The 57,671-nt window shown below is 45.1% G+C and carries 51 protein-coding genes, 1 tRNA gene, 1 rRNA gene and 1 pseudogene (1 of these 54 running past the window's edge); 47 read left to right on the plus strand and 7 right to left on the minus strand.

The window, feature by feature from the left end:
* Window positions 1-37 precede the first annotated feature (37 nt).
* From ARA78_RS09070 to ARA78_RS09115, 11 genes and pseudogenes are all read left to right on the plus strand, one after another.
* Window positions 38-2,918: ribosomal RNA gene (locus ARA78_RS09070) — 23S ribosomal RNA — on the plus strand.
* Between the two features lie 224 nt (window positions 2,919-3,142).
* A tRNA-Trp gene (locus ARA78_RS09075) sits at window positions 3,143-3,213 on the plus strand.
* A gap of 196 nt (window positions 3,214-3,409) precedes the next feature.
* Window positions 3,410-4,315 carry a cysteine synthase A gene (gene cysK, locus ARA78_RS09080; protein WP_015533570.1) on the plus strand — a complete coding sequence of 302 codons (906 nt, stop codon included), beginning with the start codon at window positions 3,410-3,412 and terminating at the stop codon, window positions 4,313-4,315.
* A 152-nt stretch (window positions 4,316-4,467) separates the two neighbouring features.
* Window positions 4,468-5,127 (plus strand): annotated as a pseudogene (locus ARA78_RS14390) (glycoside hydrolase family 32 protein); the annotation flags it as partial.
* Window positions 5,128-5,169: 42 nt separating this feature from the next.
* Window positions 5,170-5,643, plus strand: a complete 474-nt coding sequence (locus ARA78_RS14395; RefSeq protein WP_278315668.1) for a GH32 C-terminal domain-containing protein — start codon at window positions 5,170-5,172, stop codon at window positions 5,641-5,643.
* Window positions 5,644-5,917: 274 nt separating this feature from the next.
* Window positions 5,918-6,730 (plus strand): hypothetical protein, encoded by an 813-nt coding sequence (locus tag ARA78_RS09090; protein ID WP_022216877.1) that lies wholly within the window; start codon window positions 5,918-5,920, stop codon window positions 6,728-6,730.
* Window positions 6,731-6,780: 50 nt separating this feature from the next.
* Complete coding sequence (locus tag ARA78_RS09095; RefSeq protein ID WP_022216876.1) at window positions 6,781-6,990, plus strand: helix-turn-helix transcriptional regulator; 210 nt, start codon at window positions 6,781-6,783, stop codon at window positions 6,988-6,990.
* A 55-nt stretch (window positions 6,991-7,045) separates the two neighbouring features.
* The gene (locus ARA78_RS09100) at window positions 7,046-7,825 is read left to right on the plus strand and encodes a DUF3169 family protein (RefSeq protein ID WP_022216875.1); all 780 of its coding nucleotides are present in this window, start codon (window positions 7,046-7,048) and stop codon (window positions 7,823-7,825) included.
* A 222-nt stretch (window positions 7,826-8,047) separates the two neighbouring features.
* A complete protein-coding gene (locus ARA78_RS09105) occupies window positions 8,048-8,506 on the plus strand; it encodes a ferritin-like domain-containing protein (protein WP_055147620.1) in 459 nt (152 codons plus the stop codon).
* A 257-nt stretch (window positions 8,507-8,763) separates the two neighbouring features.
* Window positions 8,764-9,915: a DNA/RNA non-specific endonuclease gene (locus ARA78_RS09110; protein ID WP_055280420.1), complete on the plus strand. Its 1,152-nt coding sequence runs from the start codon at window positions 8,764-8,766 to the stop codon at window positions 9,913-9,915.
* A 53-nt stretch (window positions 9,916-9,968) separates the two neighbouring features.
* Window positions 9,969-11,351, plus strand: a complete 1,383-nt coding sequence (locus ARA78_RS09115; protein WP_330375997.1) for an ABC transporter ATP-binding protein — start codon at window positions 9,969-9,971, stop codon at window positions 11,349-11,351.
* 89 nt (window positions 11,352-11,440) lie between these two features.
* Here ARA78_RS09115 and ARA78_RS09120 read toward each other — a convergent pair whose 3' ends face one another.
* The gene (locus ARA78_RS09120; RefSeq protein ID WP_015533578.1) at window positions 11,441-11,677 is read right to left on the minus strand and encodes a hypothetical protein; all 237 of its coding nucleotides are present in this window, start codon (window positions 11,675-11,677) and stop codon (window positions 11,441-11,443) included.
* A 103-nt stretch (window positions 11,678-11,780) separates the two neighbouring features.
* Window positions 11,781-12,467: a Crp/Fnr family transcriptional regulator gene (locus tag ARA78_RS09125; protein ID WP_022216870.1), complete on the minus strand. Its 687-nt coding sequence runs from the start codon at window positions 12,465-12,467 to the stop codon at window positions 11,781-11,783.
* Window positions 12,468-12,612: 145 nt separating this feature from the next.
* Between ARA78_RS09125 and ARA78_RS09130 the strand changes: the two genes are divergently transcribed.
* The 16 genes from ARA78_RS09130 to ARA78_RS09205 all read left to right on the plus strand — a co-directional run bounded on the left by ARA78_RS09130 (window position 12,613) and on the right by ARA78_RS09205 (window position 25,557).
* Window positions 12,613-13,452: an ATP-binding protein gene (locus ARA78_RS09130; RefSeq protein ID WP_015533580.1), complete on the plus strand. Its 840-nt coding sequence runs from the start codon at window positions 12,613-12,615 to the stop codon at window positions 13,450-13,452.
* A gap of 34 nt (window positions 13,453-13,486) precedes the next feature.
* Window positions 13,487-14,035, plus strand: a complete 549-nt coding sequence (locus ARA78_RS09135) for a hypothetical protein (protein WP_015533581.1) — start codon at window positions 13,487-13,489, stop codon at window positions 14,033-14,035.
* A 207-nt stretch (window positions 14,036-14,242) separates the two neighbouring features.
* Entirely contained in the window at window positions 14,243-15,685 is a 1,443-nt protein-coding gene (locus tag ARA78_RS09140) for an MATE family efflux transporter (protein ID WP_015533582.1), read from the plus strand.
* A gap of 60 nt (window positions 15,686-15,745) precedes the next feature.
* Window positions 15,746-16,456: an ABC transporter ATP-binding protein gene (locus tag ARA78_RS09145; protein ID WP_015533583.1), complete on the plus strand. Its 711-nt coding sequence runs from the start codon at window positions 15,746-15,748 to the stop codon at window positions 16,454-16,456.
* Entirely contained in the window at window positions 16,453-18,051 is a 1,599-nt protein-coding gene (locus ARA78_RS09150) for a putative ABC transporter permease subunit (RefSeq protein ID WP_055280421.1), read from the plus strand. Before ARA78_RS09145 ends, ARA78_RS09150 begins: the two co-directional genes overlap by 4 nt.
* Before the next feature lie 134 nt (window positions 18,052-18,185).
* Window positions 18,186-18,938, plus strand: coding sequence for a PAQR family membrane homeostasis protein TrhA (gene trhA, locus ARA78_RS09155; protein WP_055280422.1), 753 nt, complete (start codon window positions 18,186-18,188; stop codon window positions 18,936-18,938).
* A 369-nt stretch (window positions 18,939-19,307) separates the two neighbouring features.
* Window positions 19,308-19,952, plus strand: coding sequence for a sugar O-acetyltransferase (locus ARA78_RS09160; RefSeq protein WP_055280423.1), 645 nt, complete (start codon window positions 19,308-19,310; stop codon window positions 19,950-19,952).
* Window positions 19,946-20,689: a tRNA pseudouridine(38-40) synthase TruA gene (gene truA, locus ARA78_RS09165; protein ID WP_055280424.1), complete on the plus strand. Its 744-nt coding sequence runs from the start codon at window positions 19,946-19,948 to the stop codon at window positions 20,687-20,689. Before ARA78_RS09160 ends, truA begins: the two co-directional genes overlap by 7 nt.
* Window positions 20,690-20,703: 14 nt before the next feature.
* Window positions 20,704-21,366, plus strand: a complete 663-nt coding sequence (locus ARA78_RS09170) for a DUF6709 family protein (protein WP_242849701.1) — start codon at window positions 20,704-20,706, stop codon at window positions 21,364-21,366.
* Between the two features lie 42 nt (window positions 21,367-21,408).
* Window positions 21,409-22,221: a threonine/serine exporter family protein gene (locus tag ARA78_RS09175; RefSeq protein WP_055280426.1), complete on the plus strand. Its 813-nt coding sequence runs from the start codon at window positions 21,409-21,411 to the stop codon at window positions 22,219-22,221.
* A gap of 18 nt (window positions 22,222-22,239) precedes the next feature.
* Window positions 22,240-22,695, plus strand: a complete 456-nt coding sequence (locus ARA78_RS09180) for a threonine/serine exporter family protein (protein WP_055280427.1) — start codon at window positions 22,240-22,242, stop codon at window positions 22,693-22,695.
* 46 nt (window positions 22,696-22,741) lie between these two features.
* The gene (locus tag ARA78_RS09185) at window positions 22,742-23,020 is read left to right on the plus strand and encodes a hypothetical protein (RefSeq protein WP_015533590.1); all 279 of its coding nucleotides are present in this window, start codon (window positions 22,742-22,744) and stop codon (window positions 23,018-23,020) included.
* A gap of 173 nt (window positions 23,021-23,193) precedes the next feature.
* On the plus strand, window positions 23,194-23,481 hold the full coding sequence (locus tag ARA78_RS09190) for a hypothetical protein (protein WP_055280428.1): 288 nt from the start codon (window positions 23,194-23,196) through the stop codon (window positions 23,479-23,481).
* Window positions 23,482-23,551: 70 nt separating this feature from the next.
* Complete coding sequence (locus ARA78_RS09195) at window positions 23,552-24,994, plus strand: DUF6034 family protein (protein WP_055280429.1); 1,443 nt, start codon at window positions 23,552-23,554, stop codon at window positions 24,992-24,994.
* A 116-nt stretch (window positions 24,995-25,110) separates the two neighbouring features.
* Window positions 25,111-25,329: a hypothetical protein gene (locus ARA78_RS09200; protein ID WP_118649791.1), complete on the plus strand. Its 219-nt coding sequence runs from the start codon at window positions 25,111-25,113 to the stop codon at window positions 25,327-25,329.
* A 12-nt stretch (window positions 25,330-25,341) separates the two neighbouring features.
* Window positions 25,342-25,557 carry a hypothetical protein gene (locus ARA78_RS09205; protein WP_055280431.1) on the plus strand — a complete coding sequence of 72 codons (216 nt, stop codon included), beginning with the start codon at window positions 25,342-25,344 and terminating at the stop codon, window positions 25,555-25,557.
* Window positions 25,558-25,678: 121 nt separating this feature from the next.
* Here the strand turns inward: ARA78_RS09205 and nrdD are convergent, their stop codons facing one another.
* Window positions 25,679-27,874 (minus strand): anaerobic ribonucleoside-triphosphate reductase, encoded by a 2,196-nt coding sequence (gene nrdD / locus ARA78_RS09210; RefSeq protein ID WP_055280432.1) that lies wholly within the window; start codon window positions 27,872-27,874, stop codon window positions 25,679-25,681.
* A gap of 422 nt (window positions 27,875-28,296) precedes the next feature.
* Between nrdD and ARA78_RS09215 the strand changes: the two genes are divergently transcribed.
* The 14 genes from ARA78_RS09215 (at window position 28,297) to ARA78_RS14050 (ending at window position 44,375) form a co-directional block, all read left to right on the plus strand.
* A complete protein-coding gene (locus tag ARA78_RS09215) occupies window positions 28,297-29,172 on the plus strand; it encodes a phosphoribosylaminoimidazolesuccinocarboxamide synthase (protein ID WP_015533595.1) in 876 nt (291 codons plus the stop codon).
* A 309-nt stretch (window positions 29,173-29,481) separates the two neighbouring features.
* Window positions 29,482-31,473 (plus strand): NAD(+) synthase, encoded by a 1,992-nt coding sequence (locus ARA78_RS09220; protein WP_022216858.1) that lies wholly within the window; start codon window positions 29,482-29,484, stop codon window positions 31,471-31,473.
* A gap of 251 nt (window positions 31,474-31,724) precedes the next feature.
* The gene (locus ARA78_RS09225; RefSeq protein WP_015533597.1) at window positions 31,725-32,066 is read left to right on the plus strand and encodes a phenylpyruvate tautomerase MIF-related protein; all 342 of its coding nucleotides are present in this window, start codon (window positions 31,725-31,727) and stop codon (window positions 32,064-32,066) included.
* Entirely contained in the window at window positions 32,066-32,578 is a 513-nt protein-coding gene (locus ARA78_RS09230) for a phosphatase PAP2 family protein (RefSeq protein ID WP_172674917.1), read from the plus strand. The genes ARA78_RS09225 and ARA78_RS09230 overlap by 1 nt, the downstream gene beginning before the upstream one ends.
* Window positions 32,579-32,611: 33 nt before the next feature.
* Window positions 32,612-33,613, plus strand: coding sequence for a helix-turn-helix transcriptional regulator (locus tag ARA78_RS09235; protein ID WP_055280434.1), 1,002 nt, complete (start codon window positions 32,612-32,614; stop codon window positions 33,611-33,613).
* 117 nt (window positions 33,614-33,730) lie between these two features.
* Window positions 33,731-35,284: a hemoblobin-interacting domain-containing protein gene (locus ARA78_RS09240; protein WP_055280435.1), complete on the plus strand. Its 1,554-nt coding sequence runs from the start codon at window positions 33,731-33,733 to the stop codon at window positions 35,282-35,284.
* Between the two features lie 313 nt (window positions 35,285-35,597).
* The gene (locus ARA78_RS09245) at window positions 35,598-37,349 is read left to right on the plus strand and encodes an ABC transporter ATP-binding protein (protein WP_055280436.1); all 1,752 of its coding nucleotides are present in this window, start codon (window positions 35,598-35,600) and stop codon (window positions 37,347-37,349) included.
* Between the two features lie 60 nt (window positions 37,350-37,409).
* Complete coding sequence (locus tag ARA78_RS09250; RefSeq protein WP_204987952.1) at window positions 37,410-39,326, plus strand: ABC transporter ATP-binding protein; 1,917 nt, start codon at window positions 37,410-37,412, stop codon at window positions 39,324-39,326.
* A gap of 239 nt (window positions 39,327-39,565) precedes the next feature.
* Window positions 39,566-40,069, plus strand: a complete 504-nt coding sequence (locus tag ARA78_RS09255; RefSeq protein ID WP_055273229.1) for a hypothetical protein — start codon at window positions 39,566-39,568, stop codon at window positions 40,067-40,069.
* A gap of 305 nt (window positions 40,070-40,374) precedes the next feature.
* Entirely contained in the window at window positions 40,375-42,507 is a 2,133-nt protein-coding gene (locus ARA78_RS09260) for a TaqI-like C-terminal specificity domain-containing protein (protein ID WP_055280437.1), read from the plus strand.
* 39 nt (window positions 42,508-42,546) lie between these two features.
* Window positions 42,547-43,365 (plus strand): pyridoxamine kinase, encoded by an 819-nt coding sequence (locus ARA78_RS09265; protein ID WP_015533605.1) that lies wholly within the window; start codon window positions 42,547-42,549, stop codon window positions 43,363-43,365.
* Window positions 43,362-43,640 carry a TIGR04076 family protein gene (locus ARA78_RS09270; protein WP_015533606.1) on the plus strand — a complete coding sequence of 93 codons (279 nt, stop codon included), beginning with the start codon at window positions 43,362-43,364 and terminating at the stop codon, window positions 43,638-43,640. Before ARA78_RS09265 ends, ARA78_RS09270 begins: the two co-directional genes overlap by 4 nt.
* 120 nt (window positions 43,641-43,760) lie before the next feature.
* Window positions 43,761-44,180: a hypothetical protein gene (locus tag ARA78_RS09275; protein WP_015533607.1), complete on the plus strand. Its 420-nt coding sequence runs from the start codon at window positions 43,761-43,763 to the stop codon at window positions 44,178-44,180.
* 33 nt (window positions 44,181-44,213) lie between these two features.
* Window positions 44,214-44,375 carry a hypothetical protein gene (locus tag ARA78_RS14050; RefSeq protein WP_015533608.1) on the plus strand — a complete coding sequence of 54 codons (162 nt, stop codon included), beginning with the start codon at window positions 44,214-44,216 and terminating at the stop codon, window positions 44,373-44,375.
* An 85-nt stretch (window positions 44,376-44,460) separates the two neighbouring features.
* Here the strand turns inward: ARA78_RS14050 and ARA78_RS09280 are convergent, their stop codons facing one another.
* Window positions 44,461-45,822: an MATE family efflux transporter gene (locus ARA78_RS09280; RefSeq protein ID WP_055273226.1), complete on the minus strand. Its 1,362-nt coding sequence runs from the start codon at window positions 45,820-45,822 to the stop codon at window positions 44,461-44,463.
* Window positions 45,823-46,077: 255 nt separating this feature from the next.
* Between ARA78_RS09280 and ARA78_RS09285 the strand changes: the two genes are divergently transcribed.
* From ARA78_RS09285 to ARA78_RS09300, 4 genes are all read left to right on the plus strand, one after another.
* Window positions 46,078-47,124: a GDSL-type esterase/lipase family protein gene (locus tag ARA78_RS09285; RefSeq protein ID WP_055273224.1), complete on the plus strand. Its 1,047-nt coding sequence runs from the start codon at window positions 46,078-46,080 to the stop codon at window positions 47,122-47,124.
* Between the two features lie 68 nt (window positions 47,125-47,192).
* On the plus strand, window positions 47,193-48,347 hold the full coding sequence (locus tag ARA78_RS09290; protein ID WP_055273222.1) for an SGNH/GDSL hydrolase family protein: 1,155 nt from the start codon (window positions 47,193-47,195) through the stop codon (window positions 48,345-48,347).
* A gap of 210 nt (window positions 48,348-48,557) precedes the next feature.
* The gene (locus ARA78_RS09295; protein ID WP_015533612.1) at window positions 48,558-49,037 is read left to right on the plus strand and encodes a helix-turn-helix domain-containing protein; all 480 of its coding nucleotides are present in this window, start codon (window positions 48,558-48,560) and stop codon (window positions 49,035-49,037) included.
* A 105-nt stretch (window positions 49,038-49,142) separates the two neighbouring features.
* Window positions 49,143-50,495 (plus strand): MATE family efflux transporter, encoded by a 1,353-nt coding sequence (locus ARA78_RS09300; RefSeq protein ID WP_055273220.1) that lies wholly within the window; start codon window positions 49,143-49,145, stop codon window positions 50,493-50,495.
* A 92-nt stretch (window positions 50,496-50,587) separates the two neighbouring features.
* Here ARA78_RS09300 and ARA78_RS09305 read toward each other — a convergent pair whose 3' ends face one another.
* The 3 genes from ARA78_RS09305 to ARA78_RS09315 are packed head-to-tail and all read right to left on the minus strand — an operon-like array spanning window position 50,588 to window position 53,015.
* Complete coding sequence (locus ARA78_RS09305) at window positions 50,588-51,466, minus strand: YitT family protein (protein WP_055147563.1); 879 nt, start codon at window positions 51,464-51,466, stop codon at window positions 50,588-50,590.
* A gap of 38 nt (window positions 51,467-51,504) precedes the next feature.
* A complete protein-coding gene (locus ARA78_RS09310; protein WP_055273218.1) occupies window positions 51,505-52,164 on the minus strand; it encodes a TatD family nuclease-associated radical SAM protein in 660 nt (219 codons plus the stop codon).
* 23 nt (window positions 52,165-52,187) lie between these two features.
* Window positions 52,188-53,015 carry a pyridoxamine kinase gene (locus ARA78_RS09315; RefSeq protein ID WP_022216280.1) on the minus strand — a complete coding sequence of 276 codons (828 nt, stop codon included), beginning with the start codon at window positions 53,013-53,015 and terminating at the stop codon, window positions 52,188-52,190.
* Window positions 53,016-53,207: 192 nt separating this feature from the next.
* Here ARA78_RS09315 and ARA78_RS09320 point away from each other — a divergent pair, with 192 nt between their 5' ends.
* Window positions 53,208-56,327: a diguanylate cyclase domain-containing protein gene (locus tag ARA78_RS09320; protein WP_055273216.1), complete on the plus strand. Its 3,120-nt coding sequence runs from the start codon at window positions 53,208-53,210 to the stop codon at window positions 56,325-56,327.
* A protein-coding gene (locus ARA78_RS09325; RefSeq protein ID WP_055273214.1) for a histidine kinase N-terminal 7TM domain-containing protein crosses the window boundary here: on the plus strand, window positions 56,317-57,671 show its 5' portion. Its footprint extends 355 nt past the window's final position; only the first 1,355 of its 1,710 coding nucleotides appear in the window; its start codon is at window positions 56,317-56,319; the stop codon falls past the right edge of the window. Before ARA78_RS09320 ends, ARA78_RS09325 begins: the two co-directional genes overlap by 11 nt.

The raw sequence follows: 57,671 nt of genomic DNA on the forward strand, positions 1-57,671 counted from the left end.
AAAGAGACCACAACACATCAAGCTACGTGTGTTGTAAGGTTAAGTTAGAAAGAGCGCAGGGTGGATGCCTTGGCACTGAGAGCCGATGAAAGACGTGATAAGCTGCGATAAGCTGCGGCAAGAAGCAAATATTCAATGAACCGCAGATTTCTGAATGGGGAAACCTGGCTGAGCAAACCTCAGTCGTCCTATACTGAATACATAGGTATAGGTCGGGAACCTCCTGAACTGAAACATCTAAGTAGGGAGAGGAAGAGAAAGAAACATCGATTCTGTTAGTAGCGGCGAGCGAAAGCGGAAGAGCCCAAACCGGAGTGCGTGCACTCCGGGGTATGGACTGCAACATGGCAGTGTTAACGATAGCAGAAGGGTCTGGGAAGTCCCGCCAAAGAGAGTGAAAGCCTCGTATGCGAAATTGAAAACACGCCTAGCAGGATCCGGAGTACCACGAGACACGAGAAACCTTGTGGGAAGGCGGAGGGACCACCCTCCAAGGCTAAATACTACTCAGTGACCGATAGCGCATAGTACTGTGAAGGAAAGGTGAAAAGGACCCCGGGAGGGGAGTGAAAGAGAACCTGAAACCCTGTGTTTACAAGCTGTGGAACTACGTTAAGGTAGGACCGCGTACTTTTTGTAGAACGGTCCGGCGAGTTTCTTGTACCGGCAAGGTTAAGCACTTAAGGTGCGGAGCCGAAGTGAAAGCAAGTGTTAACAGCACGCATAAGTCAGTACAAGAAGACCCGAAACCGGGTGATCTACCCATGTCCAGGTTGAAGTCGCCGTAAAAGGCGATGGAGGACCGAACGCACATCCGTTGAAAAGGGTGGCGATGAGGTGTGGGTAGGGGAGAAATTCCAATCGAACCCGGAGATAGCTGGTTCTCCTCGAAATAGCTTTAGGGCTAGCCTCGTATTAGTCTTGCGGAGGTAGAGCACTGAATATCCTAGGGGGCGTCAAAGCTTACCGAAGATTATCAAACTCCGAATGCCGCGTAGATGATGTACGGGAGTCAGACTGCACGAGATAAGTTGGGTAGTCAAAAGGGAAAGAGCCCAGACCACCAGCTAAGGTCCCAAAGTGCGTGTTAAGTGGTAAAGGATGTGGGATTTCGAAGACAACTAGGATGTTGGCTCAGAAGCAGCCATACATTCAAAGAGTGCGTAATAGCTCACTAGTCGAGAGGTCCTGCGCCGAAAATGTCCGGGGCTAAAACACGACACCGAAGCTGTGGATCCGAAAGGATGGTAGAGGAGCATTCTTAAGTCGACGAAGCTGTACTGTAAGGAGCAGTGGAGAGTTAAGAAGAGAGAATGCCGGAATGAGTAGCGAGATTTAAGTGAGAATCTTAAAGGCCGAATATCTAAGGTTTCCAGGGTAAAGCTGATCTTCCCTGGGTAAGTCGGGGCCTAAGGCGAGGGCGAGAGCCGTAGTCGATGGATAACAGGTTGAAATTCCTGTACTGCTTATGGACAGAACTGTGGGGACGCAGAAGGAGAGCACGAGCCGGAAATGGAAAAGCCGGTACAAGCGTATAGCAGTCATGCAGGCAAAACCGCATGAAAAATGTAAAGCGTTATGTGGATCGAACATTAGTAGAGAAGCGTGTGAGCCAGCTGCCAAGAAAAGCCGCTATTGTTTCATAAGTACCCGTACCGTAAACCGACACAGGTGGATGAGGAGAGAATCCTAAGGCCGGCGGGAGAAGTGTTGTTAAGGAACTCGGCAAAATGACTCCGTAACTTCGGGAGAAGGAGTGCCACAGAGATGTGGCCGCAGAGAAATGGCCCAAGCAACTGTTTAGCAAAAACACAGGTCTATGCAAAACCGAAAGGTGAGGTATATGGGCTGACGCCTGCCCGGTGCTGGAAGGTTAAGAGGAGAGGTTAGAGCAATCGAAGCTTTGAATTTAAGCCCCAGTAAACGGCGGCCGTAACTATAACGGTCCTAAGGTAGCGAAATTCCTTGTCGGGTAAGTTCCGACCCGCACGAAAGGCGTAATGATTTGGGCACTGTCTCAACAACACACCCGGTGAAATTGAAATACCAGTGAAGATGCTGGTTACCTGCGCCAGGACGGAAAGACCCCATGGAGCTTTACTCCAGTTTGATACTGGGATTCGGTACTGTCTGTACAGGATAGGTGGGAGGCTAGGAAATGGTGACGCCAGTTGCCATGGAGCCAACCTTGGGATACCACCCTTACAGTACTGGGTTTCTAACCTGCAGCCGTAACCCGGCTGGGGGACAATGTCTGACGGGGAGTTTGACTGGGGCGGTCGCCTCCGAAAGAGTATCGGAGGCGCTCAAAGGTTCCCTCAGAACGGTTGGAAACCGTTCGAAGAGTGCAAAGGCAGAAGGGAGCTTGACTGCGACACCGACGGGTGGAGCAGATACGAAAGTAGGACTTAGTGATCCGGTGGTATAAAGTGGGATTGCCATCGCTCAACGGATAAAAGCTACCCTGGGGATAACAGGCTTATCACTCCCAAGAGTTCACATCGACGGAGTGGTTTGGCACCTCGATGTCGGCTCATCGCATCCTGGAGCTGTAGCAGGTTCCAAGGGTTGGGCTGTTCGCCCATTAAAGCGGTACGCGAGCTGGGTTCAGAACGTCGTGAGACAGTTCGGTCCCTATCCGGCGTGGGCGTAGGATATTTGAGAGGAGCTGTCCTTAGTACGAGAGGACCGGGATGGACAAACCTCTGGTGTATCTGTTGTTTTACCAAAGGCATGGCAGAGTAGCCAAGTTTGGCAGGGATAAACGCTGAAGGCATCTAAGCGTGAAGCCCCCCTCAAGATAAGATATCCCATCTTCGGAGTAAGACCCCTTGAAGACTACAAGGTTGATAGGCTTCAGGTGTAAGTGCGGTAACGCACTCAGCTGAGAAGTACTAATAGGTCGAGGACTTATCCTTAGAGGTTTCTAAGAGATAAGCTTTGGAGATACGCAAGTGTGCATGATATCTGCAAGGTGCAGAATCTAAGGCATACACAGTAAAGAATAAAGTTTACTTTGAAACAGTCTTTGGTTGTTAGATGGGGTTAGGTTACTAGCTTTCTGTGTGAAATTCTGAAGGTACAAAATAAAAGTACCGAGAAAATTTAACGCTGCAACAGGTGTTAAATTTTTTCTGTATATAGGGGATTGGTCAAATGGTATGATAGGGGTCTCCAAAACCTTTGGTGGGAGTTCGATTCTCTCATCCCCTGCTAAAAAGCCTTGAAAACTCAGTGTTTCAAGGCTTTATTTATATTAGTGGGAAGGGAAATGGCAAACTATGAAAAAACTATGAAAAAGGAGAATAAACCACATTAATATAAAGGCAGTTCAATATATTTTATAGTGACTTTGGTGGAAAAATATGTAAAATATTATAATATAAAGTAAAGAGAAGAAGGGATTAATATGTATTACAATGATGTGCTTGATCTGATAGGGAATACTCCGCTTATGTGTCTGAAAAAGTCGACAGGATACAATATATTTGCCAAGGCGGAATTCCTTAATCCTGGTGGAAGTATTAAAGACAGGATCGCAAAAAACATGCTGGAGGTTGCAGAGAGTGAGGGAAAACTCAAGCCGGGAATGACTATTATAGAGCCTACGAGCGGTAATACCGGAATAGGGCTTGCACTCTGTGGTGTTCAGAAAGGTTATAAAGTGATAATTGTGATGCCAGAGAATATGAGTGAGGAGCGAAAGAAGGTTATCAGGGCATTTGGTGCTGAGCTGGTACTTACGGATCCGGTTCTAAGCATCGGTGGTGCTGTTGATAAGGCAAATGAGATAGCAGAATCTGATCCAGAGAAGTATTTCATGCCGCAGCAGTTTGTCAATCAGGCAAATCCAGATGCGCATTATCGCACAACAGCAGTTGAGATGTGTGAACAGCTTGGTCAGAAGATAGACATATATGTGTCTGGTGTTGGAAGTGGGGGTACTCTCCAAGGTATAGCTAAATATCTGTTGGAGAAAAATCCAGATACGAAGATTGTTGCCGTTGAGCCTAAGGGAGTGTCAGCGCTACATGGAGATGGCCCGGGAATCCATCAGATACAGGGAATAGGCGATGGATTTATACCGGATGTTCTGGATACATCACTGGTAACAGATGTGGTGGAAGTGGCGGATAAGGATGCCATTGAGATGGCGAGACGACTTGCCAAAGAACAGGGACTTCTTGTAGGTACGTCATCCGGTGCAAATGTATGGGCAGCTATGCAGATGGCAGAGAAGTATGGTAGGGATAAGGTTATAGCTACAATTATGGCGGACAGAGCTGAAAGATATTTCAGTGTAGGTTTATTATAAAATAGGAAATAAATTTATTTAGGGACATTTTCAAGAGATGCTATGTATGGTACAGTGGAAATGTCTCTATTTTATTGATTTAAATGTGTTATTTGAAAGAACGCAAAATATAAACCATGTAAGTATAAAGGAGAAAAAGAGATGGAGAGCATGTCCTGATATATACCAGTGTTATGAAAAATCCCGACGGTGATGGGGTATTGCAGAACCAGAGCATAGCGGTTGGTGATGGCGTTACATATAAAAAAATACAGAATAACCCGGTGGTGACCGGAGATATGCTGCCGGAGGGATTGAGCAGAGCGGATTTCAGAGATCCGAAGGCATGGCTTGAGGATGGCAGATACTATATGGCTGCAGGCTGTGTGGATCAGGATAATAAGGGGCTTGTGGTATTACTTTCGAGCGCTGATATGGAAAGCTGGACATTTGAGAGTATCCTTGCACGGAATGAAGGTGATCTGGGCGGCATATGGGAATGCCCTGATTTCTTCAAATTAGACGATCATCATGTACTTCTCGTATCGCCTACGGGAATGAAAGCAGAGGGATATGAATTCCACAATGGAAATAATTCTATCTATTTTGTTGGAGAATTTGATAAAGGTGAGAAGGAATTTGACGGTGGAGAGCCATTATCACTTGATTATGGAACAGATTTCTACGCGCCTCAGACTACACTTTTGCCGGATGGCAGAAGGATAATGATAGCGTGGATGCAGTCGTGGCATAATCTGTGGATACCCGGTGGACAGAAGTGGCAGGGAATGATGACGATTCCGAGGGAGATATCTCTGAAAAATGGATGCTTGATACAGAAGCCAGTGAGAGAGATAGAGAAGTATCATGCTAATATGGTCAGGTACTCAGATGAAGTAGTGAGTGGACGGCGTAGTCTGGAAGGTATAAGTGGAAGAAGTCTGGATGTGACATTTGTAATCACTGGAAACAAATACAGCAGATTTACCGTGAATCTGGCAAAGGGAAGCGGATATTATACTCGATTTATATATGACAGAGAAAATAATATAATAGAGATGGACAGGACATTTGCCGGATTTGAGAAAGATGTGGTGTGTATCAGAAGAGCCTGCGTGAAATCAGCAGAATGTTACGGGGATGTCAAGGGAAAGGTTGATGAACAGCAGGAGGCTCAAGATAGTATAAAGCTCAGATTTATACTGGACAGGAATTCGATAGAGCTGTTTGTAAATGATGGAGCTATGACAATGAGCACGGCGATATATACACCTATTGAAGCGGATGGAATAGAGCTGTTATGTGAGGGACAGGCAGTCGTGGATGTGGAGAAGTATGATATCATTTAATAAAAGATGATCTTGCTCAATTGTTTAGTTGTTGCACTGCCAGGCATCAGTCTGGCGGTTCTCCAGATTTCAGGTGCCTCCGTTCCAACATTGATATGACAAGGAAAGTTGTCAAAAGTTATTGACAACTTTCCTTGTCATTTGTTATACTCCATTGTAAAAGAAATGACAACTATAGTTGTCATTTGGCATATATAATATATATATATTATATATATAGCTTGAATTTGGAATGGGATTTTAGTGGTAAGAATTAAAATGGAGTTATGAGGATATGAGGAAAAAGCAAGGTGTAAATAAAAAGGACAATCTAAGTGAAAATGGCATGGATAAAGGTAATAAGAAATCTACCTGTGAAACACTACAAGCTATGTTTGAGGGCATGATCGTCTCCCAACCAGTGGACAAATTGAAGACACAGGTCAAGGGATATTCCGTGACACCGATCACAGAAAGAATGTTAAAGAAGCACAAGCTAGGAGATGCTATGGCTGAGGTCTGTGATATAAATGAGCTTGAGAATGAGCTCCGGGAAAGTCTGAAGAAGGGGCTTCCGGTGTATGGATTCTTCAGGAAGAAACAGATGTGGAGCTGCTTTATTTTTGAGAAAGAAGAGATTGCTAGGGATTCGTTGACGCCTGAACCAGAGAGTGGCAAGGATATGCTAAGTATATATAAGCTTAGAAAGTATTATATTCATCCTGATGTGGACAATCTGACGGAAGATATGATGGAGGCTGCACATGGCAATATGTATCAGAAAGTGATAGATGTATTTGGCGATGATAAGAGTGATGGATTTTTATTGAAGGATAAAATATATGTGTGTAAGCGTGATAAATCCACTGGCGCACCGTTTGGAATTCTAATTGGTGTTGCACTTGGTATAGTGTACGGAATGCTGTTTGACAATCTTGCCCTTGGCATATCAATTGGATTCTGCTTTGGAATAAGCTTTTCTATGATATGGGGGACATCCACACATAAGTATGCAGAGCATGGGCTGGCAGACAGAGCAGAAGCTGAAGATGCGGACAATGTAATAAAAGGATTGGGCTCTGATGGAGAGGACGGCATAAACAGATAATGGACCTGATTATGATGACAATACAGATTAACAAGCTGGAGGTGATATAGATGCCGCTGTACAACAAGCTGAAGGAATACAGGGCTAAGCTGGGGGTAAACCAGCAGGAGATGGGTGCACTGGTGCAGACCTCGAGGCAGACGATAAGTCAGATAGAGAGGGGCGACTACAGCCCATCGGTGACACTGGCACTGAAGATCGCGAAGGTATGTGGCGTCAGTGTGGAGGATATATTCCAATACGAGGATGATAAGGAATGATTCCTGACATATGGATAAGGTCGTGTTAATTCATAGAATGAAAAGAGGATATGAGATGAAGGATACTGATAAAAAAGTGAACAAGAAAAGTAATCTGAAGATATATATAATATTTGCGGTCATGATCCTGGCAAGTCTGCTGGGAGGTTTCCTGGCGGGAAGGCTTGCCGCGGTGAACAAGGACACATTGGATGGGATCAACTGGGATCATATATGGTGGATAACAGCTGATACGCTGCCTATAGTATATGGTGTGCTCATGCTGGCGACGTTTGTGGTGTCATTTGTCATGTATGGGAAGATAAAGAGGATGATCAGAGGCTGGGACGGAGAGAACGAGGATGTGATAGTGGATATAGAGAGTCGGATCACGACTGCCTCATATCTCCCGTGTGTCATCGTGTTCGTTGGACTTGTGTTGTTTCCGGTGTGTATATACGCTGTGGACAGGACGTACAGTGATGGGCGTGGCACATTCCTGACAGTGCTGTCCGAGCTCATATTTCTGATATCTATGGCACTGTATTGTGTGGTTGAAAAGCTTGTCATCGATGAAGAGAAGAAGCTTAACCCGGAGAAAAGCGGAAATATATTCGATATGCATTTTCGCCGTGACTGGGAGAACACATCGGACGAGGCTGAGCTTATCATGATAGCCAAATCCTCCAAGAAGGGATTTATGACTGGAATTAAGGCAGGATTTGTCATGTGGATACTTACGTTTATGAGTATGTTTGCATTTGACACAGGCGTGATGCCAATAGTGGCTGTTGGACTTGTGTTGATTGTAATGTATGTGGCTTATTGTAGAGAGTTTGTGAGACTACAGAAATAAAATAAATATATGTGATATAATGGCGGATGGCTGTATGACAATTGCAGGGCATTCGCCTTTTATTGTATGACACGGTCCTGAGATTTTTCATTGCCATACATATATATAAATGACCAGAAGGCAGAAAAATATAAAAAAATAGAGATGTAGGAATAGAGCTGTACTATTTTGGACAATAATATCTATGCGATGGGATGAATTTTAATCGAAAGGAGTATTGCTATGATATTAAAGGAAAAAGAGAAAACAGTTATCCAGGATCTTCAGACACAGGAGAAGTCCTGTGTGGAGAAATATGGAAGATATGCGGAGCAGGCGAAGGATCCTGAGCTTAAGAATCTGTTCCAGACTATACAGAAGGAAGAGCAGAAGCACTATGATTCACTTACCCAGGTGCTTGACGGACAGGTTCCACAGTGTGACTGCAATGACAGCGATGGAAAAGATTATGAGCCAAAGCAGACATACAAGATGATGGACGATTCCGAGGATAAGAAGAATGATGAGTTCCTTGCAACAGACTGTATTGGAACAGAGAAGCTTGTGTCAGGCGAGTACAATGGAGAGATATTTGCATTTGGCGAGAGTGCGGTGAGAAAGCTTCTGGCGGATATACAGATCGAGGAGCAGAATCATGCGGAGATGCTCTACAAGTATAAGGTCGCAAATGGAATGGTGTAGGGAAAAGCTTACACAAGGGAGCATAAATTGTAAGGAGGATATGTATCACATGTGGTATATATCCTCTTTTTTGTTGCAATGATTTGTTAAAGCAGCTAGTGAAAACTCTTTGTTTTGAATTGAGGTTTTATGCGGGGATGTATTCACAAAACGGATGACAAAATGTAGAATGTTATTATACATTTTGGAAAAAGATAGCTAAATTTTAATAGGATGTATATAGGCAGGGATAACATTTTCAGAGAGGAGAATGTGACGTGAAAAGAAAATTTTACAGTGTACTGTATGTAGCAATATTTGCATTGCTGATGTCCGGGTGCAGTATGTCAGAAATTGCGGATGGCAGCAGGTCCGCGGTAAAGGGATATGAGAAGGAGACTGTAGAAGATACCTCAGAATCAGAGAATACCACAGCTGCGGAGAAAAAAGATAACACCGGCAACACGTCACCTGAAAGCAGTGCGGCAGCATCTGAGAATATTGCAGATCAGCAGGCTTCGAGCATGGAGATTGCTGATATTCCCATATATTCGGGAGAGGCATATTGTGAGATAAATGGCAATGTGCCTTATTTCAGTGAGGATGAGATGGTGACGGAGGCATTTGAGAATTACAGCGACCTGGACTTTCTTGGAAGATGTGGAGTTGCCTATGCCAATATCTGTAAGGAGATTATGCCAACGGAGGAGCGCGGCGAGATAGGTATGATAAAGCCTTCAGGGTGGCATACAGTTAAATACAATGATCGTATAGACGGCAATTATCTGTATAATCGCTGCCATCTGATCGGATATCAGCTTGCCGGGGAGAATGCAAATGAAAAGAATCTGATAACTGGAACCAGATATCTGAATGTCACTGGCATGCTGCCATTTGAAAATGAGGTAGCTGATTATGTGGAAAGTACTGGAAATCATGTGCTTTACAGGGTTACACCTGTATACGATGGAGACAATCTGGTTGCGTCCGGAGTGCAGATGGAGGCGGAGTCCGTGGAGGATAAAGGCGCAGGAGTAAGTTTCAATGTGTATGTGTACAATGTACAGCCAGGCGTGATAATCGACTATGCTACAGGGGACAGCGAAGCGGATCCGGATTATGTGGTGCCGGGAGAGAATGCCAGCACTAAAGTATCAGAGGAAAAAGGAGATGATGACCAGACAGCAGAAGCTGGAATGATCGGAGAAACTCAGGATACGGAGTCAGATATTGGCAGTGATACATCGGAGATCCAGAAGGAGTCTGCGGATGAGGATACATACATAGTCAACACCAACACCGGTAAGTTTCATAAGCCATCATGCAGGAGTGTGAAACAGATGAAGGAAGTGAATAAATCTGAGAGAACGACCACAAGGGACGAGCTTATATCTGAGGGATATGAACCTTGTAAGAACTGCAATCCGTAGTTGAATTTGGCGGTGAATTCTGTTATACCCAAACCAAATTAGGAATAGGCGAGATCGCATCAGTCACGGCAAATACCATGGAGAATCTGGGAGATGTGGCTACGAGAGTAGTCATGCTTACGACTCAGGGACTTCTCGAGACATCCATGATCATACTCATGATCCTGCTCTGCGACTGGAGGATCGCGCTGGTATCATTTGCAGGAGTTGCCATATTCCTTGTGATAAACACGGTGATGCAGAATGCCGGCAAGCAGGCATCTTCGGCGAAGATTGACTGTGACACTGAGCTCATAAACCAGATCATGGAGTACATACAGGGCATATCGGAGGTCAAGTCCTACAACCTCATCGGCAAGCAGACGAAGAGACTCAATGCGGCAAATGAAGCCTGCGTCAGGGCAAATGTAAAAATGGAGCTTGCCTATGTTCCATATCATTTCCTTCAGAGCGTTGTGACAAAACTCACCGGAGCTGCAATAATAGGTCTTTCGGCTTATTTCTATATAAATGGCAGCATGAGCGTTCTGTATGCTGTGGGTATGTCGATCGCGGCATTCATGCTCTACGGGGGCCTTGAGACCATGGGAACATTTTCATCACTGATACATGTGGTCAGTGTGTGCGTAGACAAGGCAAATGTAGTGCTCGGACTTGACACAATGGATATAGATGGAAAGGAACTCAATCCAGAAAATCACGATATAGAGGTTAAGAATATAGAGTTCTCTTACGACAAGAGAAAGATAATAGACGGAATCTCACTCACCATACCGGAGAAGACAACGACGGCGATCGTCGGACCATCTGGCGGTGGAAAGACAACCCTGTGCAATCTGATCGCCAGATTCTGGGATGTGGATTCGGGTGAGATAACCCTGGGCGGAACAAATGTTAAGGATTACAGCATGAACAGTCTCATGAACAACTTCTCATTTGTATTCCAGAATGTATATCTCTTTGCTGATACCATAGAGAACAACATCAAGTTCGGAAGGCCGGAGGCAACCCATGAAGAGGTTGTGGAGGCTGCAAAGAAGGCGTGCTGCCATGACTTCATCAGCAAGCTTCCTGACGGTTACAACACTGTGATCGGTGAGGGCGGTGCAACCCTCTCAGGCGGTGAGAAACAGAGAATATCCATAGCCCGCGCCATCATGAAGGATTCACCTATCATCATCCTTGACGAGGCGACTGCAAATGTCGATCCTGAGAACGAGAAGGAGCTTACTCTTGCAGTGGACGCTTTGACAAAGGAGAAGACGATCATCATGATCGCCCACAGACTCAAGACCGTAAGACATGCGGATCAGATAGTAGTGGTGGATCAGGGAAGAATAGCCCAGAAGGGAACCCACGAAGAACTCATGAAGCAGGACGGAATCTACAGAAGATTTGTGGATTCGAGAGAACTGGCAGTTAGCTGGAAGATATAAGTGAAATGTATCCTGTGAAACACAGAAGACAGGTGTCAGATAATCGACACCTGTCTTTTGCTTTGGGATATTAGTTATCAGTTCGCAGCCTACTCAAAATCGTCCTCATCATAATCGCAGTCGCAGTTACAGCCGCCATCGCTGCAGTTGCCGTTGTATGAGCCAAATGTCTGGCTCTTTCTAGGAGAGCAGAGCATTCCGAGCACAAGCCCTGTGAGGAATGTGCAGATAGCGAAAAGCACGGCCTCTCTTGTTGAGTAGTCTTTATCCTTTACGACAACAGTGAATTTGTTCCATCCGTCTTTGATAGTTTTCATTGGTTTCATTGAAATCCCTCCTGATCATATTATATTGATAAATCCTGAATCAGGGAAAATCCCCCATCTGTAATGAATTTCCCTGAACAGTTAATTACATGATACATCAACATCACACATCAGTCCACCCCTGGGCAGGAGACTTGAGAACAAAATGAGATTTGTGGAAGTCGATCAGCCCATCAGTCTTCATCCTGCCAAGTTCAGTAGACAGTCCACTGCGATCCACGGACAGAAAGTCAGCGAGCTGCTGTCTGGAAAATGGTATGTCAAATTCGTTGCTGCCATGTCTGTGCATCTCCGATGACAGGTAGGAGAGCAACTTATCCCTGGTTGTTTTCTGACTCATGTGCTTTGATTTTTCGCCGAGCCTCAGGTTCTTGCCGGCGAGATCACGCAGGAGATTTCTTATCATCTGATTATGTCTGCCACATGTTACCGGGCAGGTGGTGAGCATTTTTTGAACATTCAGAAACAATACAGAACTTGCAGCTTCAGCATATACGCTGACGTCGAGTACGGAGCCAGGGGTACAGGCATATGATTCCGCAAACGTGTGTCCGGGCAGGATGGCAGACATGACGCTTTGACCCCCCCAGTAATCCTCCTGGATGACTATCGCTTTGCCTGTAAGCAGCAATCCTATATATTCTGTTGTGTTGCCAGCCATGAGAATACACTCATTTTTTTGGTATTTTTTGATGATTGCACCCAGACAGTCCAGTATGGAGTCAACGTCGTCGGCGATAATACCAGAAAAAAGACTGGATTTCAATAATGTGTTCATGTATTTGTTCATATTACCTCTTAGTGGGGACGCTACTTTTGTCACAAGGATTGTCCCTAGAAAGTATAACATTTTTATGTTGAAAATTCAACATACACAAATGCTCTGACTGAATATAATGACGTTAAAAGCAGGAAAAAGATTGGAGGAAATATATATGATAAGAAGAGTTATACAGATAGACGAGGACAAGTGTAATGGATGTGGAGCCTGTGCAAATGCGTGCCATGAGGGTGCTATAGGCATGGTAAACGGCAAAGCAAAGCTGCTCAGAGACGATTATTGTGATGGACTTGGCGACTGCCTGCCGTCGTGTCCTACAGGAGCCATAACATTTGTGGAGAGAGAGGCGGCTGCGTATGATGAGGCGGCAGTCATGGCAAACAAACAGGCAAGACTCGATGCAGAAAAATCCAGAAATATGGTTGGCTCAGGAGTGATGCATGAAAAAAGTCCGGCACACTCCGGTTGCCCTGGTTCCATGGCGAGAAGCATATTCAGGAGACCGGCAGCAGCTTCAGGTGAAGCAGTACAGGCAAGCTCATATGAACAGGCAGCAGTAGAATGCGTACAGAATACAACTGATAAAACAGTCAATCAGCAGGCGGGTGACATATATAATTATGAGCGCCCGAGCCAGCTCACACAGTGGCCGGTGCAGATCAAACTTGCCCCGGTAAATGCGCCATACTTTGATGGTGCAAAGTTGCTTATAGCGGCGGACTGTACAGCCTATGCCTATGCATCGTTCCACGAGAAATTCATAAAGGGACATGTGACTCTGATCGGCTGTCCGAAACTTGACAGTGTCGATTATTCAGAGAAACTTACAGAGATTATCAGGCGAAATGACATACAAAGTGTTACAATAGTCCGTATGGAGGTTCCTTGTTGTGGAGGACTGGAGATGGCTGCGAAGAAGGCACTTCAGGACAGCGGCAAGTTTATCCCATGGCAGGTTGCAACAATATCAATAGATGGAAGAATTCTTGACTGACATTCTCTTCACAGCACCATGAAAGGTAAAGACAATGGAAGATAAAATAAGAATTACAACTGAGACAGGCAGTCGTCTGGTCGGTGCTCTGATAGGGCTGGTGAGAGCCACTGATGGGATGATGCATGTGACTGATGATACAAATAACATAATAATAGAAGGTTTGCACATGTCTGATATTGCTCTTGGCATCTCTGATGCAGACATGAAGGCGATGATTGCAAGGGTGCATGCTGATAAGCATACAATTGTCCCTGACTGCAGTGTATGCGGTGCACCATGTGGCAGGACTGCAGATTATGACTGGGAGAGCGTGTACAGAGAAGAACGGACAGAGCACGAGGAAGGCAATAGAGATGGCAATGTGGCAGAGCCTTCTGTCATATCGGACGTGCGGATAGACATACTTTCCACACTTCAGAAGATATCCCACAGAGTGATCTCCGGGGAGATCAACGCAGATGGCGAGGTGAACTTCAGTGTGTGCAGGGCAGTATTTGCACTGGGGGAGAACTGGAGTGACGGCGAGCTTGAGAGAGTAGAGCGTGAGCTTGAAGATTTGTCAACCAACAACAGTATGTAACAATGGCACACAAAAATATAATACTTGAAAATAACAAGGCTTGGCGCATCACAGATGGAATAAAAGTGGTGCGCCTGTTAAAATTAATAAGAAAATACTTCATACTACAGGTATAAAGCCATTGCAAATACAATTATTCGGGAGTACAATAATCGGACGCATCAAATTAAATGATGAAAGAGATAATAACAGGAAAAGGTAACAAAAATGGGAAGTGCTGCTACGGGCTTTGTAAAAAATAATAAAAAGGTGACATGGAAAGAATTTGCCAGAATGCTGGCTGTGCTTGCTGTGCCTATTGCGATGCAGAATCTGCTGGCGACCACCGCTAGTATGGTTGATACCATCATGATAGGAAGTGAGGGCGAGATCGCCGTTGCGGCGGTTGGCGTGTGTGCACAGATAGGATCACTTTTGTTTTCAACATATTGGGGATTTGTCAGCTGCTCCCTTCTGTTCATGTCTCAATACTGGGGTGCCAAGGATCCAGAGGGAATGAACAAGGCATTTGGTCTGGCGATCATATGTGCGGGAATATTTGGAATAGCATTTGCGGTGGTGACTGTGGTTGCACCGGGGTGGATACTTGGAATATATACAGATAAAGTAGAGATCATAGCACTTGCGAAGCCATATATGAGAATAGTTGGATGGTCTTATCCGCTTCAGGTATTTGCCGCAATAATTACAGCACTCCTTAAGTCAACGGAGAGGGTGAAGGTGCCACTGGTATGCTCGGTCATCTCACTTTTACTCAACTTTTGTATAAATTTTGTGTTGATCTATGGTAAATTTGGTGCTCCCAAGATGGGAGTTGCTGGTGCGGCTATAGGTACACTGGTGTCTGGTATCGTGAACATAGCGCTGCTCATTCTGTATCTTGCAAAGAGCAGGCATGAGATAAAGTTCAGTGCGCGAAAGGCATTTGATATTGATATGGGATTTGTGAAGTCCTATGCGTCCAAGGCATTCCCGATCGTATGCAACGAGATCCTCTATGGCGTGGGCCAGATGATAATCAACGTTGTCATGGGACATCAGAGTGATTCCGCCATAGCCGCCATGGCTGCATTCCGTGTATGTGAAGGGTTTGTATATGCATTCTTTGGTGGTCTGGCAAATGCGTCCAGCGTTGCCGTGGGAAATGAAGTTGGCGCGGGTAATCTGGACAGGGGACTTTCCTATGCCAAGAGAGCTGCACTGGTATGTCCTGCCATCACATTCACAATTGTGCTCATCACGATGCTGCTGCACAATCCGCTGTTTGGATTGTTTGGACTCGGGGCTGAGGCGATGATGTACACAAAGTATATGCTTATAATATATCTGTTCTTCGGAGCAGTCAGAACATGCTGCTATATACAGAACGAGTGCTTCCGTGCAGGCGGTGAGGCCATCGTTGGAACAGTTATGGAGATCAGTGGACTGATGTTGTTTTCGGTCCCGGCTACATGGGTAGCAGGAATGGTGCTCAAGCTGCCATTCCTCGCAGTGTTCTCATTTGTTTACACGGATGAACTTCTGAGATTTGTCATACTGACACCGTACTTGTTAAAAGGAAGGTGGATCAAACCTATGACGGGACCTGGTCGCGCGGCACTTGATGAGTTCAGGGGCAGGATGAAGCGAAATAAGCATAGAGCGCGATAATCTATGGGGACGGAGAGGTCAGGTACCTCCGTCCCCTGTTTTGAAAAAGGAGAAAATAATATGCTGCAAATAAAAAATCTCACAAAGAGATATGGAGATAAGTTGGCGGTGGACAATCTAAGCCTACATATAATGCCGGGGGAGATATATGGTTTCATCGGACACAACGGGGCAGGTAAGACAACCACTATAAAAGCGTGTACAGGGATCCTGAATTTTGAGGAGGGAGATATCCTTATAGATGGTGTGTCCATAAAGGAAAAACCGCTGGAATGCAAGAAACAGATGGCATATATTCCTGACAATCCAGATATGTATGATTTTATGACCGGAATCGGATATTTGAATTTTATAGCAGATATATTTGACGTGCCGGAGGAAGTCAGGGACGAGCTCATAGACAAATATGCTGACGCATTTGAGATAAAAGACAACCTAGGACAGCTGATATCCGAGTATTCCCATGGTATGAAGCAGAAACTGGCAATCATATCAGCATGGATACATGAGCCGAAACTTGTCATCATGGATGAACCGTTTGTCGGACTCGATCCAAAGGCTTCCCATATACTCAAGCAGATGATGAGAAAAATGTGCGATGACGGAGGGGCGATATTCTTCTCCACACATGTATTGGAAGTCGCAGAAAAGCTGTGCGATAAAGTGGCGATCATAAAAGGCGGACGACTGGTGAAGGCGGGCATAATGGAGCAGGTGAAGGGAGACGAGTCACTTGAATCCGTGTTCCTTGATCTGGAGGGTGAGTCATGATAAGGATATTGATGAAGAAACAGCTTAAGATGCTGTTCAGTGGATTTTTCGTTGACCGGAAGACTGGAAAGTCCAGATCCAAAGGTGCTGTAGTTCTGGGTATCATCAGTTATGTGGCAGTGCTGCAGGGCTGTATGGGAGCCATGTTCGGAATGGAGGCATATTCGGTGTGTGAGCCGCTTTGTTCTGCGGGGCTTGATTGGATGTACATGGCGATGATGTCTATGATGGCGTTGACCATCGGTATATTAGGAAGTGTGTTCAATACATATGCGAGCTTGTATCAGGCAAAAGACAATGACCTGATGCTGTCACTGCCCATCCCGGTCAGGGCTATATTATTTGCAAGACTGTCAGGAGTGTACATCATGGGTGCGATGTTCGCCGTGACCGCCATGGTTCCCGGTATCATAGTATATGGAATAGTAGCCCATCCCGGTGTGTGGCCGGTCGTGTCATCTATTATAGTACTGGTTCTTCTGACATTTGTCATACTGGTGCTCTCATGTATACTTGGCTGGGTAGTGGGGAAGATAGGCAATAAGACCAGAAATAAGAGCTTTGTGACAGTTGTATTGTCACTGGCATTTATAGCCGCATATTATGCTGTATACATGAATGCAAATAAGCTGCTCTCAAAGATCCTGGCAAACAGCGGAGAATACAGTGCAAAGATAAAAGGTGCTGCATATCCGCTCTATTCAATTGGTCGTGCGGCTACAGGAGATGGATTGCAGCTGGCGTTTGTGGCAACAGGCACATTGATCATCTCTCTTGCAGTGTGGCTGGTACTTGAGAGAACATTCATCGGAATCGTGACGACAAAAGCCGGACATACAAAAAGGAAGAATATAATAAAAGCTGCAAAGGCGCAGAGCCAGGATGCAGCACTTCTTCAGAAAGAGTTCAAAAGACTGGCAGCATCTGCCGTATATATGCTCAACTGTTCCCTGGGGACATTGATAATGATCGCTATGGCAGTGGTTTGTCTTGTTAAAGGACAGTATGTAGTAGATATGATTACGAAAACTCCCGGACTACCGGATGGTGTACTTATAATTGGGGCGTGTATAGCCGTATGTGCCGCCGCGTCGATGAATGATCTGACTGCACCATCGATATCTCTGGAGGGAAAGAATCTTTGGATCGTGCGTTCGCTTCCAGTCACATCGTGGCAGATACTTAGGGCAAAACTGAGGATGCATGTGATACTTACCCTGATTCCGGCGCTGATCCTTGATATAGTGATGCTTGTTTTTGTGACACCATCACTTGTAGATGGCGTGATGATGTTACTGATACCATGTCTTTATGTGTGCCTGACTGCATACATAGGGCTTGCAGTCAATCTCAAGATGCCAAAGCTTGACTGGACGTCGGAAGCATCGGTCGTGAAGCAGAGCATGGGTGTACTTGTTGCTATTTTATCGAATTTTGTATATATTATTGTACTTGTGGTGGGATATTTGTTATTCGGAGGTTTTACCGGAGCGACAATGTATCTAGCAATAAGCACTGCATTGACGGCAGCCGTTGCAGTTTTGTTTAGAATATGGCTGAAGAGACGTGGGGTGCAGGTGCTTGAGGCGCTCTAGTTGTCTGCGATGATGAATCCAGGGCTGTGCTCTGCATGGAAGCTGGAGACTGCGGTTGTAAGACAGTGTAGATTATAGATAGCAGTATAAATTATAGATAGAGTTATAGATAGAAAGAAGTTTTAGGATTAAATATGGCAGAAGTAAATAACTTAGAAACAGACATGAGCAGTCAGCAGAAAGCTGAGCTGGACAAAGAGAAAAGCAAAGAAGAGAAGAAAGATTCAAAAAGAGCAAAAAAGCAGCACTACAGGGAACTGAATGAGCCGCCAAAGCTCACCGTTCTCGAGGAGGTGGGAAATGCTGTTACCCACGGAATAGGAGCAGGGCTTGCCATAGCCGGCTTTGTCCTTCTTCTCCTGAAGTCAGACACAGGACTCAAAGTGATGGCATCGTGTTTTTATGGAATATCACTGATATTGATGTTTCTCATGAGCTGTCTGTATCACTCATACAAATCCGGTCTGGCAGTCAAGCGGCTCTGGAGAAGATTTGACTATTCCTCGATATATCTGCTGATAGGCGGAACATTTGCTCCGCTGTACCTTGTGTACTGGGGAAATGTGCTTGGAATAGTGTTGTTCTGTGTGCAGTGGGCGCTCATAATAGCGGGGATCACCATCATATGTGTGTTCGGACCGGGCAGGTTCAGACCAATACACTATACGTTGTACTTCGTCATCGGATGGAGCGCCATCATGTTCATTCCGGGCTGGTTCAGAAATGACAAGCCGCTTCTGGGATGGATCGTGGGCGGAGGTGTTGTCTATACGCTTGGCATGATTCCATTTGTGAAGGACACCAAGGGGGCGCACTTTATCTGGCATATCTTTGTGATGCTGGGGGCCGCGCTGCATTGGTTTGGGATGTACCTTTATGTGTATTGAGGACGGACGAAAAACTGCTCTCCAGACATAATAAGCCGTGTGCCTGTATTCTGAATCACACTAATCTTCCGCCACTTCAGCTTGCTTATATTTGCACTGCGCTCTGCGCACGATAAGGGCGTTTGTGCGCGCCGCTCCGGCAATAAGCGCTGAAGTTCAGTCGATTACGCTATCGATTCAGAATACAGGCACGCGGCTTATTATAATATCTGGAGAGCAGTTTTTCTGTTACCGATAGAAGTTTATTGCTTATATTGGATTCGATTTACGAGTAATTATATTTGCGGTTGATTGCAGCCATAAAGAATGGTATCTTTTAGTCAGATATAAACATGATGAGTAAATATTATAATACGAGGAGAAAATTCTATGGATAGAGTAGAGAAAATGTTTGGCAGAATGAAAGCTGGCAAGTTATATAAATGTGTGGACTGGGATCCAGAGGGGAAGGCGAAGGATCTGGTTGATAAGTTCAATGGTGCTCCGAGGTCTGAGACAATGACAAGAACCGGCGAGTATCTTGGAAAATTATTCGCACACATGGGAAAGGAGTGTTACATAGAGCCGCCATTTTACTGCGACTATGGAACAAATATACATGTGGGAGACTATTTCTATGCAAATACAGGGCTGATAGTCCTGGATCAGTGTGACGTCGTCATTGGAGATCATGCATTTCTGGGACCAAGGGTCAATATATATTGCGCAAGTCATCCGATAGATGCGATGATCAGAAATGCCGGTGTGGAGCTTGGCAAGCCGGTCACAATAGGCGATAATGTATGGATCGGCGGCAATACGGTCATCAATCCGGGTGTGACCATAGGTTCAAATGTTGTCATAGGCTCAGGGGCGGTTGTCACAAAGGATATTCCGGATGGTGTGATAGCTGCTGGAAATCCATGTAAAGTCATAAGACCGATAACAGAAAAAGATAAGCAATATTGGCTTGAACAGGTAAAGGAATTTGAGACAGACACAGGCGAGCAGGTCCCTGGAGAGGACATATGGTAAATTACAGATTTACTTTCAGCTATGATGGCACACGTTATCATGGCTGGGAGAGCAAGACAAATGCGGATACAGTGGAGGGGCGAATAGAGGCGGTCCTAACCAGGATGGTCGATGCAAAGGTCGATATCCATGGTGCAGGCAGGACTGATGCGGGAGTACATGCCAGAGCCATGGTGGCAAACGGAAGGCTAGAAACAGATAAGACTCCGGAAGAGATAAAAGATTATCTGAACAGATATCTGCCTGCGGATATCTGCGCGCTTGATGTTGCTGTGGCCGGGGACAGGTTTCATGCAAGGCTGAATGCAACCGGTAAAGTCTACGAATACACGCTGTATGTAGGTGCTGAGAAACCTGTATTTGATAGAAATTATGTGTGGTGTGTGCCACAGGGCAGTATACTTGATGTGGATGTGATGAAAAAGGCTGCATCGTATTTTGTCGGAAAGCATGATTTCAGATCTTTTTGTGGCAACAATAAAATGAAGAAATCCACGGTCAGAACTATATACGATGTGGATATAGTCAAGGAGGGAGACTACGTCCGCATGAGATTCCATGGAAATGGCTTTTTGCAGAACATGGTGAGGATACTGACCGGAACACTGGTAGAGGTTGGATATGGGAATATGAGTGCGGAGCATATTCCTGAGATCATAGCCGGGATGGACAGGCAGCTGGCGGGGCCTACGGCGCCTCCACATGGACTTTGCCTGATGAAGGTGGAATATGACTGAGTACAATTAAGAAAATGGGGTTAAAACAGATGATAAAGAAGCTTGGAACAAAGTACAGGATAAAATGTATTATTGGAGCAGTGATATTTGCAGCAATCGGAATCTCCGGTGTTGCTGCAGCAATGGGGGTAGATGAAGGATCAATATGGATAGGGCTTGGATCTGCGATGTTCCTCGCATTTGCGGCATGGTTTGTATCCTTGGCAATAAGGCAGAGCAACATAAGAGACGTGCTGGATTACTGTAAGAAGAAGCCGAATCCTGAGTATGAGATGGAGAGGATAGAGCAGTTTTACAGATCAGGTGCTGCAGTGAATGGTCTCAGATTAAATAATGAGTTCTTCATGTATATCAAGGGTGATACGGTGAATTTTGCCGAGACCAGGGAGCTTATGTGGGTATATAAGCTCATAACCCAGAACAAAGTGTACGGAATTAAGGCGGGTAAGTCTTACCAGATCGAGGTCAGGCTGAATGATGGCAGCGGAATGGCGCTTCCGATGAGGAAGGAGAAGGACTGTGATGACACCCTTGCATACATAGAAAGCATGGTTCCATACATAATAATAGGATATAACGATGAGATAAATAAGATATATAACCACAATCAGAAGGAACTGGAGAAAATGGTGGATGAGAGAAGACACCAGTACTTCCAGCAGGTTCCAATGAGATAGATAATGGCATGAGGTATATCTGTACAAAAAGGATGGTGGCATATGGGTATGGCGGATATTGACAGGCACAGCGGAATGGAGAAGCTGCGGGATATGCCTCAGGGAAGTCCGGAGGATGTGAAAATGCTCGGTCTGTTCATGGATGTGGGAGCCATGATGATCCGGAATGGCTCGGAGGTGAAGAGAGTGGAGGATACACTCAGACGAATGGGAGCTGCTTATGGAGCAGAGCGTATGGACGTATTTGCTATTACATCCACTCTGGTATGTACCATGAACATGCCGGATGGATCGGTGTGCTCCATGACCAGAGGAACCAGGGATGGGACAAAGACGGACTTCTGGAAGCTGGAGCGGATAAATGCCCTGAGCAGAGAGTATTGCAGACAGCCACTAGCCACTGAGGGCCTGAAAGAACGAATTGAAGAGATAGAGCAGGCATCAGCGCCGAGATTCCGGGTGTGCGTGGGAAGCGTGCTGGCGGCGGGAGCGCTTGCGGTATTCTTCGGCGGAACCATACTTGATGGAGCTATGGCGGCGGCATTTGCTGTGGGGATATGGCTGATGCAGATGTATTTCGCCCCGATATGTACCAACAACATACTGTTTAATTTTCTGTGTTCATTTGTCACAGGAGTGCTGATCGGACTGGCGGGGCGTGTGTTTCCAATACATGAGGACAAGGTCATGATAGGAGACATTATGCTGCTGATCCCGGGACTTGCGCTGACAAATGCAGTGAAGGACATGTTTGTCGGTGATACGATAACTGGAAGCCTGAGACTGGTTGAATCAGTTCTGTGGGCGGCAGGCATAGCCTGCGGATTTGCATTGGCGGTATTTATCTGCAGATAACAACAGGAGGAATGGCAAATGGCGGTACAGATAATCACTGCGCTTCTGGGATCACTGGGATTTGCGCTTATGTTCAATCTTGGCAGGCGGAATGTGATACCGGCGGCGGTCAATGGAATGTGCACATGGATAGTATACATTCTGGTCAGAAATATCATAGATGACGTATTTATCCCGTCTCTTGCGGCAAGCCTGTGGGCTGCCATATATGCTGAGATAGCGGCAAGGATCATGAAAGCACCGGCAAATCAGTATCTTATAGTCGGACTCATTCCGCTTCTGCCGGGGGCTCCGTTCTATTACACACTGAGCGCGGCATTTGATTCAGACTGGAAGGCCGCAAGCGCATATGGCAATTCCACAATGCTGTTCGTGCTGGGGATTGCGGTGGGAATAAGCGCAGTCTGTGGATGTGATGACATAATAAGGAGGCTTAAGAACAAAAAGTCGGAAAGCTTGAGTAAACACATATAAGGTGTTATGATACAGGTTAAGTGTTATATTAAGGAGATCGAGGGTTATGCTTGAGAAGTATGGAAAAAAGCTGTTTATATTGCTTGGATGTGATGTAGTATATTTTATATTGTGGGTTATACCGGCCATAAGGATACCTGCTTCATCTGCGATTTTTACCGGACTTGGGCTTATGACCATGACGGCACTCAGCTTTGTTGAGGTTGAGGATGATACATTTGACAGGGTGACAGGTGATGAGAAGTGGTTTAAGATAGCCTTTCTGGTGGGAGCGGCACTCACGCTTGTGGGAATCATACTCCTGCTGATGTTTTTCAAATTCTAAATATAATGTGGATTATAGATCCCTTCCGTATGATTAGGTACATCATACGGAAGGGATTTTTTCGTCTTAAGAATATCTTAAAGTTCCCGGCAATTGTTTCTTAATGTACACCCATTTTACAATACATTATGAGCAGAGACATTTCTGAAGTTTAATGTGAAGGGAGGCAGAAAATGTCAGGAAATTCGTGGCGGAAAACTGCGCTGGTCATGTCTGTACTTGCCGTATGTGGCATGTGTGGCTGTGAGAACAGGTCGAGCGGTGATGGGGACAGGACAGAATACATATATGGTGATTCCATTGAGGAGAGTCATGGCGCATACGATAATATAGTGCAGCTTGTGTACATAAACGCAGTGGATGGAAGCTGTGTAGATATAATTGAGACTGCAAAATGTCTTGAGACATGGTACGGAACAGACCCGGAGACTGGGGCAGGAACAAAAACCATATCAAAATAAATGTGCTGATATGGTCAGGTGAAATGTCTAATATATGAATATTTGCGAAATGACAAGGAGGAAGATAATCATGGGAAAGAGAGCGACAAGAATAGCGGCATGTGTGCTGGCAGGAGTGATGGCGATGCAGATGACAGGATGTGGAAATAAAAAGGTTGATTATACATTGGATGGAGAGTCGGGTTCGGCAAGTGGATACAGTGATGATGGCAGTAACGATGCGGGTGGCAGCCTTGCAAAGAGTCTGGGAATCCCGGAGAAGTGTGATGAGACATTTGATGTGGGCAATTCGGGCTTGTCAGAGATAAGCTGTTCCGGTTCGATAGATATTCCTGATACGGATTCCATGAAGAGGGTATATTACAGCACTATGAAGCTTGATGCTGCACAGATACAGAGCATTGTCGAGGGACTCCTGGACAAGTCCCAGGGCATATATATCCGCAAGGATGGAGTGCAGACCAAGGATGAGCTGAAGAGTATGATAGAGAGTACAGAGAAGTTTAAGAAGGAGGCTCAGGGGCAGGGGGATGATTCGTCGGATGCCTGGTATGATACCCAGATAGAGACATACAAGAAGCAGATGGCAGATGCACCGGATTCACTTCCTTTGCTGGAGAATTATGATGATCCGTATTCATCGTATACAGGCAAATATGGAGACAAGGAATATACGGTGAGTATATCACAGTATGGCGGTGAGGATGACAATACAGACGCAGGTGTGTATATATCATTTTACAAATCCGAGAGTGAGGAAAACAAGCTTTTGGATGGTGTGAGCGGCGCAACATACACCTATGTGACGGGCATCAGCAATGCCACAGACATAGATCTGACCAATGTCACAAATGAGAGCAAACTCACGGAGAACGATGCCATATCCCAAGCGATGAATTTCCTCTCAAAGATGGGGATAGACGGTATGGAGAGTACAAAGACAGAGCCGCTTGCCAGAATATGGTCGGATGACAATGGCGAGGTAAAGCAGACCAAGGTGAGTGGATACTCGGTAACGCTCAGCAGGTCTATATACGGAGCAAAGGAGAGAGAGGGCGAATTATATAACGTTGACAATCTCCAGACACAGAATGGCTATATGTTTGAGCCTGGTGACAGTGTAACATTAAATATTGATGATGATGGAGTTGTAGATATGTTTGCCCAGCTTTACACAGATCCTTCATCCCTGCAGGCGGAGGATGTGGAACTCATGAGCTGGAACGACATGATCGCAAAGGCAAATGAGGGCATTGCAACATATTATGAGAAATACCAGACCAGATATGGCAAGGTTCAGTTCAACAACGTGGCACTCAGATACATGGCGACAGCAGATGACGATGGAAAGCTCTGCTACATTCCTGCATGGATATTTACACAGAGCGAGGAGCTTCGGGGACAGGACACGGTAGGGGAGATATCCCAGATTATATGTATAAATGCAATTGACGGAAGCTGCATTGACATAGTGGATAATGCCAAGAAGATGAAGTTGTGGGAGACGTATTAAACGGATTATTACATCTAAATCTATCAAAAATTACATTTGCATTAATTATCACAAATTAGGGTATATAATATGTTTTGGTGTTAGCTTGTGTAATTTATGTGCAGATGATATTATGAATGATAGGAGAAGTTGTGAGATTTGTTTATAATACATTTATCTTGGATAGGGCAGAATATGCAAAAATCTGCAGAGAAATAAATACGAATTATAGTAAATACGAAGGAAAAACATACGCAGTACATATTTCGTATGGAATAGATAATAAACCATATTGGTATTATTTTGAGAATCATGGATATGATAACTATAATATATATATGAGAATAGAAATGTAAGGGGGCGTAGTTATGGAAGAATTAAGAAAACTGCTCAACAATATAGATGATTCTTATTTTGAGTTTGTCTCGGCTATGGAGCATTATGCTCAGAAGAATGCAGCAAGATTAGAAATGCTCACTGCTTATATCAAAAGAAATCCAGGCTTAAAATCCGCAGATGTTATAAAGTTTGTTTCGGATCAGCCGGATTTTGCAGATGATGCCGCTTACATGAGGGTATGCTAGATATTGTAGTTATAAGAAAGTAATAAAAATACAGACAGTCAATTGTTTTTTGAGGTCACTTCATTCACAATTGTGCTGTCTGTATTTTTATTTGAAAGTATCAGTTTTAAGCTGACTAATTCTACAGGTGAAGGACTCTGTCCTTGATCTCCTGTGTACGTCCCTGATTCCAGAACTGGGTTCCGATATAACCGCAGGTACGTCTTGCAACGAAGAGAGTGTTCTGGTCGCGGTTGCCGCAGTTAGGGCACTCCCACACCAACTTGCCATAATCGTCTGTCACGATCTTGATCTCGCCGTCATAGCCACATTTCTCACAGTAGTCGCTCTTGGTGTTGAGCTCTGCATAGAGAATGTTGTCGTATATGAACTTCATGACTTCAAGGACTGCGTCTATGTTATTCTGGAGGTTTGGAACCTCAACATAGCTGATGGCGCCGCCCGGTGACAGTTTCTGGAATTCTGACTCAAACTTCAGCTTGCTGAAGGCGTCTATGTGCTCGGTTACATGTACGTGATAGCTGTTGGTTATGTAATTCTTGTCTGTTACGCCCGGGATGATGCCGAAACGCTTCTGCAGATTCTTGGCAAATTTATAAGTAGTGGACTCCATAGGTGTTCCGTATACGGAATAGCTGATATTCTCAGCAGCCTTCCACTCAGCACATTTGTCGTTGAGCTTCTGCATTACAGCGAGCGCAAATTTCTTGCCTTCCTCGGATGTATGTGTTTTGCCGATCATACGGACACACATTTCGCAGAGACCGGCATAGCCAAGGGAAATAGTTGAGTAGCCGCCGAAGAGCAGCTTGTCAATCTTCTCGCCTTTCTTAAGTCTTGCCAGCGCACCGTGCTGCCACAGTATAGGAGCGACATCTGATATGGTCCCGAGCAGTCTTTCATGTCTGCATCTGAGTGCCTTGTGACAAAGCTCAAGACGCTCGTCCAGGATCTTCCAGAATTTGTCCATGTCGCCGTATGATGAACATGCCACATCAACAAGATTAATGGTCACGACGCCCTGGTTAAAACGTCCGTAATATTTGCGGGATCCATCAGGATTCCTGATGCCGTCCTCCTTTGTAGGAAATGATCTGCAGCCCATGCATGGATATACGTCGCCGTCCTTCATCTCTCTCATGACTTTGGCGGAGATGTAGTCAGGAACCATACGTTTTGCGGTGCATTTGGCGGCAAGCTCGGTCAGATACCAGTATTTGGAATCTGTGGTGATGTTGTCCTCGTCCAGAACATATATGAGCTTAGGAAATGCCGGAGTGATCCAGATTCCCTTCTCGTTCTTAACTCCTTTGATCCTCTGATTCAGGACCTCCTCTATGATGAGTGCCAGGTCATCCCTTGTCTGTCCCTCAGGAACCTCATCCAGGTACATGAACATGGTGACAAATGGTGCCTGTCCGTTACATGTCATCAGGGTGATGAGCTGGTACTGTATAGTCTGTATTCCACTTTTGACCTCGTTCAGAAGTCTCTTCTCTGTTATCTTGTTGATAATGGCATCATCAAGGGATTCGCCACAGTCCTTGCGCTCCTCGATGACCTGTGCACGGAGCTTCTTCCTGCTCACATCCACAAATGGTGCCAGATGGGACAGGGTAAATGTCTGCCCGCCGTACTGGTTGCTGGCAACCTGTGCCACGATCTGCGTGGTGACGTTGCATGCCGTGAAGAAGCTGTGCGGCTTCTCGATCATGGTCTCACTGATCACTGTTCCGTTCTGCAGCATATCCTCAAGGTTGATGAGGTCACAGTTGTGCTCCTTCTGAGCGTAGTAGTCAGAATCATGGAAATGTATGATTCCGGCCTCATGTGCCTCAACTATATCCTCAGGCAGAAGCATTCTCTTGGTCAGATCTTTGGATACCTCACCGGCCATGTAGTCACGCTGTGTCGAGTTGATCACCGGATTCTTGTTGGAGTTTTCCTGATTGACTTCCTCGTTCATATGGTCTATGAGCGCAAGGATTCCGTTGTCCGTGGTGTTGGACTTACGTGCGAGCTCTCTCTTGTAACGGTAACGCACATATTTTTGTGCAACCTCATATCCTCTCATCTCCATGATACCGGTCTCGACCATATCCTGAATGTCCTCCACGTGAACTGCGTGGGACATTGATTCTATCTGTTTCTCCAGGTTGTCCGCGATGGCGTGAACCTGATATTCGTTGAGCTGGTGGAGTTTGTCAACCTCATTGTTGGCAGCTTTGATGGCATTCTCGATCTTTGACAGGTCAAATGTCACCTCTTCTCCATTCCTTTTGATTACGTGTACGTGTGTTTTAGCTTCCTCTGACACAGCAATAGCCTCCCTCTTCCAATTCAATGGTAAATTTAATCGTAATATTCCAATCATTCAAGTTAACTGAAATCAGGCCAATCAGGTCTGGTTCGACGTAATATAGTAGATGCGGCTGCCTGTGCCGCATGGAATTATTTATAAAGAAAAAATATGTAAACACAATATATTTGGTGGAGATAATGTGAAACACCCACTAGATATTGTGCTCTGTTATTATAGCCATCACAAATAACATTGTAAAGATGAAAAATGTGCTTTTACACAATAAAAATCCCGTGAGGCGCATAAACCTTGACAAATTTTGAGAAAAAATTTTTGAGGGCTTCCAAAGCCTTGACAAGCAACCATAAAAAGTGATACACACTTATATGGATACAATTTCTAACAGGTATTAATACAAATATCAAGGAGATAAAAAAATGCAGGAATTAAAGCCAATCAAAGAAGGTAAGGTACGTGAGATTTATGACAATGGAGACAGCCTGATCATGGTAGCTACAGACCGTATAAGCTGCTTCGATGTCATCCTCGACAATGTAATTTCCAAGAAGGGAACAGTTCTGACACAGATGTCAAAGTTCTGGTTTGACATGACACAGGACATTCTTCCTAACCACATGATCTCAGTTGATGTAAAGGATATGCCTGAGTTCTTCCAGCAGGAGAAGTTCGACGGCAACAGCATGATGTGCAGAAAGCTTGAGATGCTTCCAATCGAGTGTATCGTTCGTGGATACATCACAGGAAGCGGCTGGGCAAGCTACAAGGAGAACGGCACAGTATGTGGAATCAAGCTCCCAGAGGGATTAAAGGAGTCTGATAAGCTTCCTGAGCCTATCTACACACCATCAACAAAGGCCGAGATTGGCGATCACGATGAGAATATATCATATGAGCAGAGCATTGCTCACCTTGAGAAGTACTTCCCTGGCAAGGGCGAGGAGTACGCTTCAAAGCTCAAGGAGTACACCATCACACTTTACAAGAAGTGTGCAGAGTACGCACTTACAAGAGGAATCATCATTGCAGATACAAAGTTTGAGTTTGGTCTCGATGAGAATGGCAATATCGTTCTCGGCGATGAGATGCTTACACCTGACAGCTCAAGATTCTGGCCAGCAGATGTATATGAGCCAGGTCATGGCCAGCCATCATTTGACAAGCAGTTCGCACGTGACTGGCTGAAGGCTAATCCTGACAAGGGCTGGAAGCTTCCTGATGATGTCGCACAGAAGACCATCGACATCTACCTTGAGGGCTATGAGAAGCTCACAGGCAAGCCACTTGGAAAGTAATCAGTACATTATAATATATAGATGCAGTGTTGAGTGATGGCGGATAAACCGTATGTCACTGGATGTCTGCATGGCAGAAAAAAGACTCCCGGCGCAATGATATGTCCGGGAGTCTTTTTTTAAAGCATTTTCGCCAAAAGATAAAAACACAAAGTTATCTGACACCCGGCGGACAAGCCCTGAACTGGGAAATGACCGAAAATAGAGACTCATCAAGTTGTGAACTTCGTTGAAATAAATGTCTCCGGGTGGTAAAGTGTAAATGTTATGAAAAGGCAAAATCAAATGAGATTTTACAAGGAGGTAACAATGAAGAATATGCTGCGTGTGGCAGCCGTTACGCCGAAGGTTCACATCGGAAGTGTCAGCGGAAATGTCAGAGAGATAATGGACATATATGAAGAGTATAAGGATGCTGCGGATGTCATAGTGACGCCGGAGCTGTCTATCACGGGATATACCTGTGCGGATCTGTTTGAGAACAGAAAGCTCATAGATGGTGCGAGAAGAGGACTTCTTCAGCTTGCCATGGCTACATGTACTGGTCAGTCGGCACTGGTGGTCGGTCTGCCATTTGAGGTGGACGGAGAGCTGTTCAACTGTGCGGCGTTCCTGCAGGGCGGAAGAGTCGTGGCCATCGTGCCGAAGACTTACCTTCCAAACTACGGTGAGTTCTACGAGAAGAGATGGTTCTCAGCCAGAAAGTATGATGCGGTGATGGTCAATCTCATGGACCCGGAAGATGATGGAGATGAGCTTGAATACAATGCTGGTTCAAAGAAAGCCGGGGACAGGGCTGTTGGCAGTGAAGTGCTGTTTGGCAACAATGTGATGATAGAGATGGGCAGCGGAGACCAGAGAGTCAAGCTTGGCATAGAGATATGCGAGGACGCCTGGACTCCGGTTTCGCCGGGAAGACTTCTCGCCATGGCGGGAGCAGAGGTGATACTCAATCTTTCCGCGTCAAATGAGGTCATAGGAAAGGCTGCATATAGGCACAAGCTGATAGGAAGTGTGTCATCGGACTGCCTGTGCGGATATGTGTATGTGTCCGCTGGAATGTATGAGTCCACATCGGATCTGGTATTTTCAGGACACAATCTGATGTACGAGAACGGCAAACTCCTCGGCGAGGTAAAGCCATTTGAGGACGGAGTATTGATCAGGGATATAAGTCTTACCAAGATAAGACACGACAGGATAGCCAACAAGTCATTTGCCGACTGTAAGCGTGATTTCGCATTCAGAAAGTATGAGACGGTGGTGTGCGATACTCCGCTCATGGACAAAGGGAATGTGCTCATGAAGGTGAAGATGACACCATTTGTCCCATCGGGAAATAAGCTTGAGAGGTGCATGGCGATATTCAAGATGCAGGTTGCCGGACTTCAGAGAAGGATAGAGGCGACCCACTGCAAATGTGTGGTCGTGGGAGTGTCAGGTGGACTTGATTCCACACTGGCTCTGCTGGTTTCGGCACAGGCGGTGAAGAATGCGGGACTTCCATCCACAACTGTCGTGGGAATCACCATGCCGGGATTTGGAACGACAAACAGGACGAAGAACAACTCCACGGAACTCATGAGACTGCTCGGCTGTGACAGCAGAGAGATAAGCATAGCTGCATCGGTGAGACAGCATTTTGCCGATATTGGACAGGACGAGAGCGTGCATGACGTCACTTATGAGAACTGTCAGGCGAGGGAGAGAACACAGATACTCATGGATGTCGCCAACAAGGAGGGCGGCTTCGTGGTTGGAACCGGAGATCTCTCGGAGCTGGCACTTGGCTGGTGCACTTACAACGGCGACCATATGAGCATGTATGCGGTGAATACAAGTATACCAAAGACGCTGGTGCGCTCACTTGTGAACGAAGTCGGACACTTCATGGAGGTTGACGGATTTGCGGGCATCGCGCCGATCATAGACGATATTATAGACACACCGGTCAGCCCGGAGCTGTTGCCACCGAACCCGGACGGAACCATCGCGCAGAAGACGGAGGACACCGTGGGATCATACATCCTGCACGATTTCTTCTTATATTATACATTGCGATATGGAATGTCACCTGAGGAGGTAAATGAGCTGTGCAAAGAGGCTGTAAGACAGAGTGACGAGTACAATTTCTCAGACAGCGAGATCGATAAATGGCAGAAGGTATTCTACACGAGATTCTTCCGCCAGCAGTTCAAGAGGAACTGTATGCCGGACGGTGTGAAAGTTGGAACCGTGTCGGTCAGCCCGAGAGGAGATCTGAGACTGCCGTCTGAGATTGAATTTGAGGACTTTTTGTAGACATTTGCCTGGGATAGTTATTAACGTGGCAGAATCATAATAGCATACCAATCAGGGGTCGCTCCCGCTTAACTCAGCCTGCAACGGTACTAAGGTGCCGCCTGTTGCGCCACCTAAGGACCGGCGGCATCGTATTCCCCTGATTTGGTAGTGCTATTATGATTCTGCCACAATATAGCATACAAAGACAAATGTCTACAAAAGTCGTGTATATATTTTATATGAATAATATAATTTAGGAGGACAAAGAAATGCCATTTATAGATTCAAAGGTTACAGTGAAGATGAGTGATGACCAGAAGGAGACTCTTAAGAGCAGTCTCGGTCAGGCGATAACAACGATGAACAAGACGGAGAGCTACCTTATGGTCGGCATCAACGATGGATACGACCTGTTCATGGGCGGAAAGAAACTTGATAAGGGTGCATATGTGGAAGTCAGCGTATTCGGTGATGTGACTCCGAAGGCATGTGATGCCATGACAGGAAAGATCTGCGATATATTTGCGGATGTGCTTGGAATCCCGGGAAATGCGGTGTACGTGACTTACCACGGCGTACATGACTGGGGCTGGAACGGCGGTAATTTCTGATGTGGGAGATAGAAGTCCTTGACGCTCTCCAGAATATACATACCCCATGGCTTGACAAGATTATGGTGGCGATCACATCCCTTGGAAATGCGGGAATACTGTGGATAGTAATGGCGGCTGTGTTGCTGATCATTCCAAAGACGAGGAAGGCAGGGCTGTGCATGGCCATCGCACTTATCCTTGATCTTCTCATAACCAACTGCTTGTTAAAGAATCTGGTTGCCAGAACAAGACCGTATGATGTGGCGAATTTTACAGATCTGATAGTGAAGAAACCAAAGGATTATTCCTTCCCATCGGGACACACGGCGGCATCATTTGCAGCTGTCACGGCGTTGTTCATGAGCAGAAAGAAACTGCTGGGCGCAATATCCTGTGTGATAGCGATCCTCATAGCGTTCTCAAGAATGTATCTGTATGTGCATTTTCCGACAGATATCATTGGCGGAATAGTGGTAGGCGTGGCAGCTGGAGTGGCAGCAGGATTTATACTTAGAGCGATTGATAAATGATTTGGCGGATCGTTGGTTTGGAGGGATACGATTATGAGTGAATATACCATACTGCCGTTGATCAATGCAGCATTTCAGCCGGGTGAAGCGAAAAAGATGGTAGACAGTTTTGAAGACAGGGATTTTCAGGAGATAGCACGTGCTGAATACTATTATTTTACCGGGCAGGCGGAGAAGTGCAATCATATAGCAGAACGTTATCTGATGAGTCATAATATAAAGTTGAAGATGTCATCCTGTCTGTTATATGTATATTCTAATCTGACACTTGGCAGAGAAACTGCATCAAGAAAAGGACTGAGGGAGATTCAGGAATGTCTTGAAAAAGAGACGAAAAATCCTTCATCCGCTGAGGACAGGGCTGTCAGTGTATTTGCGGGATATATGTCCTCTGTGCTTTTGCATCTCCCGGTGGATAAACATCCAGATGTGGAGCTTTATGCAGTAACATTGCCGCCTGGAATTAAGCTGTTTTCTGCCTATGTAATAGCTCACATGGCATATTTAAAAGGCGAGTATGGCAGGGCACTTGGAATTTGCGAGGCAGCATTGATGTTCAGGGATGATGTATATCCTATTAGTATGATCTATCTGTATTGTATGATTGCAATGTGTCAGATGAATCTGAAAAATCAGCAGAAAGCAAAAGATGCATTGATGCTGGCGTGGAACGTGGCGAAAGAAGACGAATTTCTGGAACCTTTCGTTGAACATCATGGTTTGCTGCAGGGACTTCTGGAGTCATGTATCCGCAAGGAGGATTCAAAACTATATAACAAATTATCTGATAAAGTCATTGCCTTTAGCAGGGGATGGATGTCAATCCACAATCCTATGTCAGGAAATTCAGTGACGGATGCATTATCCACAGTGGAATTCTCGATTGCAATGCTGGCAAGCCGAGATTGGAATAATCAGGAAATTGCAGATTATATGGGATTTTCACCCAATACGGTTAAAACTTATCTGAGCAGGATTTATGAAAAAATGAATATAAATAAGAGAGAAGAGCTGAAAAATTATATGCTGAAATAGGAAAATATACATTTTCGTATCGAAACGGAGATTACATGGAAGAAGTCAAAATGATAAAATCTTTATATACAGAAATCACTAACCAAACTCAGATTTATTTTTAAGGGAGGGAACTATATGAAGAGAAGAATTTTGACCACCCTGCTCACTATGTGCATGGTGCTGATGCTGCTGCGGATACCGGCATATGCGGGCAGAGCCTATTGCGACATCTGTGGTAAATGGGTAAGTACAACCGGAACTTATGAATACAAAGACGCTGGATATCATTGGCATCACGTTTATTGCACAGAATGTGGCACTAATATCACCAATCCACGTTCTGCGCATGTGTGGAGCGGAACGGCAACCTGCACAAGCGGACAGACTTGCACGATCTGCGGAGGAACATCCACCCCTCTCGGACATGATTGGAACTCAAACTGGATTTCGGATGAAAACAATCATTGGCATGAGTGTAATGTCTGCGCAGAAAAGGGCGATGTTGGAATACATATTTGGGATAATGGCACTATAACTATTTCTCCAACCTGCACAACAGAGGGGGAGAGAAAGTATACTTGCATTGGATGCGGCAGAATAAAAACAGAGACGATCCAAGCTACGGGTCACGACCTCGTACATCACGATGCACAGGCGGCGACTTGTACCGCAAACGGTTGGGAAACTTACGATACCTGCAGTAACTGTGATTACACCACCTATACGGAGATTCCGGCATCAGGTCATAGTTATGGAGATGTAACATACACATGGAGCACAGACAATCAACACTGTACAGCAGAAAGAAAATGTACAGCATGTGATGGCGTAGAAAGTGAGACAGCAGATACAACAGCAACAGTAATACAGGAAAAGAACTGCGTATTGCCAGAATTAACTACATACAGTGTGACATTTGAAAATTCTGCTTTTGAATCTCAAACAAAGGAAAATGTACGGACAGCAGAAAACGCCGGTCACGATATGGAAAAAGTAGAAAAGCAAGCTGCTACTGCTGCAAAAGAAGGAAACAGCACATATTGGTTCTGTGATAAATGTAATAAGTATTTTAGTGATGAAGAAGCAGAAAATGAAATTAAAAAGGAAGACACAGTGCTTGCGAAACTTGCCCCTGTTATTATCAAGGGAGACGGAGCGACAGTAACAGCAGGTGCGAAGAATGCACTATCATTCACATCTGATGCTGCATACAGGGATTTTATTCGTGTTGAGGTTGACGGAAAGACCATAGATGAGAGTAATTATACGGTGGAATCTGGAAGTATAATCGTAACATTGAAAGAGGATTATGTTGCCGGTTTTTCGAAGGGTGAGCATACACTTGGCATTGTCTCTGAGAGCGGAACAGCGACAGCTCATTTTACAGTAAACGAGAAGACAACGGGGACACAGGAGCCTTCGGAAGACACAACCGGTACAACACAGGAGCCTTCGGAAGACACAACCGGTACAACACAGGAGCCTTCGGAAGACACAACCAGTACAACACAGGAGCCTTCGGAAGGTACAACCAATAAAACACAGGAGACAAGTACAACGGATAAAACAACACAATCATCTCCAAAAACTGGTGACAGTACAGACTTGCAGTTGTATGTGATTCTTATGTTTGTTTCAATAGTGGGGGGGGCAGGAATTTGTGTTAAGAAAAGGTTCAAGACCCATTGATGGCTTTGAATGAAATGGCTGTTAGAGCGGAAATTACATATTAGATCTCTATAAAATGAGGCATATGGACTAAAAAGATGTTCATATGCCTTATTTTAATATGTCTTTAAATACTTTAAATACACAGAAATTTCACAAACAAAACGCCTCTGTATACTATTGACATTAAAAAATAGAAGTATTACTATTTATGCAACTTGCGTCAAATCACACATAGCTGACGATCAGATATCGCATATCATAAATCAAATTCCTGATTTTGTACATCTGAGGATTCTGTCAGCATTTCAAACCGAAACAAGGAGGAAATAGAATGATCAAAACATTGCTTGGTCAGGTGGGCGAGTACAAGAAGGACTCGATACTCACACCTGTATTTACGGCGGCAGAGGTCTTCATGGAGATCCTCATTCCATTTGTGACCGCCAAGATAATCGATGAGGGAATCAACGGACAGGACATGAGCAAGGTGTATATGTATGGCGGACTCATGCTTGTGTTGGCTTTCCTGAGCCTTTTCTTTGGAGTGATGGCGGGCAAATTCGCTGCCAGCGCATCAACAGGATTCGCGTGTAACCTGAGGGAGGGCATGTACAGGAATGTTCAGGAGTTCTCATTTACCAACATTGACAAATTCAGCACCGCCAGTCTTATAACACGTATGACGACGGATGTGACAAATGTACAGAACGCGTACCAGATGCTCATACGAATAGCGGTCAGGGCGCCGCTCATGCTTATTTGTAGTATGATAATGTGCTTTACAATCAACGTAGAGCTGTCACTTATATTTGTGGCGGCACTTGTGGTTCTTGCATTTGGTCTGTTCTACATCATATTCAAGGTGACACCTATATTTGACGAGGTGTTCAGAAACTATGATAACCTGAATGCCAGCGTTCAGGAAAATGTATCAGCGATAAGAGTTGTAAAGGCATTTGTCAGGGAAGAATACGAGGATAAGAAGTTTGGGAAGGCAGCAGAGGTTCTTGCGGAACTGTCCATAAAGGCTGAGAGTCTGCTGGCTTTCAACAATCCTATCATGATGTTCGTTATCTTCACATGCATGATGCTCCTCTCATGGATCGGAGCGCATTTCATAGTCAGCGGAAGTATGACGACTGGTAATCTCACGTCACTTTTCAGCTATGTCATGAGCATGATGATGTCGCTGATGATGCTGTCCATGGTATTTGTCATGATCTCCATGAGCATGGCGAGTATGAGACGTATATCTGAGGTACTTGAGGAGACACCTACCATGACCAATCCTGATGAGCCGATCATGGAGGTCCCTGATGGAAGAATAGATTTTAACCATGTTGATTTTGTATATAAGGCAGGAAGTGCAGAGGACACGCTGAAGGATATTGACATTCACATAAAGTCTGGAGAGACAGTTGGTGTGATAGGTGGAACCGGCTGCGGTAAGTCGACATTTGTCAATCTGATAAGCAGACTTTACGATGTGAAACCGGACGGTGGTTCGGTCTGTGTCGGAGGACATGACGTGCGTGATTACGATATGGAGGTCATCCGAAATGAAGTGGCGGTTGTGCTCCAGAAGAATGTGCTGTTTTCGGGTACGATACTTGATAATCTGAGATGGGGCAAGGAGGATGCCACGGAGGAAGAGTGCCGTGAGGTGTGCGCGCTTGCCTGTGCGGATGAGTTCATAGACAGGATGCCGGATGGATATAACACCTGGATCGAGCAGGGCGGAAGCAATGTGTCCGGCGGTCAGAAGCAGAGACTCTGCATTGCCAGAGCGCTGCTCAAGAGCCCGAAGGTACTCATTCTCGATGATTCCACAAGCGCAGTTGACACCGCCACGGATGCGAAGATCAGGCAGGCATTTGCAACCAAGATACCGAACACCACCAAGATCATCATATCCCAGAGAATATCAAGTGTGCAGGATGCTGACAGGATCATAGTTCTGGATAACGGAATGGTCAGCGGCTTCGACACACATGAGAATCTGTTAAAGAACAACACGATATATAAGGAGATTTACGACGTACAGATGTCTGGCGGCGGTGATTTCGATGAGAAGATGAATTAATTATGAAGGAAAGGAGGCAGTGTAATGACAGGAAATACAGAGAAATACAGTGAAAATAAGATGGATGATAAAGTGGATGCAGGGCTGAAGAGACCTGGAAAGGATCAGGGCAAAAATCCCATGAAGGCACTTGGAAGGCTGATCAGATATATTCTTAAGGAATACAAGCTGGCATGTATTACGGTTGTGGTCAGCATACTTATATCGGCGCTTGCGATACTGAGTATATCGATGTTCATGCAGAAACTTATCGATGTATATATTGAACCGATGATGAAACAGAGCTCACCTGATTATGGTCCCCTGGCCCACAGGATGCTGGGGCTTGGACTTATACTTGTGCTGGGAATCATCTGCGCATACGCGTACAACAGGATCATGGTAAATGTGACTCAGGGAACCATGAAGAGGCTCAGAGTTCAGCTCTTTGAGAGAATGGAATCCCTTCCGATATCTTTCTTTGACACACATGCACATGGAGATATCATGTCGGTGTACACCAATGATGTTGACACACTCCGTCAGGTCATAAGCCAGAGTATGCCGCAGCTTATCAACTCAAGCATCACATTTATCTCAACACTCATTGCGATGATAGTTCTTGATATACCGTTCACGGTGCTGTCAGTCGTCATGGTACTAATCATGATAAAGGCGACATCAAGCTTGGGCGCGAAGTCGGGAAGATACTTTATGAAGCAGCAGCAGGATCTTGGTAAGGTAAATGGTTATATAGAGGAAATGATGAGCGGCCAGAAGGTTGTCAAGGTGTTCTGCCACGAAGAAAAGGCATATGACGATTTCTGCAAGTTGAACAGATCTCTTCAGGACAGCGCCTACAAGGCCAATATGATAGCCAACATTACCATGCCGGTGAATGCAAACCTTGGAAACATAAGCTACGTTCTCTGTGCTGTACTTGGAGGTGTACTTGCAGTAAATGGCTGGTCAGGGCTTACCATAGGAACACTTGTGGCATTCCTGACGCTTAACAAGAGCTTTACGATGCCGGTTACACAGATAAGTCAGCAGATCAATGCAATAGTCATGGCGGCTGCCGGAGCTGACAGGGTATTTACTATGACAGACGAGATGCCTGAGGAGGACGAGGGCTATGTTGAGCTGGTAAATGCAAAGAAGGATGCAGATGGCAATCTCACGGAGACCGAGGAGAGAACCGGACTCTGGGCATGGAGACATAGGCATGAGACTGGCGAGGTCACATACAGGGAGCTTACAGGCGAGGTTGAATTTGAGAATGTGGACTTCGGTTACAATCCGGATAAGATAGTTCTGCACGACATAAATATGTATGCAAAGCCTGGTCAGAAGATAGCATTTGTCGGAAGTACAGGCGCGGGCAAGACGACCATAACCAATCTGATAAACAGGTTTTATGATATACAGGACGGCAAGATAAGGTACGACAATATCAACATAGGCAAGATCAGGAAGCCGGATCTCAGACGAAGTCTTGGTATAGTTCTTCAGGATACACATCTGTTCACAGGAACAGTCATGGATAACATAAGATACGGCAAGCTGGATGCCACGGATGAGGAGTGTATCAAGGCTGCAAAGCTTGCAAATGCCCACGACTTCATAAAGCGTCTTCCGGACGGTTATAACACAATCCTTACTGGCGATGGTTCAAACCTCAGTCAGGGACAGAGACAGCTTCTTGCGATCGCGAGGGCGGCGGTTGCAGATCCACCAGCACTGATCCTGGACGAGGCTACATCATCCATTGATACGAGAACCGAGGCTATGGTTTCAAAGGGAATGGATGCCCTCATGGAGGGAAGAACGTCATTTGTCATAGCTCACCGACTTTCCACGGTCAAGGACGCGGACTGTATCATGGTCATGGAGCAGGGACGCATCATAGAGAGAGGCACCCACGACCAGCTCATAGATATGAAGGGCAGATATTATCAGCTGTACACTGGCAAGAAGGCCGTAGCTGGGCAGGCGTAAGCCAAATTGTTTATAAAAAACAGAAAATTACTTGGAATTTAAAAATATTTGTGCTACCATAGGGGCAATTAATGGTAGTCGCAGTTAAGCTCAACGAGATGAAAGTTTCGTTGGGCTTTTTATTTTCATAAGGAGGGGCCCGCGTAAGCGGGAGGAATCCTTGAGAAGCACGCATGCGCCTGCGCGAAGCGCTTTTGAATGCGCATGCTCAATATTATTTTCATAAGGAGGAAATTATTATGCCACAAAACAAATTACAGGAATTCGTATTCACAACGATCATGGCCATGTTCATGGTCTATGGAATGATCTGCTACAATGTAGCATTAAGCACAGGAGGTTTCACCAATCAGACATTTGTCATGGCACTTCATGAGATGCCGATCATGTGGCCGATAGCTATTGTGCTTGAGCTTTTCGTGGTTGGAAAGCTTGCACCAATGCTTGCGTTCAAGATCGTGAGACCGACTGACAGACCACAGGTGATAACCTTCATGATATCATTCTACATCTGCATAATGATGTGTCCGATCATGAGCCTTATAGCAACTGTTTTGTTCAAGGATTCACCAAGTGTTGGTACATTTATCCAGACATGGGGAATGAATCTCCCTGTTGCACTGCTCTGGCAGCTCTGCTATTGCGGACCGCTTGTGAGATTGATATTCAGAACCATATTTAAGAAACAGCTTTCGGGAGCAGGATGCGCCGAGACATCAAATGAGCCTCAGCCAGAGGCTTAATTCTCCGTTTTGGAGAGTTTTGCCTAAAGTATAGACAAAGGCTGGGCGAGGTGTTACAATCCGTTCAAAGCATAGGTTTCAAGTCGAAGGTTTCTATGAGTCCGAACGTAAGAAACGGACCATTCCAACGTATCTATAATTTGCGAATTTCTCATGCTTTTATATCACATTTTTCATAAGAGCAGGAATAATATTCTGGCTGATTTTTTGAAGAAGAATAAGGCGGAGATTTTGCGTATGAATATATTTGAATATGATCAGGAAAAGCATATGAGGCAGACATATGAAGAAACGAGGGGCTGTGTATGAGTGAGGAATACATAACGCTGGATGGATTGTGTCAGCAGCTTTCAATATCGAGGGCAACGGGGCGGAACTGGCTCAGACTTGGGAAAATTGAATCACAGGGCATAGATCCGGCCGGTCAGATGTATTTCACAGAGGAGTACGTAAGTAATCTGAAACAGTCACTGGAAACTGGCGAACGAAGGTCGCTCAGAAGCCGGCGGAATAAGCGGTATGTGTCCGGCAAAGGATTGTATGACAGATATGTGTCAGACATTTGCGAGAGTACAGACACAGTAAAAAGTCTGGTGGATAAGCTGGAGAGGCAGAATATATGTGTGACTGAGATGGTCATGAGAACTCTGCTGGCGGATTGTGCACTCAAGCTGCTGGTAAGCAGTGATGAGATTACTGTTGACAGAGAAATATTCCCTGCATATATAGATGGAAGCTTGACAATTGGTGTATGGAGTGCGCTGATCGATGATATAATTCAGGACAAAAAAGCAGCATTATCATGGGCAAATAATAACAAAAATCTTATGGACACCAATTACTATTATCAAAGGGGGGAGGACGTACTTGGACTTCTCTATATGTCTATAAGAGATGCAGGCAGCCGGAAGGCGGCTGGTTCATATTATACGCCGACAAAGGTAGTAAGAACGCTGATAAGTGATGTGACCGGTGATATGGGAAGCAGAATATCTGAGGGTGGTAAGCGATTATTCGATCCATGTTGCGGAACCGGTAATTTCCTTATACAGCTTCCGGATGATATAGAACTAAATAATATATATGCGTGCGATATAGATGAACTCAGTGTACAGCTTGCGAGGTTCAATCTGGCACTTGGGAGATTGTCCGGAAGAAGACATGTCAATGTGGACGAAGCGATCCGGACAATATATGAGCACATAGAGCGCAGAGACTTCATTTCAGAATACAGGAATGATTCAGAATGTGGTGGGGATGATAAGAAGCTCTTGGCTGATCCGGGATATGACATCATCATCGGTAACCCGCCGTGGGGATATACATTTGACAGGGAGACACGGACATTACTCAGGAAAGCATACAGAACTGCAGCCGGAAGGGGCGTGGAGTCGTCTGATGTGTTCGTGGAGTGTGCGCTGAAGCTGTTGACAGATGAAGGAGCTCTTGCATTTGTGCTGCCGGAGGCATTGTTAGATGTACATAATCATAAGACGATCAGGGAGATCATAGCCGAATCGGCAAATGTGAGCCGGGTGATTTTCCTTGGCGATGCATTCTATGGTGTGCAATGTCCATCGTTGGTGCTGCAGCTTGAAAAGAGTTCTGATCCTGGACATAGCAAAGGTGCGGTGATCGAGAGAGACGGCAGAGAGTTTGTTGTAGGAACGGACAGGCCGCTTGGCAGTGAGAATTTTATGCTTAGGCTCACTGATGATGAGTACAGGCTGCTTTGCAGAATAGAAAATACAGATAACTGTGAATTTCTGCGTGGACAGGCAGATTTTGCACTGGGAATAGTGACCGGGGATAATGCGAAATATGTGTCCACAGAATGCGGAGAGGGAATGGAGGCAGTGATAACCGGAGTAGATGTATACAGATACAGATGCGGAAAAACGGAAAAATATATGTATCCGGAACTTACCCTGTATCAGCAGGCGGCGCCGCTGGAGCTTTACCGGGCTCCGGAGAAACTGATCTACAGGTTTATCAACAGACAGCTTGTATTTGCATATGACGACAGGCAGAGGCTTACGTTGAACAGTTGCAATGTGGTCATTCCACATATACCGGGACTTGATATGAGATATATCATGGCGATACTCAATTCAAGGGTGGCGCAGTACATATATGAGAAGCGGTACAACGCAGTGAAGGTTCTGAGATCCCATATAGAGAATATTCCTGTTCCAGTCGCAGACGAGGAGACACAGAGACGCATAATCTCAAAGGCAGAAGAGCTTATGGCAGAAGAACTTATCACAGAAAGTTCTGTGAATTCAGAAATGCAGACGTACAAGACAGGTAAAGACCATTTGCAGCGATACAGATTGTATGAAGAGATAGATGACATTGTTAGGAAGCTGTACTCAGTTACCGATGAAGAGTACGAGTTCATAAAGCAGTCTTTATCCGGTGACAAATATATGTTATAAAAATAATATACTTTAATTGATCAGGAAGAGGAAGAGACTATGAATAATATACTGCTTATAAACGATATGGCTGGTTATGGAAAGGTTGCACTTTCTGCGATGATCCCTATTATGTCCAATATGAAATTCCAGGTGTACAACCTGCCGACGGCATTGGTGTCCAACACGCTTGATTACGGAAAGTTTGATATTCTGGAGACGACCGGATATATGAAGAACAGCATGAGAGTGTGGGGTGAGCTTGGATTTACATTTGACACCATAGCAACCGGATTTCTTGTATCGGAGGAACAGACCAGGCTTGTGGCTGAGTTCTGTGAGAAGAAGAAAGACCAGGGTGCGTTTATATTTGTCGATCCGATCATGGGCGATGACGGAATCCTGTACAACGGTGTTACGGAGAATACGGTTGGCTATATGAGACAGATGTGCAAAGTGGCGGATCTCATAGTGCCAAACTGCACAGAAGCAGCATTTCTTGCCAGCAAATACACTGACAAGAGGATACTGACCATGGCGGAGGCCGAAGATCTGGCACATACGCTTCACGGATATGGAGCAAAGACCGTAGTTATTACCAGCGTGAATATAGATGGACAGACAAGCACTCTCCTGTTGGATGGCGAGACAGACAAAATGAACGTGTTCCCATATACAGAGATTCCTGTGAGATTTCCGGGAACCGGTGATATATTCTCTGCTGTGCTTATCGGAAAGTACAGAGGCGGACACAGCATAGAAGACAGTGTGCAGTCAGCCATGAAAGTGGTGGAGAAGCTTATAGCCTTGAACAAGGACAATGTTGACAAGTACAAGGGAATCCCTCTTGAACAGTACATAGAGGTGATAACGGAATGAGCAGACCGCAGATCAAGATAACACTCATAGACCGCAAAGGCCCTCACGGCTGCCACAGGGGGCATAAGATAGGTGACAGCTACGATTTTGATACTGAGCGAGGGCAGCTCTGTCCCATGGCCATGCATGTGGCATTTCCATATGTGGATATTCTTAGATATGGTGGAACCATCCCGGGAAATGAGCCGGGAACTGTAGTGTTCTGTTGTCCTGATGTGGACACGATCAATGTGTTCAGGATAGAGGTTGTCCAGCCTGAGCAGGATAAGAATTGACAAATAAACGGCAAAGAGACAGCTAAAGAAGCGGTGTATCGGAAGAAAAAAACTCCCTTATATAATATAATACATGGTAAGTAAGACAGATGTATTTATCAAGTATGGGAGGTGGCACATATGGCAGGATGCAGAGCGCATTACAATATATATGCATGGATAATTGCTGTGGTTATGTGCGTCTCATATCTTGGAGTTTGTGGGCTTTACAACCCGAATGTCAGGAATTATTCTGCGCATTCGGTATCATTGCTTGGTGAGAGTCGGGGAATAGACGCCGGGAACAACGATGTGCTCATGGTTGACAGTTCTGCGGGGCTTGTGATCCAGACAAGAAACATACGGACTGGAAATTCAGAAGAATCCATAGACGATACATGGATGCTGTCGGCGGTTCTTGCGGCATTGCTGTTGAGTCTGATATTCTGTGTATGTGCATCTGCAGGCAGATATCCCGAGATGACAAACAGCCGCAGATGGATACTTCTGGAATATATACACAGGTCAGACGGGAAAAAGCGCGCCTTCATTGGAATTTAAATAAATAAGATTACCAGTGAAGGAGAGATAATTATGGCGATGGATATATTGGCTTATACATTCGGAGTTATTGCACTTGCAGCAGCTATCAAATGCTTTGTGGATGAAAACTGGGGTGAGAAGATGCACCGTGAATCAGAGGATATCACAGCTCCAGATGCAAAAGACATGACTCAGGATAAGAAGGCAGCTTAGATGATAAGCAGTTTAACCAGACAATAAAATAGAGAGAGAATTATTGATCCCACAGATATTACTATGGATATCTGTGGGATCATTTTTATTTTTCCATCCGGTTAAGCTCCGGTATTACGGTTAACAGCATTGTGAAAAAGCATGCGCTTCCTCCGAGTATATTTGATATAGGTTCAGCCATGAATACGCCATTTGTTCCGAGATGGAAAGCATACGGCAGCAGGTATGTAAGAGGGACTACGATGATCGCCTTTCTGAGCAGAGAGAAGAAAATCGCCTGCTTTTTCTTGTTCAGCGATTTGAAAGTAGTCTGGCCGATATACTGAAGCAGCATAAATGCAAATGCAGCGAAATATATTTTGAGAGCCGGGATGGAGTCACTTATAAGTGAACTGTCTGAGCTGAATACAGATATAAGTGCTCCCGGAGCAATCAGGATGATTCCCCATGCTATGACCATATATATCACTGCAAGCAGAGACATGATGGCTATGGATTTTTTGACATGATCGGGCTTTCTGGCTCCATAATTGTAGCTGATGACTGGGGAAGCACCTTCGGCTATTGACCAGATAGGAGTTTCGACGATCTGTCTGACGCTTGACACGATGGTCATGACTGACACATAGACATCGCCTCCGGTACGTGACAGGACACTGTTACAGCATATTGATACAAGGCTGTTTGTGAGCTGCATCACAAATCCAGCGGTTCCCAGACTGACAATATCCTTTGCATATGTCACACACTCCCTGAATTGTCCCAATGAAAGCAACTTTACCTGCAATTCGGCTTTGTTCTTCAGAAAGTAGAGGACAAAAGCGGCAGACATGATCTGCGATATCACGGTGGCTATGGCCGCACCTCTGACGCCGAGATGTAGGACAAATATAAATACGGGATCGAGAATACAGTTGGCGGCAGCACCGACGGCCACTGTCAGCATACCTGTTACAGAATATCCCTGTGCATTGATGAATGGGTTCATGCCTGTTGATACCATGGATGGCAGAGTGCCAAGCAGATATATCATCATATATGGGTACGCATATGTGAGTGCGCTTTCCGATGCTCCGAACAGGACCAACAGCGGTCTTGCAAATATCATACCGACAGCCATGAGAATAATGGCAGCACCACATAACATAGTGAAGGCTGTATTCATTATGGTATCTGCGGTTTTATCATCCCCCATCCCTCTTCTGATTGAGAACAGAGGGGAACCGCCACTGCCAAACAGATTGCTGAAGGCAGTGATTATGATGGTGATCGGGAAACAGAGACCGACTCCGCCGAGAGCAGCGGTGCCCACATCAGGTATTCTTGCTATGTAGATCCGGTCGATCACGTTGTACAGAAGACTTATGAGCTGAGCCACTAGCATAGGCATGGCCACACCGAGTATATTTTGAGTTATCTTTCCATTTTCAAAGTTTACTCTTTTCATAGATTTCATTCCTTACAAAATGTATTGAATAGTTTACTTTCATATAATAGAACTGCAGTTAAAAATAATCAATAGACGTATATGGGGGTGTGTTATAGATATGAAACTACCTTCTCAATCATATTTTGTTTAAAGTGATTAAAAAATAATTAATATTTAACTAAATTAAGTTTGACTATTAGGTAGAGCTTAACTAATATGAAAACAGAAATGTATAATGTATATAGAACAAATGGAATGACAGGAGACAATATTATGAAGATCAAGCCAAATGATGTTATGATCAGGTATACAGGACGTATTGACTGGACAGATGCGGAGAAGCCGGTGTGGGTATATCCTTGTACATCTGCGGAGATGAAATTTACGGGCAATACTCTTAAGATAAAGGTGTTCAACAGGAATAACTATTGGGACAATTATCTTGGATGTATAATCGATCAGTCGCAGAGAAGTTATCTTTTAAATAAAGAGGGAATTACGGAACTTGATATAGTTGTTCCGGATAACGATACAAATGAACATTGTGTGCTGTTCTTCAAGAGACAGGATGCATGCCATGAGGTAACAATACTTGAGTATGAGATTGGAGATGGGGAGAGACTTCTTCCTTTGAAACCGCTGTCAGGCCGCCGTATAGAGGTGTATGGAGACTCGGTGTCAGCGGGCGAGGTATCGGAGGCTGTCGACTGCGTTGGAAAGGAAGACCCAGTACACAATGGCGGTTATTCAAACAGCTGGTATTCGTATGCGTGGATTACTGCAAGAAAGCTGAAAGCACAGATTCATGACATAGCCCAGGGAGGGATAGCTCTCATGGACAGGATAGGATGGTTCCAAGAGCCGAATCAGATTGGCATGGAAAGTGTGTGGGATAAGGTTCACTACAACCCTACATTTGGTCCGGTGACACAGTGGGATTTCTCCCAGTACACACCTCAGGTTGTTATAGTTGCTATAGGGCAGAATGACAACCATCCGTATGATTTTATGAAAAATGACTATAACGGCAGGCAGGCGGAAACGTGGCGTGACCATTACATGAAATTTCTGGGAAAACTCAGGAAGACATATCCGGATGCACACATAATCTGCTGTACCACACTTCTCTGCCACGACTGTTCATGGGACAAGGCTATAGGTGAAGTGGTTGACAATATGAATGATAAAATGATAACTCATTACGTATATGGAAGAAACGGATTCGGCACGCCAGGACATTTGAGGATACCAGAGGCGTGTGAGATGGCAACGGAGCTGGCCGAATATATAGAAGGTCTCGAAATTGAGGGGTGGAATTAAATTATATTCTAACTTAGAGGTAATATAGGATTATTAATGAGCTGATGTTCAAATATGGAGGATGAACCATGGGAAATTATGATCTTGAAAGAATAAAATCAGTTATACAGCGCGCTCAGAGTGGACAGGAACTTACAATAGGTTTCCTTGGCGGTTCGATAACGCAGGGAAGTTTGGCGACGGAGCATGAAAATACTTATGCATACAGAGTGTATAAGTGGTGGTGTGATACATTCCCACAGGCAAAGTTCAATTATGTGAATGGCGGAATAGGTGGCACAGACTCATACTATGGTGTGTCCAGGGCTGTGACTGATGTGCTCATGTATCAGCCGGACTTTGTGGTTGTGGATTTCAGTGTAAATGATGTGGATAACATATATTGTGAAGAGACCTTTGAGGGTGTGCTGAGAACACTGCTTGGCTGGTCATCAAGACCGGCGGTGGTGGTGCTCAATAACGTTTTCTACGACACGGGTGTAAGCACCCAGGATATTCACAACAGACTTGCGGATCACTATGGAGTGCCACATGTGAGCGTGCACGACACCATATACAGGCGGATGAAGGCGGGAGAATATAACAGGATCGACATAACCCCGGATGGACTTCATCCAAATGACAAGGGACATGGTCTGGTAGCCGGTGAGATAACAAAGTTTCTTGAGAGAATTATGGATGATCTCATACAAGATGAGAATTTGGCTGATGACTCAAATACGGATACCGCAGATGCTGGCGCGGACACAGAGAATGATATCCAGGACGAATCAGCCTGCTCATGTGTACTTCCGGCACCTGTGACCGCAAATGCTTATGAGTATGCAAAGAGGCTTACCATACGCGAGATATGTCCTAAGCTTTCAGGGTTCAGGGCTGATACTCATGAGAAGATGGGACACCTTGATCATTTCAAGAATGGATGGATCGGAGAAAATGCCGGTGATAGCATAACATTTGAACTTGAGGGCAACTGCATAGGAATACAGTACAGAAAGACAATATCAAGACCTGCTGTCAGGGCTCAGGCTGTGCTTGATGGAGATGTTGAGCATCCGGTTTTATTGGATGGCAATTTTGATGAGGACTGGGGTGATTGTCTGTATATAGAGCCTGTGCTTCATCACGATGAGAAGAAGAAACACACACTTGAGATAACGGTTCTTGATGATGAGTGTGTGGGTACAACACCATTCTATCTTATGTCCATAATAGTTGCATGATAAGTATGTGATTAAGAGAATGACAATGTTCAGATTGGCATAGATATTTGAAGAATTAAATTAAAATAAACAATATTGTGTATTGCAATATTGGGGATAGAGGACTATTATTAGCTCAGATGTACAAAGAGGTACTGCAGAATCTTGCAGTGCCTCTATTTTTTTATGATGAATTTTATATCCGTACAGATTTTTGAGGAGGATGATATTATGACACCGATGAACAATGCAGATTATCTTATCAGATTGCAGCACGCAGATGAACTTGACGCTATGAAGGCAGCAAAAAAGGCAAGCGGACTCACATATGAGGCGCTGGCAGAGAAAATAGGTGTGAATAAAGTATGGCTCGCATCAGCATTTGAGGGACAGCAGTATGTGCCTGAAGAATATTGCGATAAGCTTGCAGAAGCACTGGGAATAGATAAGTCAGCCACGGCATTTCTCGCAGAGCACCCATATAAAGGCAACACGGATCCTATTCTCTACAGACTTCATGAGGTCATTGATACATATGGCCCTGCCATCAAGGACATAATCCACGAGCAGGGCGGAAATGCCATCATGAGTGCCATCGATTTTGGCCTTGACGTGGATGTGACTGAGGATGCCGAGGGCAACCACAGAGTCATCATCAAGTTTGACGGAAAACTCCTGCCATATGCCAAGAAAGGACAGTATCCTTGGTAGAGTTGATGTGTTGACATTACAACTGTTGTAAGGTTTAATATCATGTGGGGACGGAGAGGACAGGTACCTCCGTCCCCATCAACATGAAAGACGAGGACATACATAATGGAGAAGAACCTTACGACCGGCAGTGTGCCAAAGACGATGGCGTATTTTGCGCTGCCTTATCTTTTATCTTATTTTCTGCAAACATTATATGGGATGGCGGATCTGTTCATCATAGGACAGTTCTGTGGCAATGATGCCGGTGCGACCACTGCGGTGGCAAATGGCTCCCAGATCATGCACATGATCACTGTGATCCTTGTGGGACTGGCCATGGGAACCACAGTCGTCATAGGAAAAGCGGTTGGGGCGAAGATGCTTCAGGATGCACAGGCGGCCATCGGCAACACTGTCACCATATTCATGATAATATCAGTGTCACTTACAGTGATACTTCTGATATTCATAAACCCTATAGTTGCAGTTATGGATACCCCTGCGGAGGCGGTCAAAGGAATCACTGATTATCTTGTAGTCTGCTTCATAGGAATTCCATTTATCACGGCATACAATGTAATAAGTTCCATATTCAGGGGGCTCGGCGATTCTAAAAGTCCGATGTACTTCATCGCCATCGCATGTGCCCTCAATATTGCACTAGATTATATATTTATAGGAGCCTGTGGTCTTGGCCCGCTCGGAGCGGCCCTTGGAACAACGCTAGCTCAGACGTTCAGTGTCATCATATCATTTGCCGCAATAAAGAGGATGAATACAGGGCTGAAGCTCACGAGAAATGACTTTGTTCCGAGAAAAACCGTGCTCGGCGAGATAGTGAAGATCGGTCTCCCGGTGGCTGTTCAGGACGGATGCATACAGATCGCTTTCATTGTGATAACAGTCATAGCCAACAACCGTGGTGTTAATGATGCCGCGGCAGTTGGAGTTGTGGAGAAGATGATAAGCTTTATATTCATAGTGCCATCCTCCATGCTGGCAACTGTATCCGCGCTTGCCGCCCAGAATATAGGAGCGGGAAAGCACGACAGGGCGGAGCAGGTCCTGAGATACGCACTGGGGATCATAGTGGCTTATGGAGTCATTGCAATAGCTGTTGTTGAACTGTTTGCACCTGAGCTCGTGGGACTTTTCAGCAAGAACAAGGTGGTTGTGACCATGGGTGTCCAGTATATAAGCAGCTATATCGTGGACTGCGTATTTGCGGGAATACATTTCAGTTTCACCGGATATTTCTGTGCCTATGGCAAATCCTACATAGGATTTATACACAATATGATAGCCATAGTATGTGCAAGGATTCCGGGATCTTACATTGCATCTATCATGTATCCAGACACATTGTTCCCGATGGGATTTGCGGCACCGGCTGGATCATTTATATCCATAGTGATATGCGTGGGAGCATTTGTGTGGATGAAGAGGCGCGGTACGCTGTATAAGGCCAACTTATAAGAGATATGTATTTGGTGATAGGAATGTTTATTGTGCGTTCATTTCGTAAAGGTATTATGATCGTTCGGATACAAGTGGCAGTTCATTGATCATCAGTCGTGAGGAATATCATGGAACCTTCCGTCCAGCTCCTCGGTCTTGACCACGTTGATAAATGCGTGCTCATCGATCCCGCGGATCATCGGTATGAGCTCACGCTTCGCTTCCGAGTTGATGACGGAGTAGATGAGGGTTTTCTCCTTCTCCTCGTAACATCCGACACCCTTGAACAGAGTAGCGTCATGGTGAGTCAGGTCGCTGATGGCGTGGTAGATCTCATTTGACTTGTCGGAGATGATGAACAACGTTTCTTTCTTATATCTCTTATACAGAAGCTGGATCACCTGCGTGCTGCAGAACTGGTAGATGATGGAGTACAGAGCCTTTGACCAGCCGAACAGTGCACCGGCGGCGATCAGCATCACGATGTTTCCGAGTAGTATGTAGTTCCACGCATCTATACCCTTCTGGTGGGACAGGAATATGCTGATGAAATCAGTTCCCCCGGTGCTGGTTCCAACGTTCAGGCACAGGCTGATGGCGAGTCCGTTGATGAGACCGCCGAACAGGCTTACAAGCATTATGTCGTCAGTGAATACATATGATGGCAGAATATCCACAAATATACTCGACAGAAGAATGACTATGATCGAATAGAGGGTAAATCTTTTGCCGATATATTTGTATGATATGTATGTGGGAAATAGATTCAGTCCAATGTTGAATACTGCAAAAGGCACGCTTATGTGCAGAAATTTTATTCCAATGTTCTGGAGAAGCAGGGATGCTCCGGAGAACCCGCTTGGAAACAGTCCTGCGGTCTTGGCAAAGCATCGGAGATTCCATGCGTATAGTATAGATGCAAATACGACGATGAACAGGCGGAATATCTGATAAAATCTTGGGTGTTTTAACTCTAGAGATTGAAACATAGCGGTACCTCCTTTGTAAGTGTCACTGTAAAATGCGGTTAATTTTCAAATGGGCGAACCCTCAAAGTCACGCCTAAATCCTTGCATATCTGGCGGCATTTCTCGATCTTGTCCTCAGGCATGACCTTTTCTACAACGGTCATGACAACATTGGGAACGTACCTTTTGGCAAGAACGGCAAAATCCTTGATGGCCGCGTAGGACTGGATCCCATAGCGTGATCTGGTCAGTTCAAGAAATTCATTTTCATCAGGGGCGTTCAGGGATATTGATACAGTGTCGAATCGGCCCTCAAGCTCAGGTGTGACATCTCTCCCATATATAAGATTGGCAAGTCCGATGGTGTTGAGACGGACTTTGAGATTGGGATATGTGTTTTTCAGTGAATCGATCACCGCGCACACGTCTTCCAGTCTCTCAAGAGGCTCGCCAAATCCACAAAATACAAGTTCATTTATGATATTCAGGTCATACTTTGAGAAAAGCTCCAGAACCTCCTCTATAGAAGGCTCGCCATCCTTCAGCCAGAGAGTATTGTTCTCCTGCTGCTTTTTTGTCTGCCTCAGGCAGAACACACAGCTGCATGGACATTTGTTTGTCATGTTTACATATATATTTTTGCCTGTGAGATCCCCGCTCTTTGCAATGTCGAGGTAACCTTCCTCACCGACTTTTCCGGTTACAGTGTATAAAACCATAGTTGAATCTCCAATCGTTTAAGTTATTCCTCAGTCAGATCCTTCATGTACATCTCAAAGCACAATCCCCAGTTCTCCGGAACATTGTTCTCAACGCAGTAGCTTATGCACTTTGATACATATGAAGCGGCCTTTTTCACGGACTCATAGACGCTGTGTCCGTTCAGATACATACCCGCAATGATGGCTGCGATCACATCTCCGGTGCCGCTCCTGTCGCCGCCGATCCTGTCAACCATGACCATCTGGAAATCCTCATCCTTGTTGTAGATGAAGTTGGCTATCTGAGTCTTATTGAAATGTATTCCTGTCACAACGATATGTTCCGGTCCCTGCTCCGCCAGGGTCATGCACATTTGCCTTAGCTCGTTCACGGTCACAGTGTGCTCCGGATATGGAAGATCAAGGAGGGTGCAAAGCTCCGTCAGATTAGGAGTGATAATGTCGGCATATTTTACAAGCTCCTTCATCTTGCTGCACATAGATGCGGTATAGGTTGGGTACAGCTTGCCGTAGTCACCCATGACTGGATCGACGATAACAAAATTCTTCTCGTTTTTAAAGTATTTGATAAAGTCGATAACTATATCAACCTGTTCCTCAGAACCGAGAAATCCTGTTGATATGGCATCGAACTGCAGCTCCAGATCTTTGTAGGTCTGGATGTAATCCCGCATTTTGGGTGTGTAGTCATCAAAGTAAAATATAGGAAACTGTGTATGTGTAGATAGTATTGCTGTTGGCACAGTGACAGCCTGGATCTTCATGGCGGACACTATCGGCGCCATGACAGCGATGGAACATCTTCCGAATCCTGTAACATCATTTATTAGAGCGATTTTTTTCTGCATCTTAGTTCTCCAAATTCAATAAATATAGTAGATTTTATCATCAAATACAGGTGTGTTCAATATTTGAATTCCGTCAGACCAAGTGAAATTTATGTTCAAAAGGGAGAGAATAGGTAAAATTTCCACATTGCCCCATATCTTGATACGTAGTAAAATATAACCATATTTTGCTGCGCTTCAGGAGGAATGAGTATGAATGAAGTCGTTTTGAAGATATATGTCTTTTTATCGATCATAATAGCCGCTACAGATATTATACTGGCGATGAAATCCATAAAAAAGAATAAGACGACGGGAAGGTTTCTGGGGCTTGCCTGCATAGGAGCAGCTATAGTCGATATCAGTTATCTTATCAGCATTATAAGCGATTCGTATATGGCCATGTCCGTCATGTCGAGTATATATTTCGTAAGCATTGATTATATGCTGGTATGTCTGCTCGTATTTATTGTTTATTTTACGAAAGGACGTTTTTCAAAGTATGGAAGAGCAGCGATAGGCGTATGCTTTTTTTACTGTCTGTATGAGCTTGTAATATTTGCCATAAACCCATTCAAAAATATAGCGATAGGGTATGTCAGAAGAGACACCGTGATAGCAAAATACAGCTATGATATGAAACCGCTGTATGATGTGCATCTGGTTTTTTCATATGCGCTGGTGGGAGTGGTACTCATACTCCTTTTAAAGAAGCTTTGCAAGATTCCACATGAATATCGTTTGCAGTACAGCAGTGTCATCCTGGGAATTCTTGCGCTTGTCGGGATAAATGCAATATTTCTCTACGTTCCGGGAGCGGAGGTATACAAACTTCTGGATTATTCCATCTGTGGCTACAGTCTTACATCATATATTCTGTACTGGAGCTGCTTTAATTATTCAACCCATGGAATGCTCAACAAACTAAAGACAAACATATTCGAGAATATAGGTCAGGGAATAGTTTTGTTTGATTATGACAATCATTTGATCCTGCACAATGACAGGGCGGATGATTTCCTTGGAAAGGAACTCCTCTGCAAATGTGAGAATCTGCAGCAGTTTCTTGAGACGTATGATCTGTCCGTTGATCTTGCAGCTGATGACGACAGTTTTTCTCTGCAGTGCTATATAAAAGGTGATGATGGAGACAGACCTTTAAGGTGCGATATCAGAAGGCTTGACAACAAGGAAGGCCGCAGACTTGGTCAGATGTTCGTATTTTCTGATATATCTCTGGAGACGGATATGCTTACAGGATTTCAGAAATGGGATAGCTTTCAGAGACTTGCCATGGAAGAGGTGGACCATTTTACGTTTCCGGTTGGAGTGGCAATATGCGATATCAACGGATTGTCTGTGATCAACAGCACTCGTGGTAATCAGGCGGGTGACCAGAGGATAAATGCACTTGCGGGCATCATGAGAAAGAACTTTCCGGAGAGAACATATTATGTCAGGGGTATTGATGCGCACCTGATAGCACTTTGCAGTCACAGCAGTGAGGAAGAGATGGCTGCATGTGTCGAAAAGGTCAAAGAACAGTATGATGGAAGTATACAATATGCAGTGGGTGAGGCTGCGGATGAGGGACAGAGTATAGTCGCTGCAATCATTGATGCGGCAACAGCCATGAAGACAAAAAAGCTTGTGGACAGTGAATCATCGCACTCAGATATGCTGACATCACTCATAAGGGCTCTTGAGGAGTGCGACAGCGATACGGAACAACATGTGCGTCGTACACAGGAGCTGGGGGCTGAGCTTGGCAGACGAATAGAGCTGTCAGATATCCAGCAGAGCAAGCTGGCGCTGCTCTGTCTGCTCCATGACATAGGGAAGGTAGGAGTTCCTATGGAGATACTCAACAAGCCGGGAAAACTCACGGATGAGGAATGGAAGATCATGCGTTCCCACGTTGAGAAGGGTTATGAGATCGCCATGAGCAACACAGAACTCAGACAGATCGCGGAGGAGATAAGGCATCATCATGAGAGATGGGATGGAAATGGATATCCGGATGGACTGAGCCGTGAAAGCATACCGGTTCTGTCACGTGTGATCGCGGTGGTCGATGCATTTGACGCAATGATCAATGACAGACCTTACAGAAAGGGTATGCCGATATCAAAAGCGATAGAAGAATTAAAGAGCTGCGCGGGCAGCCAGTTTGATCCATATATAGTTTCGGAGTTTATAAGGCTTGTATCAGAGAAGTATGCAGATTCGCTGGCAGCTGACTCAAAGCAAGGGGCTGCTGATGGTGGTGTCGGTGCAGATGGTAATGGAGAGAATGTTGGTGATCGAACTGCCCCAGGAGATGGTCTGGCGGACGCTGATGGTGATGGCGCCAGCACAGACGACGAACAGACAGAGATCCGGATTATGGCGCGCAGACAGATGGTGGATTTTACTGAATATGGCAAGGATGCGTTTCGTGTACATACAGTCAAATATAGCAGATATCTGGTGGATGAAAACTGGAGGATCATATCTGTAGACGATAATTTTGAGGAGCTTACGGGTTACAGCAAGGAGGACATAGAGAATAATATCATAACCCAGATCGACCTTATACCGGACGAGGATAAAACAGAATATCTCTGTCAGGTAAATGCGAATCTGGCAAAGAGCACATTTGTATTTCAGGAACACAAGATACATAGGAAGGATGGCAGGGATATATATGTATTATGTACTGGAAGAATGTTTTATGATTCGGCACTTCAGAAAGACAGAGGAGAAATAGTAATAGTGGATGTATCAAGTACATATGCTTTGAAGATGCTGACAGATGCGGAGCAGAATAAGGCGGATGTGAGACTCAGAAACTGGGAGAATACCTATCGTACAGATCCCCTCACAGGACTTTTGAACCATGCGGCATTTAGAAGTGACATGGAGCAGAGACTTCTTGAGTGTACGCACACAGCGGTGATGATCATGATGGATGTAGACAGATTCAAGCAGTACAACGACACCTACGGACATCACAATGGCGACAAATATCTTGTCCTTGTGGCACAGACACTGCAGGCGGCACTCCGCGGTGATGACCATGCATGCCGTATGGGCGGTGATGAATTTGCAGCCATGCTGTTCTTCAACAAGAGTGTGTCTGATGACGTGATAAGGGAACGTGCCCAGCAGATATTTGACAAGGTGAACCTGACTGTGAAGGCCACAGAGGGAGGAACAGGAATCTCCATGGGTGCGGTGATCGCAAGAACTGAACTGACATTCAACGAGATGTATGAGGAGGCGGATAACGCCCTCTATGATGTTAAGGAGAGTGGAAGAGGCAGGATTGAGGTGAAGAGGCATGGGGAGTAGATCGTATATCTTCAACATACTTCATAAAGATCTTCACAAAAAACTCCACAAAGAACCTTTGCTTCCTATGAGTCTGATCTTGTTTGCCGTAATTTTGGCATATTCTTTTCGACTTATTGGAAGAGGAAGTTTCTATCCTACTCTGTTTTCTTATCTGCGCAGTTTCATTTATATCGGGCTTTATGCCGCCTGGGGAATTTCAATCCGCCAACGTATCGTGCAGAAACAGGTCGGACAATATCTGGTAGGCGTTTCGGTGCTTTTGATTTTGTGGTTTACCTTTCGCTCAGCAAAATACTTTATATTCTGGCAGCCGGTTGCAATAAGATACCAGTGGTATCTATTCTATCTGCCAATGCTGTTTGTACCCATGCTTGCACTGCTGATCGCAATGTCTCTGGGCAAGCCCGATGAATATAAACTGCCAAAATCTGTCTGGCTATTGTCTGCCGTTTCGGGATTTTTGCTTATTCTAGTGCTTACGAATGATCTACATCAATTAGTTTTCACATTCCCTAAAGATGCGGATGTCTGGTCTGATGCAGATCATGGCTACGGTGTGTGCTATTTTGCCGTGATCGTATGGCAGGTGTTTTGTGCCGTAGCAGCACTTATTTTTATGCTCTTTAAATGCAGGTTAAAGAACGGTAAGCATCGTTATTTGCCCGTAATTCCATTTGCGATATCGCTGGCTTATCTTGCATTGAACTATGTTGGTACGCCATGGCTGAAACATTTATTCGGTGACGTTACGGCATTTCAAAGTCTTATGTATATGCTCGGTTTCGAGGCTTGCATTGCCTGCGGATATATTCATTCAAACAGCCGTTACGCAGATCTTTTTGCCTCATCTGTCGGCACATCGGCAGAAATTACTGACAGAGACTTCAACATTCGCTATGCAGCGTTAAATATTGAACCTATATCAAAGGAAACAATGAGAAAAGCCGAGAAAGCTCCTGTCACAGTAGACGGTGGGCTGACTGTACATACTATGCCCATCGGCGGCGGTTATGCGGTATGGACAGAGGATGTGTCGGCGCTGCTTGCCATTAAGGAAGAATCAGAATGTCTTGCGGAAGAACTTGCCGAAAGAAATGAGATCCTTCGCTATGAATACAGGCGGGAGTCGAAACGCCGCAAGGTGGAGGAGCAAAACCGACTGTTCGATCTATTGCAGTCGGCAACACAAAAACAGATCAACCGCATTTCGGCATTGACACAGGAATACCGCCGAATCTCAAAATCTGATACAGACAGAGTTAAAATGTTACTTGCCGAGATTGCCGTTTTATGCAGTTATATCAAACGCCGTAAGCATCTGACACTGCTTGCCGACAGAGA

It is taken from the genome of Coprococcus eutactus (assembly GCF_001404675.1).
GTDB lineage: Bacteria > Bacillota > Clostridia > Lachnospirales > Lachnospiraceae > Coprococcus > Coprococcus aceti.

Bases quoted from the DNA above. Each gene is read 5' to 3' on its own strand.
- ARA78_RS09145 (WP_015533583.1), top strand. From the start codon at position 15,746: ATGCTGCAAATAAAAAATCTCACAAAGAGATATGGAGATAAGTTGGCG.
- ARA78_RS09180 (WP_055280427.1), top strand. From the start codon at position 22,240: ATGGCGGTACAGATAATCACTGCGCTTCTGGGATCACTGGGATTTGCG.
- ARA78_RS09315 (WP_022216280.1), bottom strand. From the start codon at position 53,015: ATGCAGAAAAAAATCGCTCTAATAAATGATGTTACAGGATTCGGAAGA.
- ARA78_RS09310 (WP_055273218.1), bottom strand. From the start codon at position 52,164: ATGGTTTTATACACTGTAACCGGAAAAGTCGGTGAGGAAGGTTACCTC.
- ARA78_RS09300 (WP_055273220.1), top strand. From the start codon at position 49,143: ATGGAGAAGAACCTTACGACCGGCAGTGTGCCAAAGACGATGGCGTAT.
- ARA78_RS09290 (WP_055273222.1), top strand. From the start codon at position 47,193: ATGGGAAATTATGATCTTGAAAGAATAAAATCAGTTATACAGCGCGCT.
- ARA78_RS09090 (WP_022216877.1), top strand. From the start codon at position 5,918: ATGAGGAAAAAGCAAGGTGTAAATAAAAAGGACAATCTAAGTGAAAAT.
- ARA78_RS09275 (WP_015533607.1), top strand. From the start codon at position 43,761: ATGGCAGGATGCAGAGCGCATTACAATATATATGCATGGATAATTGCT.
- ARA78_RS09170 (WP_242849701.1), top strand. From the start codon at position 20,704: ATGGGGTTAAAACAGATGATAAAGAAGCTTGGAACAAAGTACAGGATA.
- ARA78_RS14050 (WP_015533608.1), top strand. From the start codon at position 44,214: ATGGCGATGGATATATTGGCTTATACATTCGGAGTTATTGCACTTGCA.
- ARA78_RS09175 (WP_055280426.1), top strand. From the start codon at position 21,409: ATGGGTATGGCGGATATTGACAGGCACAGCGGAATGGAGAAGCTGCGG.
- ARA78_RS14395 (WP_278315668.1), top strand. From the start codon at position 5,170: ATGGTCAGGTACTCAGATGAAGTAGTGAGTGGACGGCGTAGTCTGGAA.
- ARA78_RS09185 (WP_015533590.1), top strand. From the start codon at position 22,742: ATGCTTGAGAAGTATGGAAAAAAGCTGTTTATATTGCTTGGATGTGAT.
- ARA78_RS09260 (WP_055280437.1), top strand. From the start codon at position 40,375: ATGAGTGAGGAATACATAACGCTGGATGGATTGTGTCAGCAGCTTTCA.
- ARA78_RS09245 (WP_055280436.1), top strand. From the start codon at position 35,598: ATGATCAAAACATTGCTTGGTCAGGTGGGCGAGTACAAGAAGGACTCG.
- ARA78_RS09270 (WP_015533606.1), top strand. From the start codon at position 43,362: ATGAGCAGACCGCAGATCAAGATAACACTCATAGACCGCAAAGGCCCT.
- ARA78_RS09205 (WP_055280431.1), top strand. From the start codon at position 25,342: ATGGAAGAATTAAGAAAACTGCTCAACAATATAGATGATTCTTATTTT.
- ARA78_RS09150 (WP_055280421.1), top strand. From the start codon at position 16,453: ATGATAAGGATATTGATGAAGAAACAGCTTAAGATGCTGTTCAGTGGA.
- ARA78_RS09230 (WP_172674917.1), top strand. From the start codon at position 32,066: ATGTGGGAGATAGAAGTCCTTGACGCTCTCCAGAATATACATACCCCA.
- ARA78_RS09215 (WP_015533595.1), top strand. From the start codon at position 28,297: ATGCAGGAATTAAAGCCAATCAAAGAAGGTAAGGTACGTGAGATTTAT.
- ARA78_RS09220 (WP_022216858.1), top strand. From the start codon at position 29,482: ATGAAGAATATGCTGCGTGTGGCAGCCGTTACGCCGAAGGTTCACATC.
- ARA78_RS09160 (WP_055280423.1), top strand. From the start codon at position 19,308: ATGGATAGAGTAGAGAAAATGTTTGGCAGAATGAAAGCTGGCAAGTTA.
- ARA78_RS09195 (WP_055280429.1), top strand. From the start codon at position 23,552: ATGGGAAAGAGAGCGACAAGAATAGCGGCATGTGTGCTGGCAGGAGTG.
- ARA78_RS09095 (WP_022216876.1), top strand. From the start codon at position 6,781: ATGCCGCTGTACAACAAGCTGAAGGAATACAGGGCTAAGCTGGGGGTA.
- ARA78_RS09190 (WP_055280428.1), top strand. From the start codon at position 23,194: ATGTCAGGAAATTCGTGGCGGAAAACTGCGCTGGTCATGTCTGTACTT.
- ARA78_RS09295 (WP_015533612.1), top strand. From the start codon at position 48,558: ATGACACCGATGAACAATGCAGATTATCTTATCAGATTGCAGCACGCA.
- ARA78_RS09235 (WP_055280434.1), top strand. From the start codon at position 32,612: ATGAGTGAATATACCATACTGCCGTTGATCAATGCAGCATTTCAGCCG.
- ARA78_RS09225 (WP_015533597.1), top strand. From the start codon at position 31,725: ATGCCATTTATAGATTCAAAGGTTACAGTGAAGATGAGTGATGACCAG.
- ARA78_RS09250 (WP_204987952.1), top strand. From the start codon at position 37,410: ATGGATGATAAAGTGGATGCAGGGCTGAAGAGACCTGGAAAGGATCAG.
- ARA78_RS09280 (WP_055273226.1), bottom strand. From the start codon at position 45,822: ATGAAAAGAGTAAACTTTGAAAATGGAAAGATAACTCAAAATATACTC.
- ARA78_RS09120 (WP_015533578.1), bottom strand. From the start codon at position 11,677: ATGAAACCAATGAAAACTATCAAAGACGGATGGAACAAATTCACTGTT.
- truA (WP_055280424.1), top strand. From the start codon at position 19,946: ATGGTAAATTACAGATTTACTTTCAGCTATGATGGCACACGTTATCAT.
- ARA78_RS09255 (WP_055273229.1), top strand. From the start codon at position 39,566: ATGCCACAAAACAAATTACAGGAATTCGTATTCACAACGATCATGGCC.
- trhA (WP_055280422.1), top strand. From the start codon at position 18,186: ATGGCAGAAGTAAATAACTTAGAAACAGACATGAGCAGTCAGCAGAAA.
- ARA78_RS09285 (WP_055273224.1), top strand. From the start codon at position 46,078: ATGAAGATCAAGCCAAATGATGTTATGATCAGGTATACAGGACGTATT.
- ARA78_RS09305 (WP_055147563.1), bottom strand. From the start codon at position 51,466: ATGTTTCAATCTCTAGAGTTAAAACACCCAAGATTTTATCAGATATTC.
- ARA78_RS09100 (WP_022216875.1), top strand. From the start codon at position 7,046: ATGAAGGATACTGATAAAAAAGTGAACAAGAAAAGTAATCTGAAGATA.
- ARA78_RS09125 (WP_022216870.1), bottom strand. From the start codon at position 12,467: ATGAACAAATACATGAACACATTATTGAAATCCAGTCTTTTTTCTGGT.
- ARA78_RS09130 (WP_015533580.1), top strand. From the start codon at position 12,613: ATGATAAGAAGAGTTATACAGATAGACGAGGACAAGTGTAATGGATGT.
- ARA78_RS09200 (WP_118649791.1), top strand. From the start codon at position 25,111: ATGATAGGAGAAGTTGTGAGATTTGTTTATAATACATTTATCTTGGAT.
- cysK (WP_015533570.1), top strand. From the start codon at position 3,410: ATGTATTACAATGATGTGCTTGATCTGATAGGGAATACTCCGCTTATG.
- ARA78_RS09105 (WP_055147620.1), top strand. From the start codon at position 8,048: ATGATATTAAAGGAAAAAGAGAAAACAGTTATCCAGGATCTTCAGACA.
- ARA78_RS09240 (WP_055280435.1), top strand. From the start codon at position 33,731: ATGAAGAGAAGAATTTTGACCACCCTGCTCACTATGTGCATGGTGCTG.
- ARA78_RS09265 (WP_015533605.1), top strand. From the start codon at position 42,547: ATGAATAATATACTGCTTATAAACGATATGGCTGGTTATGGAAAGGTT.
- ARA78_RS09140 (WP_015533582.1), top strand. From the start codon at position 14,243: ATGGGAAGTGCTGCTACGGGCTTTGTAAAAAATAATAAAAAGGTGACA.
- ARA78_RS09135 (WP_015533581.1), top strand. From the start codon at position 13,487: ATGGAAGATAAAATAAGAATTACAACTGAGACAGGCAGTCGTCTGGTC.
- ARA78_RS09320 (WP_055273216.1), top strand. From the start codon at position 53,208: ATGAATGAAGTCGTTTTGAAGATATATGTCTTTTTATCGATCATAATA.